A 57,671-nucleotide genomic window follows, 5' to 3' on the forward strand; every position below is an offset into this window, starting at 1 on the left:
TTGAATTAACGGTTCTCCTGTTAATCCTGCAGCTTCACCATCTAAATCTACTTGATAAGTATAAGTACCATTTTGTAGATCAGCGACAGGGGGTAATGCAGTATTCATGCCAGTACCATTGTTTGACCAAGGTGCACCATCTGAAGATTTCAGCAATAATCTAGTCAACATACCATCGCCACCAAATTCTTCAAAAGGAATTGATGAATTTACTCCAGCAAGGAAAGGACCAGTGCCGTTTGAATATGCACTGTCAATTATAGTTTTTGGAACATATAGAGAGTCTTTAATATTATTATCAATCGCTTGTTGTACATCACCAGTTTCAATAGCAGTCACTACGGGTGCTGTCTCAGCGTTAGCAGATGATGAACTGTGGATTACCGCGAAACCACTTGTACCTAATACAGCTAATGAAATTAGTGAAATAGCGATTCTTTTTTGTTTTGTCTTTGATAAAGCCCTTGTTTGCTTATTTAACAAATTATATTTTTTCCCACTCATTTTTATTCCTCCAATATTTTCTTGACTTGAACAAATGCTATAAATCATCAGAATAATTCTTTGATAAATTATTCAATATGGTCTTAGGAGATGTCATTAGATTTATCCCCCGGCTTTTATTCTGCAAATTCCCCCCTATATGCAGATGATATTAAACTGAAGGTACTCTCATAGATAGAAAAATGTTTGGAAGTATAAGAAAAGAGATTTTAATATCTGATATTTTTGTTATTTAATTTTTTGAAATCTTTTTTTTATTTGCTTTATATAGAGTGGGATTTAAATATAATGTAATTTTAAGCGAGGTGAATCAATCTTTAATTCAGATGGAAAAAAGTGATTGTTATAGATGAAATAGGTTGTGTTAGAAATTTTTTATGTAAAAAGACCAAGACAGAGATGTCTTGGTCAGAGTTTTAATAGTTATAATAACCATTAAAAAAACTCGAAATTAATGCTGCAAAAAATAAGAAATAAAGGATTACTCCAGCGATTGCTATAATGAATTGCACTAAGCCAGCACGATTCCATGTTTTTTGAACTGCCAAAAAGGTTTCGACATCTTGATAATTCCCTTTTTGCCAAGCCCATTCATTCCCTTTAAACCCACAAACAAAGATCCAAACAATATTAAAGAGTGGAATTAAACAAAGTAATGGTAAATATGTTTGATTTCCGATTCCCCAAAAGATGTTGTACATAAAGGCGCCCCAATTCCAGCCTTTAATTTCTCTTGGAACAATTTTTGTTGAAATTTCATCCATTTTTCATTCCTCCTTTTCTGAAAATAATAGTACCATAACTTGACTTATTCAGCTAAAGATATTGTGAAGGAAAGTTTAAATGGTTTTAAGATTTGGATTTCTTAACAAAGCAAATGCTATACTAATGAAAATAATTGAAGAAGGAAGATTTATTTGCAAAATAAACCACGCGTTGTTGCAAGTCAGTGGCTGTCATTGTTTTTTAGTGTAGCGACATTTTTTTTAATTAGTAGTAGCTCTTTGATATATCGAATTTTTCCTGCGGATTGGACTATTTTAAACACCATACGCAATCAGAGTTATGGACAAATCGTTTTAATAGGCCTTTTGATTTTTATAGTTGTAGCCGTGTATCAATTTTCTCCCTTATCAATTTATTTTAAAAGAAAACAAATTGGAGGTAGAACAATAAACGATCCTGCAGAAATTGAATTTTTGTCAGTTGTCAATGGGGCTGTTTATCAGCGATTACTAAAACGTTATCCAAATGCCAAAAAGGCTAGGTTGTGGATAATCGATGAACGGGAAATTAATGCTTTTGCGTTAGGTTATCGAGATATTTGTTTGTATCGTGGTTTGTTGCAGTTGGTAGAGGTGGACCAATTAGAAGCAATTTTGGCGCATGAATATGCTCATTTGTACCATCGTGACACATTAGGATTGTTGTTAATTCGTACCAGTTATGTAGCTTCGGCATTTTTATTGTTGTATATATTCCATTGGCTCATTGTGATAGTATTTTTAATTGGTCTTATTTTTAGTTTGTTATTAATAGGTAGAAGGAAAAATTTATTCAAAACAATAAGTAATTTTACTAGGAATTTGTTTTATCGTTACTATAAATTAATTCACTTTTTAATGGCGCAAGTAAGTAAGCAGCAAGAATATCGTGCAGATGAAACAGCCTTATATCTAGGTTTTGCGCAAGGATTGGAAAATTTCTTTTATTTGCTGACTGAGATGACTTATCAATCTAACAACAACTTTTTAAAAATGTTACAGTCCAATCATCCTAGTATTAAAGCAAGATTAAAAAATATTCGAAAAAAGATGGAAAGGTGAAGTTATGTTCATTTAGTGAACATAGCTTTTTTTACTGTTTTTTTTGCGAGGTGTTATAATAAAAGAAAAGGAGATGATCAAAATGAAAACTAGCTATCGAAATATTTTAGTAGCTCTGGACGGATCAGAACAAGCCGATAATGCTTTGTTAGAGGCAGTTGAGACAGCCAAACGAAATGATACCAAATTGTACTTAGTTTCTGTCATTGATGATAGTAATTTGTTGATGAATACAGCTATTCCCGTAGATAAAGTTATCGAGGAAGAGAAAAGTTCTGTTAATGCTGAATTGACAAAAAAAATTAAAGAAATCGATTATCCTAAAGCAGAAATTCTGATTGCTGTTGGAAATCCTAAAAAATATTTAACTGTAGATTTACCAAAAAGTCTAAATATTGATCTTATTTTCTTAGGAGCAACTGGTAAAGGTAGAATTGAACGTATCTTGGTGGGTTCCGTAGCAAATTATGTTGTCAATCATGCGCCGTGTAATGTTATGGTGGTCAGAGACTAAGTATTTAAATTTACAGTAATGATGACGTTACCAAAAAGGAATATTCTTGCTTTTTTTCTAGATTTGAGGTGTTATTAGGATACCTTAAATATTTAGGAGCAAGTTTATGAATATAATGATTGCATTAATCCCTGCGATTAGCTGGGGGCTTCAACCTTTGTTTGCGAAGTGGCTAGGTGGGCGACTGAGTAACCAAATTTTGGGAGTAGGTATGGGTGCAATGATTGTTGGTAGCGGGGTATATTTATCTATTTCACCAGAAAAAATTAGTTTTGGATCTTTTATGCTGAGTCTTTTATCTGGTCTTTTTTTCTTAGTTGGACAACTAGGGCAATTAAGAGCTTTAAAAATGATTGGTGTTACACAGATGATGCTTATTTCAGTCGCATCGCAATTGATTATTTCTGATTTAAGCCAATTGATTTTTAACGGGTTTAATGGAGTATCTGGATTAATACTGGTTCTTGTGAGTATTTTGATGATTGGTGCTATTTTTATATTAGCATTTAGGGATCTGAAATCGACAAGAAATAAATTCTTGCAAGCTTTGGTTATCATACTTTTTTCTAGTTTTAGTTTCAATTTGTATTTTTCTATCAGTAATGTAATTAATACTGGAAACTTTTCATTTTACTTTCCACAGATGGTGGGTGTGTTTATAAGTGCCATCGTTTATGTGTTACTAACCAATCCGAAAAGCTTTGTCCAAAAGAAAAGTTGGTATAATGTGATTATTGGCTTGTTAATTAGTGTATCAACTATTGGCTATCTTTTTTTAGATAAACTTTATGATCAAAAGATTAATTACCTTATTTCAGCCGTCGCGGTTGTAATCACCATGATGGGTGGTATGATTGTTTTTCACGAAGTTGAGCAAAGAAGATTAAAGTATTTTCTTCTAAGCGGTGGTTTGTTTGCACTAGGAAGTATTTTGCTTAGTTTATATTAAAAAATGCGCAAAACTGTATAAACAGTTTTGCGCATTTTTTGTAGGTTCTAAAAGAAAATAAAGTATACATTAATAGCATAGTAAATCAATAAACCTAAAGCGATTAGCATGGAGAAAAACGTAATCCAGACAGTCGCTTTCTTTCTTTTCTTGGGTTTCTTTTTTCTACGAGCCCGTCTACTCATATCTGGATCAAAATCAGATGATGTTTCGATTTTTTTGGGATGCAATAATAAGATAGCCAATAAATCAAAAAAGAATAATGCTTGCAACATCGTGGTGATTAAAAAGATAAGTTGATCGCCACCTACAATGCGGTAAATCAGCATCAAAAACATTGCGATATCAAGAATTAATGTAAGTAATAACGCCATAAATAGACTCCTTTAAACATTTCTACCTTTCACAGTATAGCACAAAAAAATTATCTGTCTTGCTGACAAGTAAATTTTATTGTCATTTATCAAAAAAATAAAACTTTTTCGATTTAAGAAGGTTCAAAAATGTTTTATCGCTTCATTTAGTCTATAATTAAATTTAAGGAGGGGATAGTTGTGAAAGAAGAATATAAAAATATTTTAGTTGCGGTAGACGGCTCTGAACAATCAACAGAGGCGTTTAAAGAAACAATGGCTGTTGCCAAAAGAAATCAAGCGAAGGTGACAATCTTAGCGGTGGTAGATGTAAAATACGCTTTTGGCGATCCTGCTTTTGTAAATGATTCTTTAACCATTCATACGAATAATGCCGAAATTGAAATTGATAAATTAATTGCAGAGTATGAGCCAGCACAAATCGATTTTGAAAAAGTAGTCCTTTCAGGGAGTCCTAAAAGAAAAATTGTTGATTATGCAGAAGAAAATGAAATAGATTTAATTATGATAGGTGGAACCGGTACGGGTGCAATCGAACAAATGGTAATTGGCTCAACAACTTCATATGTTGTAAACCATGCACCATGTAACGTGATGGTAGTAAAAAATTAGAAGCCAAACAATTTGTTTAGCTTCTATAAAATTATTTTCCTGCACCTTGTTTTAAGGCTGCAAGAACAAGATTCCCATTTGAAAAACCTAATTGAATCGGAAGTTCTTCTTGTCGAATCATTAAGGTAAGTAAGATGCCATTGATTTTTTTCTTACCGCTAATTTCAGTGGCTTGGTGCAAATTATAGCGATAACTTTTTTGTTTACTTAAAACATATAACGTATTTCCTGAAATACCATAAGCAGTCAAGCCTTCTTGTTTTTTTAGGCCGTAATATTTATGAAAACCGATGAAAGCAAAAGAAAAATCAACTTTAGGGAATTCATTTACGAATAAACTAAAAAGTGCAGTACCTTTTTCTTCATTCAGGTTATAGTTTACTTGGTATTTTTTGGTAAACTGGTAAAGTTGTTTGGCTGTATTCATTTAGCTCATCCTTTTTTATTTGTAATACTACAAGTATAGCAAAAAGATAGCGCCTTGCCAGTATGTTTTATTTAGAAAGAAATAATCATGAGAATTTGGTGGCAAAAAAAGACGATTTTTTTAAATAATAATCGTTCTTAAAAAAGCATAACATCAACTTGAAAGCAACTTTTTTATCAAAAAAAAGAATAAAAAAAAGATAAATCAATATAAATCCTGTGTTTTCGGTTGTAATGAATCTTGATGTCCGTTATAATTGCGAAAATACTTAACCAAAAGCTAGATAGTAGAAAATATCGATACTGGAGGATTTATTATGAATGAAGAAGAAATTGAATTAGGTAAAACATACCGTTGTCACCCTATTGGATTTATTGAAGATGTTGAAGGGGAAGTCGTTTCAAAAATGACAAACACTGCTGTTTTACGAATTGAAACTTGTAATCCAACAGATCAACTTCAATTGGAAGAAAAAGCTAAGATGGTGGTTGCTAGATATTCTAGCTTTATCTCATAAAAAGCAAAGGTGAGATTATTGAATTTTTTTACCATTTTACTATTAGTATTTACACTAGTATTGTATCTATACTTAATTGTAAACCGTCGGGCAATTATTATCCCGATAGCGTCATCAAAAAAAAGATACGTGATATATCCATTTTTGATGGGTGTATTTATCTGGGTGGCTGTAACCCAAGCAATAGATGTAGACCAGCGAATTAGAACTATTTTAGCTGGCTTAATCCTTTTAAGCTTTGTTTTAGATAAAAAGGGCCTAACAGAAGATCGATTGATTTTAAATAGTTTAGACTTGAAAGGAATTCCATTAGTAGAGATTGATAGAGTGGTTTTAATGGAAGATGAACTAACGCAACTTGTCAAGGTTAACTATTTTAGAAAAGATCGTCGCGGACCAGTCCTTTTGTTTGATGAAACTATTACCGAATTGGCTATCTTTTTTTCTACACATCTAAAAGAAGGTAGTAGATTAGAAATTGTAACTACGGAAGATTGACTTTTTGGTTAATCTTCTTTTTTTGTTATACTAATTATTAAAGGAGATGATTGTGTGAAGAAAATTTTTTGGAGTTGTTTTGCGTTGACTGCTTTTATTGGTATCGCAGTATTTGCTCAAGAAAATCAAGCAGCCACGTTATATCGTTTATACAATACCAATAGTTCTGAACATTTTTATACGATTCATAATGAGGAAAAGACAAACTTGATGCGTTCAGGTTGGCGTTATGAAGGAACTGGCTGGCAAACTACCGACACAGGACAATCCGTTTATCGGTTGTATAATGAAAATGCTGGCGACCATCACTACACTTTATCAGAGACAGAAAAAAATGATTTGATCAGCAAAGGTTGGAAGGATGAAGGAATTTCTTGGTATACACCAGAATCTGGAATCAATGTTTATCGTTTGTATAATAAAAATGCAAAAGCTGGGGCTCATCATTACACAACTAGTGTGACTGAGCGAGATAATTTAATCCATGCTGGCTGGCAAAATGAAGGAGTTTCTTGGAAAGCAACCGGTGAAGGAACGACAGTTAGTGATAGTGCATCATTAAATGCACCTTACATTAATCAAAACTCAGCAGGATATCCAATGGGTTGTGAAGCAGCAGCACTTTTGCAGGCGCTTCAAACAAAGGGACAAGCAAATAATTACAACTTGAGAAGCTTCATTGATGAGATGCCTCTAGCAGCAAATGGAAATCCTAACGATGGTTTTGGTGGTAGACCAGATCAAATTTTAAATGGTACATATCAATCAATCTATCCAAAACCACTAGCCGCTTGGGGAAGTCGTTACGGTAATGTTGAAAATATTTCTGACTATTCACCAGAAGAATTAAAAGAAGAATTACGTGGAGGAAATCCTGTGGTAGTTTTTGTCACTTTGGATTTTGCAGCTCCTCGTTATGGCAATTATTGGTGGGGAACTGGAATTAATAATGCTCATGTAATGACCTTAGATGGCTTTGATAATCATACCAATCGTTACCATGTATCAGATCCGAATGCTGGTCAATACTGGGTGGAAGGTCATGCTTTTGAAGCAAGTTACAATTTGACTCGCTATGCGGTAGTAGTAAGATAAAAAAAGTCATGAAGTAAATTTTCTTTTACTTCATGACTATATTTTTATTTAATGACTTTAAACCGATCTTCATCGTTCATAAATTCTTTTTCGCCAGCTTCTGCTTCTTTTGAACCAAAAACTAATTGGCCGCGTAATTCCCAGTTTGCCGGAATATTCCAAGTGCTTGCAACTTCTGCATCAATCAATGGGTTGTAATGTTGTAAGTTTGCACCAAGACCTTCTGCCGCTAGTGCAGTCCAGGTATTTGCTTGAGCGATACCATTAGATTGTTCTGCCCAGATAGGGAAGTTATTCGCATAAAGTTCGAATTGTTCTTGTAAGTTTTTAACAGTATCTTTTTCTTTAAAGAATAATACTGTGCCATAAGCGTTCTTAAAGCCCGCTAATTTTTCTTGTGTATTTGAAAATGCTTCTGCTGGTGTAACTGGTTTTAAAGCAGCTTCTACGATTTCCCATAATTTTTCATGAGCACCATCAAACAAAATAACTGCTCTTGTAGTTTGTGCGTTAAAGTCAGTGGGACTTAGTTTAACAGCTTCCTTGATCGTAGTTGAAATCTCTTCTTGTGATAAGTTAACGTTGCGTCCTAAAGCATAGATAGAACGACGATTTTTTAAGGCATCTAAAAATTGTGACATGTGAATTTCCTCATTTCTTTCTATTAATTACAAAACTCAATATATCATCTTACATTTAGTAAGTAAAAGAATATGCTTATCGATTTAATTCGAAAAATTTGTTAAATAGAGCTTGAAATAAGTCTATTTTTTAATGACTATGTTAAACTGTTATTATTGAATAATTGGAGGATGTTACATGAAGCTAAAAGAAGTGGTAAAAACTATTATATATTTTGTCATTTTGGCAGCTGTACTTTTTGGTTTGCGGCAATTTGTTTTTACCCCGGTGGTTGTAAAAGGAGATTCAATGGATCCAACCTTGATTGATGGAGAACGAGTTATTGCTTTAAAAAATACAGATGTGAAACGGTATGACATCGTTACTTTTCCAGCTCCAGACGAACCGGGAAAGAATTATATTAAGCGTGTGATTGGTTTGCCAGGGGATACTGTTGAGTATCGAGATGATCAATTATATATAAACGGAAAGAAATACAGTGAACCTTATTTAGATGAATATAAGAGTGAATTAACTGATGGAGAACCTTTGACTTATGATTTTACTTTAAAAGATTTATTTGGCTCAGATAAAGTGCCAGAAGGCAAATTATTTGTTTTGGGTGACAATCGACGTATTTCAAAAGATGGTCGTATTATTGGTTATATTGATGAAGACGATATTATGGCTGATGTGAAATTTGTTTTCTGGCCGATTAACAGAATCGGAACTATTGACTAGCAGATGTTTGCTAGTCTTTTTTTTTTATTGTTATAATGTAAAAAGAAGAGGTGAAAAAATGAGTTTACAATTTCTTAGAAGCGTTGGACAAAGTGATGCTGATCAAAAAATGGTCGAAGTTGCTGAAAGTTGGTTAAGTAATCATCAAACGGGCCGCGTTTTTTTTATTGTACCCAATTATAATAAATTCGAAAAAGAAATCCATTTGTTGCATTTGATGAAAGAAGCACAACAGACAGGGACTTTTAGCTCGATTAACCGACAAGTATTTAGTTTTAACCGTTTAGCTTGGTTTTTTTTGCAAAAAGATGGGAAAATCCCTGGTAATCAGTTGTCGGATGCTGGTAATGCAATGGTTTTAAGAAAAGTCCTAAAAGAAAAAGAAATGGACTTAGTCATCTTTAGAGGTGAAATTAATAAATCAGGTTTTATTGAAGAAGTCATGAAATTCTATCAAGAAATGCAAATAGGAAATCTGACTGTCGATGATTTATTATTGTTAGCCGAAAATAAAACGATTGATATTGGCTTAAAAATGCAAGATTTACAAACTATTTTATCTGCTTATGAAAAAGAGCTTGCTCAATATCAAGTCGAAAATAACGACCCATTGCAATTATTAAGTGAATATTTATCAGATAATAAACGCGTGGACGATTTGTTCATTGTCAGCGGTTTTACCAGCTTTACTGGAAAAGAAATGCAAGTATTAACAACATTAATGGCTCAAAGTCAACTTTTAGTAGCTTTAGAAGTAGATCAACCTTATGTTGACCAATTACCTAATCCACTAGAATTATTTTCAGTAACTGGCAAAACTTATTATCAGTTGGTTCAAGCTGCACGTAGTGAAAAAATCCCAATCCAGCTTGATTTAATTGCTGTCAATAAAAAAAATGTATTTAATCAGATTGGTGAATTTTGGCGCACACAAAAGCCTGAAAAATTGCAGGCATCAGCAGCAATTCAAATTTGGCAGACTACTACATTAGCTGAAGAAGTCAGACGAGTGGGTAATGAAATTCGACAGCTAGTAATTAAACAAGGATATCGTTATCAAGATATTCAAGTTTTAGTTCGCAATGATGATCGCTATCGCAGTGTTGTTGCAACAATTTTTAACCAATTGGCAATCCCTTATTATTTAGATGAAAAACAAAAAATGGCTGAACACCCTTTATTGGACTTTTTACAAGCCTTATTTTTAATTGATCAATACAATTACCAAATTACAGATGTCATTCGTTTGTTAAGGACAGAGTTATTTGTCCCTTTTGAATGGGCTACTAATACTTGGAAGCTAGAACAAAAAATCTTGCGAGAAAAAATTGATCAGACTGAAAATGTCGCTTTAGCATACAATTTCAAAGGCTTCTATTGGACGAGAGAAAAAGACTGGAAATTTGTGGACTATGATTTTGAATCTGGCGAATATCATGCAAATGAAACTATAGAAAATGACAGTAATTTAGTACGCCGAATGGTTCAAGAATACTTACCCCCATTTTTTGAAGAAATAAAGAAAGCGGAAAATGGTCGTACAGCAGCAAGTATTTTTTATCATTTTTTAGATCGAGTAGGTGTGAAGCAACAATTGTTACATTGGCGTGATCAAGAAGTTGAACGAGGATTCTTGGAAAAGGCTCGTAATCATGAACAGACGTGGCAAGCTTTATTAGATTTGTTAGATGAGTATGTATTGATTTATGGCGATGAAATTTTTGACTGGGATATTTTTCAAGAAATATTTGTCGCTGGATTAGTTAATTTAGATTACGGAAAAATTCCGACAACGATAGATCAAGTTCAAATTAATCGTTTGGATATTCGCGGTAAACAAACTAAGGTGACATTTGCTTTAGGTCTAAATGATCATGATTTTCCTGCACGCTTTGATGATACTGGTTTATTGACTGCCGATGAAAGAGAAGTTTTCAGTCAGGAATTACCAGAGGATAAGTTCTTACCAGAAGCCAATAGCCAAAAAATCATGAGTGAACCATACGTTGCCTATGGTGTTTTTTTATCAGCATCAGAAAAATTGTTTTTAAGTTACGCTACTATTGTAGAGGAAAGTAGTTATGGGATTTCTCCGTTTTTGAAAAGACTGAATGTAGGTTTAGCTATTCCTATTTATTCATTTGAAAATTTGAATTTAACAACAAATCCGGCTGAGTATGTCGGTACGTTTCGGACTATGATTAGTGATGTAATAAATTTGAATCGTCAGAGTAAAGACCAACAATATCCATTATCGGCAGCATGGGCCAAGCTTAGTCAAAGTTTGAAAAAAAATGCTGAAGTGGGCGATTTGGCTGGGAAAGTTTTTGCTAGTTTAACCGATTCAAATGTTCCCTTTGATTTGGGACCAGATATTGCCGGAAAGCTTTACGGAAAAGAGTTGTATGCCTCAGTTTCACGAATTGAGAATTTTTATAGTTGTCAGTTTAAATATTTTGCAAATTATGGGCTTAAACTAAAAGAGCGTTCATTATACGAATTGACACAAGCAGGAAAAGGCGACTTTTATCATGAAGCCTTAGATATTTTCTTTAAAAAATTAAATGAGAATGATTTAAATTTAGCAAAAATTAGTGATGAACAACGGCAAAAACTCGCTGATGACGTATTAGCTGAAGTTTTTGGTAAGGTAAAATTTGAAATTTTAAGCAGTTCTCCAAGGATGAACTATATTCGTTATCAATTGGCGAAAACGATTGAAAAGGTTAGCTGGGGCTTAATGCAACAAAGTAAACGGACAAATTACCAAACAGAAAAAACAGAGGTAATTTTTGGATCGCTTGCTGGTCAAAAAGGTATTAGGGGATTAGATCTGCCATTAGTAAATGGCGGAGCACTACATCTGCGAGGGAAAATTGACCGAATTGATACTGTGACAAATCAAGAAAATCAATGGTTTAGCGTAGTGGATTACAAATCTAGTCAACAAAGATTTAAGTTAACGGATGCCTATTATGGATTAGCATTGCAGCTAATCACCTATTTAGATGTAGCAATTACTGATTTTTCTGAAGGTAATAATAAAACAGTTAAACCAGGAGGTGCCTATTATTTCCACGTTCAAAATCCTACGATTAAACCGACAGATAATGTATCAGAGGAGACTTTAAAAGAATTTAAATATAATGGTCTGTTTGTTAAAGATGAAGCACTTTTTAAAGAGATGGATAAAGAATTGGCAGAAGGTGAGAAGTCTTCTCTATTTCCACTGGAAATGACAAAAAAAGGAGCTTACTCAATTGGTCGCAATCAGCAAACTTTCTATGATATAAACGAAATTGATTTGTTGAGAGACTATAATAAACAAAATTTAAAACAAGCGGGTGATCAAATTGTTTCTGGAGAATTGAAATTGAATCCGACTTTGGATAATGAGAAAAAAAGGGCTTGTGAATTTTGTCCATTCCAAAGTGTGTGTAAATTTGACGTCATGATGCCAGATAATCAGTATCACCGCTTTGAAAGAATGAAGCGGGAGGAAATTTTAGATCGGATGCTAAAAGACCTGGGAAATACGGAGGAAGAAGGCAATGAGTAGAAAAATACCTATTCCTGAACGAACAGCCGATGTGATGTTTACGGAGCAGCAATGGCAGGCAATTTATGATCAAGGAGACAATATTTTAGTTTCTGCTTCAGCTGGTTCAGGTAAAACAGCTGTTTTGGTCCGCCGTGTGATTGAAAAGATTCGTCAGCAAAATTTTTCAGTCGATGATTTGCTAGTTGTGACTTTTACTGAAGCTGCAGCTGCTGAGATGAAGGAACGCATCCAGCAAGCGATTCAACAGGCGGCTGAAGAGGCGAAAACTTCTGAAGAAAGAAATTATTTCAACCATCAATTAAGTAAGTTACCGATGGCTAATATCTCCACCTTACATGCCTTTTGTGCAAAAGTGATTCAACGATTTTTTTATTTAATTGATTTAGATCCAAATTATCGTATGTTAACGGATGAAACAGAAACAATCTTGCTGAAAGAAGAAGTATGGGATAGTATCCGTGAGCTAAATTATGAAAAAAAGGAAGTCGAATTTTATCGCTTGACTGAAAATTTTTCTAGTGATCGAGATGATCGTGGTTTAGAAAATTTAATTTTGTCCATGTACAATTTTGCTCGGGCCAACTCTGAACCGGAAAAATGGCTAGACTCGCTGTTAGAAAATTATCAGTTTGATGGAGAATTTGCTCACTCCAAAATTTTTACCGAGCAATTGCGACCTATGATTGTAACAGAATTAGATCGTGTGATTGAAAACTATCAATTGATGATTCAACGGTCGCAAGCGATAGGTGGTTTAACCTTAATTATTGAATTAGCAGAAGATGAACTAAATCATGTATTAACGGTTAAAGAAGCTTTATTAAAAGGGGACTTGGCAATTGCTTATCAAGTGATACAAGCAACTACCTTTAAGACATTTCCATCTACAAAGAAAGAAATAAAGGCTGTAAAAGAGGCCTATCCTGAAGAATTTGCGGAAATTCAAAATTTACGAAATTTGAATAAAGATCAGTTGCAAAAAAACATCCTACCGAATTATTTTTCTGAACCTTTTGAAATACAAGGTGAAATCTTAAAAGAATCGGAAAAATTAGTCAGTGGCTTAATCGAAGTAGAAAAAGCTTTTATCCAACAATTCTCAGAGAGAAAAATGAGTAAGAACTTGTTAGATTTCAACGACTTAGAACATTTTGCTTTGAAAATTTTAGAAACTGAAATTGACGGAGCCTATCCTGCTAAAAATTATTATTGGACTCAATTTAAAGAGGTTTTAGTTGATGAATATCAAGATATCAATCAACTTCAAGAAACAATTTTACAAGCAGTTAGCCAAGAGCATCCAGGAAATATGTTCATGGTTGGGGATGTAAAACAATCAATTTATGGTTTCCGTTTAGCTGATCCGACATTGTTTATTGAAAAATATGAAAGCTACCAAAACGATGTTGATTTTGATGGTAACCGAAAGATTATTTTGCCAGATAATTTCCGCTCTCGTAAAGAAGTATTGGATTTTACCAATTTGATTTTTAAACAAATTATGGATAAAGAGCTGGGCCAGATTGAATATGGTTCTCAAGAAGAACTGATTGCAGGATCCAAGGCTTTTCCTGAGTCGGATCATTTTTCAGCAGAGCTTTTAATTGCAGAACAAAAAGTCGAGGAAGATGACTTGATCGATGAGAGTGCGACTGCGGAAATCTATTTAGTTGCGAATAAAATTCGTGAAATGAAAGATCAAAAATTCCAAATTTTTGATAAAAAAATGGGTATTGATCGTGCTTTAGATTATCGGGATATTGTTTTATTGACGCCAACCCGAAAAAATCATCTAACTATTATTGACGTCTTTAAGAAAATGGGGATTCCGTTAAATGTAAATGATGCCCAAAACTATTTTCAAACAACCGAACTAAGAATTATTGTTGCATTAATGCAGATTATTGACAATCCTTTTCAAGATATTCCATTAGCTGCAGTTTTGCGGTCACCAATTACTGATTTGGATGATCAAGAGTTAGCAACGATTCGGCTAAAAATGGTCGAAGGAGATTTCTTTACGGCAATTAAAAACTATCAAGTCACTGAAGAAGATAAAATCAGTCAAAAGCTTGATATTTTTCTGAACCAATTGGATAATTGGCGGGAACTATCTCATCGTACGTCGATGGTAGATCTTTTATTGAATATTTATCAAGAAACAGCTTATTTAGATTATGTTTTAGGAATGCCGGCTGGTCAGCAACGACATGCAAATTTATTGGCATTAGTAGAACGCGCGAAGGATTATGAGAAGAGCAGTTATCGAGGCTTGTATCAGTTTATTCGATTCATTGAAAAAATGCAGGAGAAGTCAAAAGATTTGGCTGAACCGCCTGCAACAGAAACTGGGGATGCAGTGACAGTAATGACAATTCATGCCAGTAAAGGCTTGGAGTTTCCGGTAGTATTCTTATTAAATAGTAGTCGAAAAGCTAATTTAAGTGATTTACGAAATAAATATATATTTGACGAGCATGCCGGTATTGGCATAAAGTATTTAGATCCTTTTACAAGGGTAAACTATACAACAATTGCCTTTAAATTAATTGCCAAGAAAAAAAATAATAAATTATTGTCTGAAGAAATGCGAAAACTGTATGTAGCTTTGACGAGAGCTGAGCAAAAATTGTTCATTGTTGGTTCCTATGACAGTCAAGAAGCGGCATTAAAAAAATGGCAATTGGCAGCAACGAATGAAGACATTGTTTTAGACACCGCAATTCGTAATGGTCAAGGGGTCTTTTTAGATTGGATTGGGCAAAGTTTATTCCGTCATGCAACGATGGAAAATTATCAACAACAATATCCGATAAACCAAAAAAATTCACTTTACCATCATCCTGCAAAGTTTAAAATTACTTTTGCTAATGCTCAAGAAATTGCTCAGACAGCAAATAGTTATCAGCCTGTTTTTACAAAAGTTAAAGCAGATGATCAAGAAATTGATGTTAGCCAGATTTTACAACAAGCCGGCTATCAATATATTTTTCCTGAAGCAACGAAAACTACTAATTATCAGTCAGTTTCCGAAATAAAACGATTATACGATGACCCTGATAATCGAGAAGTATTAGATATTTCTGACAATCAAAATTTGAATCAAAATCGTTATCGCTTTACCGAGAACCAACTACCGGAGCCGCGATTTTTAGTCCAAACAGATGAAATTAGTTCGGCTGAAATCGGTACGGCAACACATTTGGTGATGCAATTGATCGATGTATCCACACAACCAACTGAAAAAAGTGTTCGGGTATTAATCGAATCATTGATTGCGCAAAAAAGTTTAAGCCAAGAATTAGCTGACAGCCTTTCAATAGAAAATATTTTAACTTTTTTTGAAACTGATTTAGGGAAAAAACTGTTGGCTACACCAGATTTACTTCATCGAGAAGAACCCTTTGCAATGTTGTTATCAGCAGATGAAATTTTTAAAGATTATCAAAATAACGACGAAATCTTAATTCACGGGATCATTGATGGCTATTTGGAATATCCAAATGAGATTATTTTATACGATTTTAAGACAGATTATTATAGTGAAAGTCGTGAACAAGAATTAATCAATCGCTATAAAGGGCAATTAACTTTGTACAAAGAAGCATTAGAAAAAGCCAAGCAAAAAAAGGTTAGTGAAATCAATTTAGTTTTTTTAAGAGGAAATAAAATCATTAACTTATTATGAAAAATAGAATTCTAAGCAACTTATACTTATTATTTGTAAGTGATGTGCTATAATTCGTACATCGAGGTGAGAAAGATGGCGGAATTACAAATGACTGAGTTCACACTTTGTCCGACATTTGAAAAGTGTTTTCAAATTTTAGGTAAAAAGTGGAACGGTCTAATCATTGATGTGTTATTAGAAGAAGGACCACAACGTTTTGTTGATTTAGCTGCCAAAATTCCAGAAGTAAGCGACCGAGTTTTAACGGAACGTTTAAAAGAATTAGAGGCGCAAGGAATTGTTGGCCGTGTGATTTCCTGTGAAGGTCAGAAGCGGATGGATTATTGTTTGACTCAAAAAGGATTGTCGTTAGAAAAAGTAATGTCAGAAGTTCATTCATGGGGTGAAACTTGGATGGCTTAAAGAACTTGCGTAAAAGGTTAATTTCTTGTAATATAAGATTTAATCGAATACGAAAAAGCGTTGATGGAAAAGAGTAGTTTTTTTAAAACTTTTCAGGGAGTATCTGCCGTAGACTGGAAGCAGATTAAGTCAAAGAAAAATGAAGTTCACTTCTGGAGCTTGTCTTTAAGACCGGCAAATTGCCGTTAGAATAAGTAAGAGCGCCAATAGGCGAATTAGGATGGTAACGCGAGACCTCGTTCCTTTAAAAGGAAAACGAGGTCTTTTTTTTGTGGAAAGGAAGAAGAAAATGGATTTACAAACGCAGTTAGAAGATTTAAAAACAGCCACACTTGAAAAAATTTCTGCTACTAAAGAGTTAGCTGAAGTTGAAAAAATTCGTGTGGAAACTTTAGGGAAAAAAGGACCAATCACTGAAGTATTACGAGGAATGAAAGATTTATCAGCGGAAGAACGTCCGAAAGTTGGCGCTTTTGCCAATCAGATTCGTGATTTATTAACAGAAGCAATCGAAGAAAAGAAAACTGTTTTAAATCAAGTCGCTTTAGAGGCGGCTTTAGCTAAAGAGACTATTGACGTAACTTTACCTGGAAAACAAATTTCTCAAGGGAGTCGCCACGTATTAACACAAATCATGGAAGAAATTGAGGATACTTTTGTAGGAATGGGTTATCAAATTATTGAAGGTAATGAAGTTGAAACCGATCATTATAATTTTGAACGGATGAATCTACCTAAAGATCATCCTGCCCGTGACATGCAAGATACCTTCTATTTATCGGATGATTTATTGTTACGGACCCATACTTCACCAGTTCAAGCACGAACAATGGAAGATCATGACTTTTCAAAAGGTGCCTTAAGAATGATTTCGCCGGGGAAAGTTTTCCGCAGAGATACTGATGATGCCACTCACAGCCACCAATTTCATCAAATTGAAGGATTAGTGATTGATAAAGGTATTACTATGGCAGATTTAAAAGGTACATTAGAAACTATGTTGAAAACATTATTTGGTGAAGATCGTAATGTGCGTTTACGTCCAAGTTATTTTCCTTTTACAGAACCTTCAGTTGAGGTAGATGTGAGCTGTTTTAAATGCGGTGGTAAAGGTTGTAATGTTTGTAAATATACTGGTTGGATTGAAATTTTGGGGGCGGGCATGGTTCATCCAAATGTTTTGGAAATGTCAGGTATTGACCCAACAATTTATTCTGGTTTTGCTTTTGGTTTAGGACCAGATCGTATTGCTATGTTGCGCTATGGCGTCAATGATATTCGAAATTTCTATCTCAACGATGTTCGCTTCTTAGAACAATTTAAGGGGGAGTAAGCAATAATGTTAGTTTCTTATAAATGGTTAAATGAATACGTAAATATTAAAGATATTAACCCAAAAGATTTAGCTGATCACTTGTCTTTAACGGGAATTGAAGTAGAGGGATTACATCAACCTGAAACTGGTTTGAAAAAAATTGTGGTAGGGGATGTTAAAGAATGTATTCCTCATCCTGATTCTGATCACTTATCGATTTGCCAAGTGGATATTGGTGAAGCAGAATTGTCTCAAATTGTCTGCGGTGCACCGAATATTAAAGCCGGAGTCAAAGTGATTGTTGCTTTACCAGGTTCAAGAATTACTGGCAATGTTAAAATTAAAAAAGGTAAAATGCGTGGTCAAGTTTCAAATGGGATGATTTGTTCTTTACAAGAAGTTGGTTACAGCGAATCAGTAATTCCTAAAGAATTTGCTGACGGGATTTATTTTTTACCTGCTGAAGCAGTTGTTGGCGAACCAGTTTTTCCTTATTTAGAAATGGATGACACAATTATTGATCTTTCCATCACACCAAATCGGGCAGATGCCTTAAGTATTCGTGGTGTTGCTCATGAAGTTGCAGCAATTTACAACAAAAAAGCTGTTTTTCCAGAGGTAAAATTAATTGAAGGCGAACAAGCAACCAGTGAAAAAATTAAAGTAACGGTGACTGATCAAGCAGATGCACCTCATTATGAAATTCGTGTAATCGAAAATGTAAAAATTGGCCCAAGTCCACAATGGTTGCAAAACCGTTTAATGAACGAAGGTATTCGTCCGATTTCAAATGTGGTAGATATTACCAACTATATTTTACTATTATTTGGTCAACCTTTACATGCATTTGATTATGATAAATTAGGCAGTCAAGAAATTTTGGTGCGCCGAGCAGAGCAAGATGAGCTGTTAACAACTTTAGATGGTGTGGAAAGAAAACTTTCACCAAATAATATTGTCATTACTAATGGACAACAACCTGTAGCATTAGCTGGTGTGATGGGAGGATTAGATTCTGAAATCACTAATACAACAACGACAGTAGCTTTAGAATCCGCGATGTTTGATAGCACTTCAATTCGCCGGACCTCACAAACATATAATTTACGCAGTGAATCTTCAATGCGTTTTGAAAAAGGGATCAATCAAGCAGAAATTTCTTTAGCAGGCGAAGTCGCTGCTCAAATGATGGTAGATTTGGCTGGCGGAACTATTTTAAAAGGTTCTGTTAAAGGCAGTCAGGTACATCCTGAAAATATTGAAGTGACAACAACTTTGAAACATATTAATCAATTTTTAGGGACAGAATTAACACAAGCTCAAGTCAATCAAGTTTTCACTGCGTTAGATTTTTCTTATGAAGAATTAGGTGAAACAATTGCTGTGAGTGTGCCTCCACGCCGTTGGGATATTAAAATTGAAGCGGATTTAATGGAAGAAGTTGCTCGTATTTACGGTTACAATAATATTCCGTCAACATTACCTAGTGGTCAGACAGTAGCTGGCTTTTTAACTCATGAACAAAAGTTGACTAGAAAAGTTCGTGGTATTTTAGAAGGTAGTGGCTTATCAGAAGCGATTAGTTATGCTTTAACGACTGCTGAAAAAGCACAACAATTTATGCTCAGAAAGAGTAAAGTGACTGAATTAGCATTTCCAATGAGTGAAGAACGGTCTACTTTACGGATGAATTTAATTAGTGGATTATTGGAAGATTTAGCTTACAATACTGCTCGAAAAAGTAAAGATCTGGCTTTTTATGAATTTGGACGGGTCTTTTATCAAGACAATGACCCCAAAAAAGATTTACCAAAAGAAGAAAAGCATCTAGCCTTTGCTATTACAGGTGATAAAATAGAAAAATCTTGGCAAGAAACAGCAGAAACAGTTGATTTTTATCAAATCAAAGGATTATTAGAAAATCTAGTAAAAGCATTAAACTTAAAAAATCGCATTAGCTATCAAGCAACCAGTGATTTAAAAGAAATGCATCCTGGTCAAACTGCATTGATTTATTTAGATGATCAAAAAATTGGTTTGATTGGTCAAGTTCATCCTAGTTTAGCTAAAGCCCATGATTTAAAAGCAACTTTTGTGATGGAACTGAATTTTGAAGCTTTAGTTGAGGTAGAAAAACCAGCTCTAGTTTATCAGACTGTTTCAAAATATCCTGCAGTAAGCCGTGACATTGCTATGCTAGTGGATGAAACTGTTTCAAATGGAGACATTGTTGCTGCTATTCGAGAATCTGCTAATCGTTTCTTGACGGATATTAAAATATTTGATGTTTATCAAGGAGAAAATATTGAGGCAGGTAAAAAATCGGTGGCCTACAGTTTAACTTATGTAAATGCTGAAGCAACGCTGACAGATGAAGAAATTAATAGTTTTATGGTGAGAATTGAAAAAACGTTAACAGATAAATTTGCGGTAGTCATTCGCTAAATAAAAAAACGTTGTCTTAGCAGACAACGTTTTTTAATAAGCACGATGCAATAAATCAACAGTAATACTTTTCAAAGTTTCTTTGGAAGCCGATTCTGGCAGTAAATCAATTTCTCGAATAGCTTTTTCAGTTAACTTTTCGGCAAAAATCAAGGCATCTTCTAAGCCACCAGTTTCAGCGACTAACTCAGCTAATTCAGTTCGTTCTTTAATAGATAGATTTTCAGGATGGATTAAATAAGGATTTATTTTTTCCGGTGAATTATTTTTGGCTGCTAACAAAGGGTAGGTATAAATCCCTTGAACAACATCAGTCAAAATTGGTTTTTCATCACTTCCTAAATCCAATGAAAAGTTTAAAATATCATCATAGACTTGGAAGGCTAAGCCAATCGCTTTGCCAATTCTTTTAGCTCGTGCTTGAGTGACAAGATCAGCACCACCAAAATAAGTACCTTCCCAACAGCTTAAACTGATGAGTTCGGCAGTTTTTCCATTGATGCTTTTTAAATACTGCCAAATACTTTGATCTTTTTGATAAGTTAATGACATTTGATGGAGTTCACCCTGTAAAATTTTTTTCATTGATTTGGCATTTTTCATTAGAAATGGGGTGCCTGTCATTGTTTCCGCCAATAGTTCAAAGTAAATTGTATAGATAAAATCTCCCGTGTAAACTGCGATATCTTTGCCAAATTGTGATTGGATCGTTGGCAGCGCACGACGAGTAGGAGAATCATCAATGATATCATCGTGAACTAAAGTAGCTGAGTGTAATAACTCTAACGAAGCAGCAATTTTTACGAATTTTTCATCAGAAACTTCTCCATGAGCAATTTCTGCAAATAAAAAGAAGAGCGCTGGTCGAATTAATTTTCCGCCTTTTGTACTAAAAGCTTGAATAGCACCTTCTATTTCTTTATTTTGAATTACTAATCTTTCAGCCATTAAATCTTGAACTAAGGTAAGTTTTTGCTGGAGATTAGGATAATCTTTCCAATAATCTAACATGTTTACTCCTTTTTCTTTTAGACTCGTTTTTCATTTTAGCTTATCTCAAAGAGAAAAACTACTAGAACCATCTGGATTAGATTAAGTTTTAATTGAAATATGGTAAGTTTTCAGAAAATATTAACTTTTGACCAGCTTTTTGGAGCATAGTTTTTGAAGAAATTGACAAAAACAGGCATAATGTAGAAGAAAGTTTGATAGGAAGAAGGAAGAAATGAGTTTAGCCGTTTTTTTGGAATTAGTCGAAATTAAAGCAAAAACAGCAAGTGTAATGCCTTTTTTTATTGGGATTTGTTTTAGCTGGTATAATTATCGATCACTTCATTTAGGTTTGGTACTTTTATTTTTTATTTCGATGTTTGTTTTTAACATGGCCGTTGACATCTTAGACAACTATAATGATTATCATCACGCCAGTGAAATTCATGACTATCGAGAGAAGACAAATATCATTGGTCGAGAAAAATTAAATGTGCGTCTGGTATTTTGGATGATGATTGCAATGATTATATTTTCTGCGTTATTAGGAATAGTGATTGCAATGATTGTTGGCTGGCCCTTTTTATTAATGGGTGTCTTTTGTTATTTTGTTGGTGTTTTTTATTCCTCAGGTCCACGACCTTTATCAAGCTTGCCACTCGGTGAGTTTTTTTCTGGGTTTACTATGGGCTTTATGATTAGTTTGCTTTGTGTTTATTTAAACACATATCAAATATTCCAATGGAATATTGTGACATTGGCGAGTATTTTTCTGATTTCTCTACCGAATACGTTGTGGATTGCAAATCTAATGTTAGCCAATAATATTTGTGATTTGGAAGAGGATGAAAATAATAATCGTTTTACACTCGTTCATTATTTAGGAAAACCAAGGGCAATTCAACTTTTTACTTGGATGAATGTGATTGCTTTCTTAAGTATCGTTTTAGCAGTCGTTTTTCAAATTGCACCATGGACATTTTTGCTAACTTTTTTAATTTTGCCATTTGTGTATAAACAGGTCGCATTATTTCGGAAAAAACAAATTAAAACAGAAACCTTTATTTGTGCCATTCGCATCCTAGCAGTTGGTGCTTTGGCTCAGGTTGTAACTTTCGCAATTATTTTTATTTAATCTTATAGGAGGTCTTTAAATTGAAAGAAATCGTTATTTTAGGAGCAGGATACGCTGGCTTAAGCGCACTGCATGTATTACAAAAATCTTCAGCAGATATTCATATTACTTTGGTGGATCGCAATGACTACCACTATGAATCAACCGCTTTGCACGAGGTAGCTGCAGGGACACAATCAGGAGAAAAAATTAGTTATCCAATCATGGATGTGGTGAACCCTAAAAAAACAACTTTCCTTCAAAAGACAGTCGAAAAAATCAATGCTGATGAACAATCCGTTTTGTTAACAGATGGTCAAAGCTTGAATTATGATTATCTGATTGTCGGTTTAGGTTTTCAATCTGAAACATTTGGTATTCCTGGTGCGGATGTGAATGCATTAGAAATGGTGGATGTAAAAACAGCTGCTAAAGTTTATGAACATATTGAAGCACAATTAAAAGAATATAAAACAAGTAAAGATGAAGCAAATTTACGCATTGTTGTTTGTGGCGCCGGTTTTACTGGAATTGAATTAGTTGGTTCACTAGTTGAAAATACGAAACATTTCGCTGAGATTGCTGGTGTTAAACCAGAACAAATCGAAATTTATAATGTTGAAGCAGCTGATAAAATTTTACCAATGTTTAGTGACAAATTAGGTCAATATGCAATTAACCATTTTAAAAAATGGGGCGTAAAACTAATGACCGGTAAAATGATTAAAGAAGTAAGACCAAATGAAGTCGTCTATCAAAATGGTAAAGATGGTGATTTAGAATCTCTTCATGCCAAAACAATCATTTGGACAACAGGTGTAAGTGGTAATAAAATTGTCGGAGAATCTGGTTTTGAAGAACGACGTGGACGAGTTATGGTAAAACCAAACTTAACCGATCCAACCTATGACAACGTCTATATTCTTGGAGATGTAGCGGCTGTAATGGATCCAGCTAGTAATCGTCCATATCCAACAACAGCGCAAATCGCTTTGAAGATGGGGCATTATGCCGGAAAAGACATATTAAATCAAATGAGCGGAAAAGCAAGCACGCCATTTTCATTTAAATCATTGGGTTCAGTTGCATCAATCGGCAATACCCATGCTCTTGGTTTAGTTGGTAAAGCTGAAATGACGGCTTACCCAGCATCAGTTATGAAAAAAGTAATTGCCGATCGTTCACTATTAAAAACAGGTGGTTTGAAAGAAGTTTTTGCTAAAGGTCGTTTTGATTTCTATCATTAAAATAAATTTGAAAGCTATTGCCTGTTTAGGCAATAGTTTTTTTGTAGATAAAATTATGGTATCATGGAATATATTTATTTTTAAAAGGAGTTTAATGTGAAAAAAGGGATATTATTGGTGAATTTGGGAACGCCACAAGCACCAACAGCAGAAGCGGTAGGTCGCTATTTAAAACAATTTTTAAGTGATCGACGAGTTATTTCACTGCCACGTGCTGTTTGGTTACCAATTTTACATGGAATTATTTTAAAAACAAGGCCCAAAAAATCAGCAAAACTTTATCAAAGCATATGGACTGATGAAGGCTCACCACTATTTTTTTATACGAAAAAGCAGACACAGCTTTTACAAGAGCTAGTTCCTGATCAGCAAGTTCATTTTGCAATGACTTATGGCGAACCGAAAATAGCAAGAGTTTTAGATGAAATGCTAGCCAAAGGAGTCACTGACTTAACTGTTTTACCTTTGTATCCACAATATTCAAATACAACTGTTGCACCAATTTATGATCAAATCAACCGCTATTTCAAAGATCAGGGTAAACAACCCAATTTACGAGCAATCGCCCATTTTTATGACAATCAAGATTATTTGAATTTATTAGCTGAAAACATAAAAAAGCAATGGGAAAAAAATGATTACGACATGATTCTATTTTCTTACCATGGCATACCAGTTTCTGAAATAAAAAAGGGTGATCCCTACGAGAAACAATGCCAAGAGACTACCCGTTTACTTTTGAAATGTCTGGGAGAGCTGCCATATGCCCATACTTATCAATCTAAATTCGGTCCAGGTGAATGGTTAAGACCGGCTACTAGTGAAACGTTAAATGCTTTACCGAGTCAGAAAGTCAAAAAGATCCTTGTAGTTACACCAGGATTTGTATCCGATTGTTTAGAGACATTAGAAGAAATTGAAGTTGAGAATCGGGGATATTTTATGGAGGCTGGTGGAGAAATATTTGATTATCTTCATCCTTTTAATGAGGATGCTGCTTTTACTAAAGTCTTGCAAAAAGTTGCCTGTGAGGCTAATTAAAAAAACTGTTTCTGCTTAGCAGAAACAGTTTTTTGCTTAACTGAAATAAGCAATTCCCATTGCTTTTTTGACTTCCAATAAAGTATTGGCAGCAACTTTTTGGGCTTCTTGACTGCCTTTTTGTAGAATGTTCATCACTTCAGCAGGATCTTTGGCAAATTCTTCACGACGCGTGCGAATTGGTCCTAATTCTGCTTCTAAAACCTCGATCAAGTAACGTTTGATTTTCACATCGCCAAGACCACCACGACGGTAATGTTCTTTTAATTCTTCGATTTTTTCTTTATCTGTTCCAAAAACATCTAAATAAGTGAAAACCATGTTGCCTTCTACTTGGCCAGGGTCTTCAACATGAATATGGTTAGGGTCAGTATACATACTCATTACTTTTTTTGCGACTGTTTCAGCAGAGTCGGCTAAATAAATGCCATTACCTAAACTTTTACTCATTTTTCCATTGCCATCAATTCCTGGTAAACGTCCCATATTTTTAGCAGGAAAGACACCTTTTGGTTCAACTAAAACTTCACTGTAAGTATGATTAAAGCTGTGAACAATTTCTTGTGTTTGTTCTAGCATTGGTTTTTGATCTTCACCAACGGGCACCAAATTGGCTTTAAAAGCAGTAATATCAGAAGCTTGAGAAATCGGATAAACAAAGAATCCAGTTGGAATACTTTCACCAAATTTCTTTTGTTCAATTTCTGCTTTAACCGTTGGATTTCTGCGTAAACGTCCAACACTCACCAAATTCATGTAGTACATCGTCAATTCTGCCAATTCAGGAATTTGTGACTGGATCAAAAATGTAATTTTTTCAGGATCTAATCCAATGGCTAAGTAATCTAACGCAACTTGTAAGATATTTGAAGAAACTTTTTCAGGGTTTTTCGCATTGTCAGTCAAAGCTTGCATGTCTGCAACCATGATATACAATTTATTATTTGGATCATCTTGCATCATTAAACGATTCTTCAAAGAACCTACATAATGTCCTAAATGTAATTGTCCAGTTGGTCGATCACCAGTTAAAATAATATTTTTCATTTAATCACCTTTCTAATTTGAGCTATCTATCAAATAGTAACCTTTTTTAGTTGATTAGACAACTTTTATTCAACAATTCAAGTTTGATAAAACCATCATCCATGTAATTAAATCTAACATGGAAATAGTAGAAGTTTGACGGAATATTGAAAAATTTTGGATTTATTTCTTTACAAACTAAAATTTTGTGGAATATAATGAGAACTAGCCTATTTTAAATTAGAGAAAATTAATATAAAAGAGATTGGGAGTTGTGATGACATGTCAATGGTGGAATTTAAGCATGTAGATAAATATTTTGGGAAATTTCATGCCCTGAAAGATATCAACTTAACTTTTGAAAAAGGAGAAGTGGTGGTTGTAATCGGTCCTTCTGGTTCAGGTAAAAGTACGATGCTACGCTGTATCAATGCATTGGAAAGAATTTCTTCTGGTGAATTATTTATTGAAGACAGAGATTTATACAGTAAGGAAGTCAAATTAAAAGATATCCGGACAAAAGTAGGAATGGTTTTTCAACATTTTAACTTATATCCTAACAAAACAGCGTTGGAGAATATTACTTTGGCGCCAATTAAAGTCCTAAAGCAATCAAAAGAAGAAGCGACTAAAGCAGCCGAAAAAATGCTGGATCGCGTAGATATGTTAGATAAAAAGGATTCTTATCCATCAATGTTATCTGGTGGACAGCAACAACGGGTAGCAATTGCACGCGGTTTAGCGATGAACCCAGATCTACTTTTATTTGATGAACCAACTTCAGCACTGGATCCAGAAATGATTGGCGATGTGTTGAATGTTATGAAAAAAATCGCTCGTGATGGCATGTCTATGATTGTGGTAACTCATGAGATGGGCTTTGCCAAAGAAGTAGCCGATCGGATTGTTTTTATGGCAGATGGAGAAGTTTTAGAAGATACCAAAGATGTGGAAGGTTTCTTTGAAATGCCAAAAGATGAACGAGCACAACAATTTGTTAGAAAAGTAATCAATCATTAAGAGGAGGGTGACTTATGTCAAAATTTAAGAAATTTGCCTCTTTGATTGCTATTGGATTAGCGGTTGTTTTATTCTTATCCGGTTGTCGTGGACAAAGTGTTGCCGATGAAAACATCGCCACTCGGATTGATGAAACGCCAACAATTAATTGGGGCGTCAAATATGATACACGTTTGTTTGGGTTAATGAATATTAAAGACCGGACCGTTCAAGGATTTGATATCGATATTGCAAAACAAATTACTAAGGAAATTTTAGGTGATGAAGGTAAGGCTGAATTCGTCGAAGTGACTTCTAAAACTCGGATTCCTTTATTAAAAAATGGGAACATTGATGCAATCATTGCGACGATGACCATTTCTAAAGAAAGATTGGAACAAGTTAACTTTTCTGATATTTATTTCTCAGCTGGTCAATCATTATTAGTTGAAAAAGGAAGTCATATCACGGGAGTCGACAGTTTAACAGCAGATGATACTGTGTTAGTGGTAAAAGGCTCAACTTCAGCAGTAAATATTCGCGAAGCCGCACCAGAAGCAAATATTATTGAGTTAGAAAACTATTCAGAAGCTTTTACTGCTTTACAAGCTGGACAAGGTCAAGCAATGAGTACTGATAATGCAATTTTGTTAGGAATGGCTTCAGAAAATGATAAGTATGAATTAGTCGGTGGAACTTTTACCAATGAACCTTATGGTATTGCCATTAATAAAGGTCAAGATGATTTCTTAAATGAAGTCAACAAAGCATTAGAAACCATGCATGATAATGGCACCTACGACAAAATTTATGACAAATGGTTCCCTAATGATTCAGATGGGAAAGCAGCAAAGGGGGCAAAATTTAATGCTTGATTTATTTAATACTTATTCAGCTGATTTTGTCAGTGGTTTTAAATATACGATCATTGCAAGTGTTGTTGCTTTGATTTTTAGTCTGGTAATTGGTACGTTGATGGCTATTTTTCAATTATCCGGAAATAAGATTGTTAGTTCACTAGCTAAAGCTTATGTTGCTTTCTTTCGGAATATTCCATTGCTAATCATCGTGATGTTTTTCTATACAGTGGCGCCGCTTTATTTCTTTCCCTTTGATGGTTTGCAATCTGGAACAATCGGTTTAACAATTTATACTTCAGCTTTTATTGCTGAAACTGTTCGTTCTGGGATTCAAACAGTTCCTTATGGACAAACAGAAGCTGGTCTATCTTCTGGTTTTTCTTATTGGGAATCAATGCGCTATATTGTTTTACCTCAAGCCTTTAAAATTGTTGTACCACCGTTAGGAAATCAATTTATCAATTTGATTAAAAATTCATCAATTTTAGCAATGGTAGCCGGTTTAGATTTGATGTACCAAGGAGACTTAATTGCCTCAACGACTTTTAATACATTTGGTACGTATATTATTGTTGGTTGTTTTTATTTAGTTCTAACTTTGCCATTGTCTTATTTGATGAATTACTTAGACAAGCATTGGGCCAACGTCTAGAAAAGGAGGAATTGATGAATGAATTTTAGTGGAGCTTTTTCATGGATTAATATCCGATTCCTGCTGGACGGTTTATGGGTAACAGTACAAGTTTCGGTGTTTTCAATTATTTTTAGTATGATTTTAGGTGGTATTTTAGGGACGATTCGTTACAGTGGTATTCCTTATCTTTCAAAGATTGTCGGACTTATCGTAGACATCATTCGTAATTTACCTTTATTATTAATTATTTTCTTTACTTATTTCGCTTTACCGCAAATTGGGATTGCTTTTAATATTTTTTGGGCAGCCGTTGCGGCTCTGACTATTTTTGAATCGGCAATGTTATCAGAAATATTTCGAGCAGGGTTAAACGCTGTACCAGATGGACAAACAGAAGCCGGGATGTCGTCAGGCTTAACTTATTTTCAAACATTAACTATTATAATTTTTCCGCAAGCATTAAAATCAATGTTACCAGCGATTTTAAGTCAATTAATTTCGTTAATTAAAGATACTTCATTGGCTGTCATTATTTCATTACCAGAATTATTGCACAATGCCCGTATTATTTATGGTGAAAATACCAATTATGTGGTGCCAATGTTTCTTGCTATGACGGCTATGTATTTTGTGATTTGCTACTTATTGAGCCTAGCATCTGGTTATTTAGAAAAAAGAAATTACAACTATTAAGTCTATCATTTTTGATAGGCTTTTTTTGTTTTATCGTAGGACTTGAAAAATTCGGTTAAAAAGTGGAAAATAACAATAGTTGAAAATTTTTGAAATTGAGGTTAAATATTTTGTCAAATAAACAGCCAATTGGTTTTATTGATTCGGGTGTCGGCGGATTAACTGTTGTTAAAGAAGCCTTACGTCAATTACCAAATGAAAATATTCTTTATATCGGAGATACTGCACGTTGTCCCTATGGCCCACGGCCAGCAGAGCAAGTCATCGAATTCACTTGGCAAATGACCCGTTTTTTAATTGATCAAGGCATTAAATTATTAGTCATTGCATGCAATACTGCAACAGCAGTCGCTTTAGAAGAAATAAAAGCTCAAGTAGATATTCCAGTAATTGGCGTGATTCAGCCAGGTGCACGAGCAGCCTTAAAAGCAAGTCAAACTGGAAAAGTTGGTGTGATTGGTACTTTAGGTACGGTGAAAAGTATGTCTTATGAAAAAAAATTAAAAGAAAAATCACCAACTGTTTCAGTTACCAGCCTGGCTTGTCCAAAATTTGTACCGATTGTTGAAAGTAATCAATTTTTAAGCCCAGTTGCAAAAAAAGTAGTGGCAGAAACACTTGTGCCGCTTCATAATAAGCATTTAGATACGTTGATTTTAGGGTGTACCCATTATCCATTGCTACGACCAATTATTCAAAATGTGATGGGAAAAAAGGTAACAATGATTGATTCAGGCGCTGAAACTGTCAACGATTTGAGTACGTTACTCGATTATTTTGATTTAAATAACTATGATTTGAACGATAATAAAATTTGTAAGTTTTATACAACAGGATCACCTAAAATGTTTCAAGAGATTGCAGATGAATGGTTGGATATACGTGATTTGATTGTTGAACATATTAGTTTAGATGATTAATGAGGAGGAAAATTAATGCGTCATGATGGTCGAAAGCAAGATCAATTAAGAAATATAAAAATTGAAACCAATGTATTTAAACACCCAGAAGGTTCGGTAGTAATTTCATTTGGTGATACAAAAGTCATTTGTTCGGCAACAGTAGAGGATAGTGTGCCACCTTTTTTAAGAGGGTCAGAGACTGGCTGGGTTACTGCAGAATACAGTATGCTACCACGGGCAACCAATACTAGAAACCGTAGGGAAAGTGCAAAAGGCAAATTGTCTGGTAGAACCATGGAGATTCAACGTTTGATTGGCCGTGCTTTGAGAGCTGTAATAGATTTGGAAAAACTAGGAGAGCGGAGCATTATCATTGACTGTGATGTTATTCAGGCAGATGGTGGGACTAGAACGGCTAGTATTACTGGTGGATTTGTTGCATTAAGATTAGCAATCAATAAATTATTGACTACCGGTGAATTAAAAGAAGACCCTATTATGGAACATTTAGCAGCAATTAGTGTTGGCATTTTACCAGATGGGTCAGTAGTTAGCGATTTAGATTATGTTGAAGATTCTTCCGCAGCAGTTGATATGAATATAGTGATGACTGAAAAAGGTCAATTTGTTGAAATTCAAGGAACCGGCGAAGAAGCAACATTTAATGGTGAAGAATTAAACGCAATGTTATTTCATGGAAAAAATGCGATTGAAGAATTAATTATTTTACAAAAAGAAGCTTTGTACTCTGAGTTTATCCTAAACGAAGACAAAACGATTGTCATTGCAACTGGGAATCCGGGAAAAGTAAAAGAATTTGAAGCTCTATTTGCTAAAGAAGGTTATCAAATAAAAACGTTGAAAGATTATCCAGATTTACCGGATGTCGCAGAAACTGGTCATACTTTTGAAGAAAATGCTCGTTTAAAAGCTGAAACAATCGCTCAAATTTTACAACAACCTGTTTTAGCTGATGATTCTGGTCTAATTGTAGATGCTTTAAATGGTATGCCAGGAGTTTATTCTGCACGTTTTGCGGGAGAAGAAAAGAATGATGCAGCTAACAATGCAAAATTATTACATGAATTAACCGAAATTCCTGATGATCAAAGAACTGCACGCTTTCATTGTACGTTGGTATTTGCTGCACCAAAAAAAGAAAGTTTAGTGGTTTCAGCGGATTGGAAAGGTTTAATCGGTCGCATCCCAAGAGGAGATAACGGGTTTGGGTATGACCCATTGTTTATAGTTCCAGAATTAAACAAGACTGCGGCTGAATTGAGTCAAGAAGAAAAAAATAAATTAAGCCATCGCGCCCAAGCAGTCACAAAGCTTGAAAAAGTCTGGTTGGATTGGTTGGAGGAAAATAAATGAAATATTTAGTAGTTAGTGATAATCACGGTGATCGAGATATTTTAGTTCAATTAGTTGATCGATACAAAGGAAAAGTGGACCACATGTTTCATTGTGGTGATTCAGAGCTTCCTTCAAGTGATGAACTATGGAAAAATTTCACCGTCGTAACTGGAAATTGTGACTTTGACCCTGGTTTTAAAACAGAACAAATTGTAAAAATCGGCTCTGATACGATTTTTATGACTCATGGACATCAATCAAATGTCCGTTTTGGGTTAACGACCTTAGCATTACAAGCAGCTGAAAAACAAGCTGATATTGCTTTGTTTGGACATATTCATCAAGCAGTTGCTGAAATGGATAAAGGGATTCTATTTGTAAATCCTGGTAGTATTTCCCAACCAAGAGGACCGATTCAAATTCCAAGTTATGCGATTATTACAAGTGAATCGACTTATTACGAAGTTGATTATTTTAATCGAGCACACAAGCCAGTAGAGGAATTATCTGTTCATTTGTCCAAATAATTTCTAATTTTTAGTTAATCAAACTTAAAAATTCACTTTTCTTCTAAAAAATTAGGTAAAATAGTGATGTAGAAATGGAGGCAGCCTCATGATTAGTCCTGAAATTGAACAATTAATGATGAACAAAAAGAAAACAATGGTGATTCCGGCTGATAATGTCGCAAATGTCATGAAGGAAAACCCTTTAGAACATGCTCTTCTGGTACTATCACAAGTTGGTTATTCGTCCATTCCAGTCCTAGATAAAGATGATCGTTTTGTTGGTTTATTAACACTGACTGATGTCGTAAGTAAAATGATGGAATTAGATGAAATTGACAGCGATAATTTAAGTCAATTTACAGTAGCTGATGTGATGCAAACAGATATTGGCACGATCACTGAAAAGTCTGATTTGGAAGATATCTTACATCTTTTAGTAGATGCAAATTATTTACCAGTATTAGATGAAAAAGGATTGTTCAAGGGAATTATTACTAGAAGAGAAATTTTAAAAGCCGTGAATCACACGTTCCATGAATTTAACAAAGAAACTAAAATTGAACCTAAAATTTTACTGCAAGTAAGTGCGGATCAATAGAAAAAAGCTTTTTACCATGAAAATTCGGTAAAAAGCTTTTTTATCTTATTTAAAAAGACTAGCCACAGCCCCAGCAATTTTGTTTTCTTCAGGAATATATGGGATTGTAATGTGATCCGTTCCTTGATTATTTTTATTATATTCTATAGAAGTTTCAATAGCATGTTCATTGCGAGCCCAGCTACGCCGAGCTACTCCGCCCATCGTATCCCAAGCGATGGCTGATTTGATGATTTCGTCAACTTCTTCAGAGCCATCTAATACAAGTCCAAAGCCACCATTGATCGATTTTCCGATTCCAACACCACCACCATTATGCAAAGCAACTAATGTCATTCCACGCGCAGCATTTCCAGCATAACATTGCGTGGCCATGTCGGCGCAAACATTACTGCCATCTTTAATATTAGAAGTTTCTCTAAATGGTGAATCTGTACCAGACACATCATGATGATCTCGACCTAACATAACTGGTCCGATTTTTCCTTCTCGTACCATCTCGTTAAATTTCAAGGCAATATTTATACGACCCATGCAATCTTGATATAAAATCCGTGCTTCTGTACCAACAACTAATTGATTTTCTTCAGCATCGCGAATCCAATTATAATTATCTCGATCTTGATAACGCCGATTTGGATCAATCACCTCCATTGCTGCGTGGTCAGTCGCCACTAAATCTTTGTGATCATGGCTTAGACAGACCCAACGGAATGGACCATAACCATAATCAAACAGCATCGGTCCCATGATATCTTCAACATATGAAGGCCAGATAAAACCATCTTTATCATCGATACCATTCTTTGAAATTTCTTTTACACCTGAATCGTAAATGGCTTTCATAAATGAATTCCCATAGTCAAAGAAGTAAGTACCTTTTGCAACTAATGATTTAATGACTTCATAATGACGAGCTAAAGTTTGGTCAACTAATTGATGGAATTTTACTTTGTCTGTTGCCAATAATTCTGTTCTCTCATCAAAGGTAATACCAGCAGGACAATAGCCGCCTTCATAAACATTGTGACAAGAAGTCTGGTCAGATAATAGATCGATATGAATATTATTTTGATCAATATACTCTAACAAATCAACAATATTTCCATGATAGGCAATTGAGGTTCGTTCTTTTTTAGTAATATATTCTTTAGCAATTCGAATAGCCTCTGCTGGTGTTTCAGCAAGATTGCTAATCCATCCTTGATTCAAACGAGTTTCAATTCTAGATTTATCTACTTCAGCGATGATTGCAACAGCGTTGGCAATTTCTCCAGCTTTTCCTTGTGCGCCGCTCATCCCACCAAGTCCAGATGAGATAAATAATTTTCCTCTCAAGTCTCCATCATCAGGAATACCTAATTTTAGACGTCCCGCATTTAATAAAGTATTGAAAGTACCATGAACAATACCTTGCGGTCCGATATACATCCATCCTCCAGCAGTCATTTGCCCATAATTAGTGACACCCATTTCTTCAGCGATTTCCCAATCATCAATATTGTCATATTCGCCAACTAATAAACCATTGGTGATAATAACTCGGGGTGCATCTTTTTTTGATTTAAATAAACCTAATGGATGACCAGATTCTAATACTAAAGTTTGTTCATCTGTCATGACTTCTAAATATTTTTTAATTAAATGGTATTGCATCCAGTTAGAACAAACCTGTCCAGTTTCTCCATAAGTGACTAATTCATAGGGGTAGAGAGCCACATCAAAATCTAGATTATTATCTATCATAACTTGCATCGCTTTAGCAGCGGTACATTTTCCTTTATACTCTTGAATTGGTTTTCCATGAACTCTTTCTTTTGGGTACCAACGATAGCCGTAAATACGACCACGTTTTTTTAATTCTTCTAAAAATTCGGGAATCACTTCATCGTGATATTTAGGATGTAAGTAACGTAGGGCATTTTTTAACGCCAAGGCCGTTTGTTCTTTTGATAAGCGGAAGCCCCGATCAGGAGCTCGGCGAATACCTTCATGAAAGATGGTTTTTTCTGGTAATATATCATCTAGTTTGATGGTCATCGCGGCTTCAATATCTTTATAATCGACCATTTATTTTTCCTCCTTAAGTGTCAAAATGATTGATTTTTAGAAAAACTGTTAATTGATGGCTGTACTTTAAGTATAAAAAAAACAGTCAATAAAGAGTCAATCAAAAAGAAATTTTTAATTTTTGAAATCAAGAGAAGCGCTTACAAAATTTTGACATTAATTTGACTGTGATTGATGATAATGGAAAAGAAAAAAAAGAGGAGAGAAAAATATGCAGGCAGATAAATTATTAGTGAATTTTAGCCAAATATTTTGTCCTAATGACCTGGGGCATCCTTTACGTGGTGCTGAAATGGATGAGGCACAAATAATTGAACACGGTTATATCGCGATTAAAGAAGATAAAATTCTGGAAGTGGCAGCTGGTGAACCTTCTGCTTCATTGATTGGTGAAGCAACTGAAATAGTAGATTATAGTGGAAAATTAGCAACACCTGGTTTAATTGATTGCCATACTCATTTGGTCTATGGTGGTAGTCGAGAAAATGAATTTTCACAAAAATTAAATGGTGTACCATATTTAGATATTTTAGCAGCTGGTGGTGGTATTTTAAGCACGGTGCGCTCCACTAGAAGTGCAACTTTTGAAGAATTGTATCAAAAATCAGAACATCTATTAAATGAGATGATAGTTCATGGAGTAACGACGGTTGAGGCCAAAAGTGGTTATGGCTTAAATTGGGAAACAGAAGAACGTCAATTAAAAGTTGCCCGTCAATTAAATGAAGATCATGATATTGAGCTAGTCTCAACTTTTATGGGCGCTCATGCCATTCCGGAAGAATATAAAGATCGTTCAGATGATTTTATTGAATTGGTAATTGATGAAATGTTGCCAAAAGTTAAAGCTGAAAACTTAGCTGAATTCTGTGATATTTTTTGTGAACGTAATGTTTTTACTGCTGAACAATCCTATCGTTTATTATCAGCAGCTAAAGAACTGGGCTTTAAATTACGGATTCATGCAGATGAAATTGCTTCAATCGGGGGTTCTAAGGTCGCAGCTGACTTGCATGCAGTCAGCGCAGAACATTTAATGGTTATTAAAGATGAAGATATTGATCTTCTCAGCGAGTCAAATGTAATTGGGAACTTGCTACCAGGAACAACCTTTAGTTTAATGGAAGATATTTTTGCCCCTGCTAAAAAAATGATTGAAAAAGGAATGGCAATTACTTTAACGACTGACAGTAATCCTGGAAGCTGTCCGACGGCCAATTTACAGTTTATTATGCAATTGGGCTGTTTCCAAATGAAATTAACGCCGATCCAAGTGTTTAATGCTGTAACCATTAATGCTGCTTATTCAGTAGCTCGCAATGAAAAGGTTGGTAGTTTGGATGTTGGCAAACAGGCGGATATTGCTATTTTTGATGCAGCAAATATTGATTTTCCGATGTATTTTTTTGCAACTAACTTGGTTAGCCAAGTTTATAAAGCGGGCAAATTAGTTGTTAATGAACGTCAAAGGTTAGAATAAAAATTTTATTATAAATAATCTATAGGATTTGGGGAGCAGATACTCTTCAAATCCTTTTTTCTATGATAAAAAATTTTGTTGTTATGATTGTAACTATTAGAGATTATAATTGGCTATTATTTTTTAAATAATTATCGTAAAATGAATGAAAGAAGGTGAATGTATGCGAAAGGTACTACGTTGCCAATTGTTTGGTAACCCTCAAATTTTTTTAGATGATCAACCAGTGTTTTTTGCTTTTTCTAAAATCAATGCGTTAATTTATTACTTGACAGTAAATATTTCGGCCAGTCGAGATGAAATAGCCGGGATGTTGTGGCCTAATAAAACAGAACAAAATGCTCGTAAAAATCTACGCAATACTATTTACCAAGCCAATAAAGAATTAGGAGCAGAGTTCATTGTTTCTCCCAATAAATCAATTTTACAATTAGATGGAGCGTTAGTTGCTCCCAGTGACGCACGTTTGTTCACGGAAGATCCTATCCACTATCTAGATGAATATCGAGATGAATTTCTAAAAGGATTTTTTTTGAAGGATTCTGAAAGTTTTGATCTGTGGGTCATTAAAATGCGCAATTTTTTTGAACAGAAATTTATTCAAAGCTGTTATAAAAAAGTAGCTGAAGATATTGAAAATAATCATTTGGAAGATGTCGAAAAGAATATTCATCGATTGATTGATATTGATGAATATGATGAACGCAACTATCAGATGTTGATGCGTTTTTATCAAAATAGTCATCGTAATGGTAAAGTTATTGAAACCTATTACAGTTTAGCGGGCACACTAAATGAAGAATTAGGTATTCAGCCAAGTGATGAAACACGAAAAATTTACGAAGATACTTTAACAATCGTTAAACGTAACAAAGAACAAAAAGATGCGACCAAGTATCGTTTCTTTGGACGGACTGCTGAACTTGAAGTATTAGAAGCAAACTTGGATTGTTTTGATCGTAACCAACCGTTTCAATCAGTCTTGATCCAAGGAGATGATGGAGTTGGCAAAACCGCTCTTAGTCAGTTAGTTTTGAATAATGCCTCTGAAATATTATTAGTTAAAGCTAGCTGTTTTCAGGCAGAGCAAACTTTTACTTTAAGAATGTGGCGAGAAATAATGACTCAGTTGGAACCAATTGTTTTAACGGAATCAATCATGACAGAAACTTTATGGCGACAAATGTGTCAGCGTTTTTTTCCTAGTTTTTTAGATATTGCCAGCACTCAATTTGAAGAAAAAATAAGAGATACTGATATCAATCATCTCTCGCAATTTTTGCTGACCATAATGGATAAACTAGCTGCCAAGTATCACATAATTGTATATATTGAGAATCTACAGTGGATTGATCAGCCTAGTTTGAAGTTATTGACAAGTCTTTTACTGCATAATCAAAACTGCTTATTTCTAATGACCTTAAGAACTGATCATCATCGTGAAGTGACTGATTTTATTAATGCAGTCAGTCACTACGATAAATTATTACAAATTACTTTAAAGCCTTTTCCAAAAGAAGCGATTAAAGCTTTTGTTGAAAAGCAAATACCGGAACAACAATTTGATTATGAGATTTGTGACAAACTATATGAAGAATCAGAAGGAAATCCAATGTTTTTAATGGAGTATGTCAAACAATTGCGGCAGGGCGGATCGATTAATTACATGACGGCAAAAATTAAAAAGGAATTGGAATTTTCACTTGTTCAGCTATCTTCAATGGAACGATCAGTATTAGAAGTGGTAGCTTATTTCAAAAATCCCCCTTATATAAGCATGATTGCTTTAATTTTAGAGGTTTCAGAACAGGAAATTGCGAAAGCAGTCGCAAATATTAGCGAGCGGAATCTTTTAATTGAGCAGGCAATAAATAGTAAAATTCATGTATTTTTCAAGAAAAAAAAATTAAGAGAACATATTTATTCTTGTCAATCAGCCAGTAAAATCCGGTTAATTCATGAAAAAATTGCCCGTTTGCTAGAAGAACAATATAAAGCATCTAATGACAAAGGACTACTCTCGTTGGTGGCTTATCATTATAAAAATGCTGACCAAGAGTTAAAATCTTTAGATTATGAACTTTCTAATTTAGAACTTTCGTTAAAATTTCAACATGAACTTTTTCCAATTTATAACGAACAAAGTAAAGTGGCTTTAGAATTACATCCGCTGGAATTTCAAAAAGAGTTTGAAAAGTTTGAAGAGATTGGTCACCAGTTAAAATCTAATGAAGAACTTTATGGAGATATGAATGACTATCAACAGCTTTTAATGAAGTATTTATATCTGGAAGGTCGTTATTTAATTAATCGTGGTGATTATCATAGCGGGATTGAAGATATCCAAAGGGTGATTGTTCAAGCGAAGGAATACCACCATGACGATATTTTAGCAAAAGCCTATCGACAAATGATTTATTTTTTTATTCAAACAGACAATGCAATCGAGATGGCTCTTTATATTGATATGGCGATGACCATTGCAATTAAATCTAATGATCATGAGTCAATCGGTATTTTACTTAGATTAAAAGGTTTGTATCATTTAATGATTGGCGAATTATCAGAAGCAGAGCGCTTATGTCAGGAATCGATTACGATTTTTACAATTTCAAATGAAGTTAGAGAAAAATATGCCAGCAACATTGCTGCTTCCTATGATTATTTAGCAGAAATTGAACGGCTTCGAAAAAATTACAATCAAGCTGTTTTTTATATGAAAAAAGCTATAGCTCTATGCGAAGAAACCAGTTTAATAACCAGTCTAGTGATTTTTTATGTAGATATGGGTATTTCGTATTTTGCTGCGGGGAATTACCAACAAGCAAGACATTATCTTCAACGTTCAAATGAAATGTACACCAATATTATTTCACCTTGGAAACGGACACAATTAAGTGTGTATTTAGCTTTAATTGATTTACTGGAAGGAAATTATCAAGCAGTGTATGAGTCCTTACTACGTTTTAGTGAAGTTCAAGGTCAAATGACTAATCCACGTGATTCTGGTATCGTTTATTTTTTTAAGGCAATTGTTAAGCATCTTCTAACTATTAAAGCACTGGATACACCGAAGATAGAAAAACTATTAAATTACAGCTCAAATCATTATTATAAGAAAGCTGTAGAAAACCTTAGTGCTTATCGTGATCAATTTGAATTAAATTATTTGAAGGATACTTTTGAAGAAGTAAAAACAACTGAATAGTTTTATAAAGATCGTCTGAAAAAAATTTAAAGAGATCTCGAAAGTCTAATATTTGAGATTCTTTTTTTTAACGGTCTTTTTTTTCGAGTTTTTTTGTACAGCAAAGATTTCGATTTTAAATGAGAAAAATTTTATTTTTTTATTTTTTTCTCATAAAAGTATCAATAAAACGTCAAAAAATCATTTAAGCAAAAAATCATTTAAATCATTAAAAAGAAATATCGATGACTGTTTTTTACATTTTCAATTTTTACTTTTAAAAAGCAATTAAATGATAAAGCGAACCTCTATAAAATATATACATAATATCCTACTGTTATGAAAAGATACTGATAATTTAACGAATTCTTTGAAGTTAAATTTCAGCTTCTTTTTCGACATTCAGATTAAGAATGTCGAAAAAGTGTCAAATTTTTGTCTATAGAAAAATACGATTAAAAAATTAAAATTATACTTAACAAAAATCTTTAAATAAAATTCTGAGGAAGGGCTTAATCTCAGCATTTATATGAGATTGACCGACCTTTTAAATAATGATAAGGTTGTTCCATGAATGGAAGCGTTAACAACGATTTAATTTGTTTATTGCGCAAAATAAGATTTTTAAGATGTAGAACTGTTAAGAAAAAGCTGTGAACTATTTAGTTTATAAGGGAGTGATGCCCCTTATAAAATCGAAAAATGTTATGCAATTATTAAAAAGAGAGGATGTTTTTAAAATGGCAAAATTAATTGAATGTATTCCTAATTTTAGTGAGGGAAGTGACGAAAAAGTCATTAACGGATTAGTGAAAGTTGCCAAAAGTGTTGGAGGAGTGACCTTGTTAGATTATTCTTCGGATGCTAGTCACAATCGTAGCGTCTTCACTTTAGTCGGGGATGAAGCTGGTATCCAGGAAGTTGCTTTCCAACTTGTAAAATATGCTAGCGAAAATATTGATATGACGAAACAGCATGGAGAACATCCCCGAATGGGTGCGACTGATGTGGTACCTTTTGTACCGATTAAAGATGTAACAACCGAAGAATGTGTGGAAATCTCTAAAAAAGTTGCGAAGCGTATCAATGATGAATTGAACATTCCAATTTTCTTATATGAAGAATCGGCTAGTACACCTGCTCGTAAAAATTTAGCAAAAGTACGTAAAGGTCAGTTTGAAGGGATGCCAGAAAAATTACTAGAGGAAGACTGGGCACCCGATTTTGGAGAAAGAAAAATCCACCCAACGGCTGGTGTAACTGCTGTAGGTGCACGGATGCCGTTGGTTGCTTTTAATGTCAACTTAGATACCGATAATATTGATATTGCGAATAAAATTGCAAAAATTGTCCGTGGATCTGGTGGCGGCTTTAAGTATTGTAAAGGAATCGGCGTAATGCTGGAAGAACGTAATATTGCTCAAGTATCGATGAACATGGTGAATTACGAGGGTACACCTTTATATCGTGCCTTTGAAACGATTCGATTTGAAGCCAAAAGATATGGCGTGAACATTATCGGCAGTGAAGTAATTGGCTTAACACCAGCCAAAGCATTAATTGATTGCGCTGAGTATTATTTGCAAATTGAAGAATTTGATTACAACAAACAAGTTTTAGAAAATCATTTATTAAATTAGGAGGATAACTATGCAACTAATAGATTTGAAAGTTAATGAATTTATGACTGTATTGGGTTCAGATGAACCAGCTCCAGGAGGCGGTTCGGCGTCAGCTTTAGCTGGAGCAATGGGAATCTCCTTGACAAAAATGGTGACTGAATTAACAATCGGCAAAAAGAAATATGCTGAATTTGAAGAAATAGTAAAACAAAGACAGGCTGAAGCTGCTAGACTTCAAGACGCTTTTATAATAGCGATTGATGAAGATACAGAAGCCTTTAATAAAGTATCAGCAGTATTTACAATGCCAAAGGATACCGAAGAAGAGAAGGCAGCTCGTAAAGAAGCGATGCAGAATGCTTTAGAGGGAGCAACCAAAACACCTTTTAAAATGATGGAAATTGCTACAGAGGCTTTGAAAGTTACTGAAGCTTTAATTGGAAAATCAAACACTAATGCTGCTAGTGATCTTGGGGTTGCGGCACTTAATTTAAAATCTGCTTTACAAGGCGCTTGGCTAAATGTCCTAATCAATCTTTCAGGGGTTAAGAACGAAGATTTTGTAAAACATTATCGTAAAAATGGCTTGGAATTATTAACAGAAGGAAGTAAGTTAGCCGATCATATTTACACAGAAATCGAAAAAATTGTGTAAGAAGGGTTGAGTAAAATGACGATTTTATCAGATATCGAAATTGCAAATCAAGTAGAGATGCTACCGATTAAAGAAGTAGCAAATAAATTAGGTATTCCTGAGGACAGTCTTTCATTATATGGAAATTACAAAGCTAAAATAAATGTTAGTAAACTAAATGATTTAGAAGATACCAATAGAGGCAAATTAATTTTAGTTACGGCGATTACGCCAACGCCTGCTGGTGAAGGAAAAACGACAACTTCAGTTGGTTTAGTAGATGCACTTTCAAAAATAGGCAAAAAAGCGGCTATTGCTTTACGAGAACCTTCTTTAGGACCCGTTTTCGGTGTTAAAGGAGGCGCCGCTGGCGGTGGCTATGCCCAGGTTGTCCCAATGGAAGATATCAACTTACATTTTACCGGCGATTTCCATGCGATCGGTGCAGCAAATAATTTGTTAGCTGCCATGTTAGACAATCATATTCATCAAGGAAATGCTTTGAGGATTGATAGTCGTCGAATTACCTGGAAACGTGTGGTGGACATGAACGATCGTCAATTACGACATGTTGTCGATGGTCTGCAGGGACGTGTTAATGGAGTACCAAGAGAAGACGGCTTTGACATCACAGTGGCTTCAGAAATTATGGCAGTTTTATGTTTGGCTAATAATATTACTGATTTGAAAGAAAAACTAAGTCAAATTATTATTGGCTACTCTTTTGAAGGTAAGCCTGTGACTGCCAAAGATTTAAAAGCTGAAGGGGCAATGACCGCTTTATTAAAAGAAGCTATTCAACCAAATATTGTCCAAACTTTAGAGCATTCACCTGCTTTTATTCATGGTGGGCCATTTGCCAATATTGCTCACGGCTGTAATAGTGTTTTAGCAACAAAATTAGCTTTAAAATATGCTGATTACGCAGTTACTGAAGCTGGTTTTGGGGCTGATTTAGGTGCTGAAAAATTTGTTGATATTAAATGTCGTTTAGCTAATTTGAGTCCTGATACGGTAGTTTTGGTAGCGACCATTCGTGCTTTGAAAATGCATGGTGGAATGAAAAAAGCAGATTTAGCGAATGAAAGTGTTGATGCGGTTATTAAAGGATTACCAAATTTAGAAAAACATCTTAGTAATATTCAAGAAGTTTATGGAATGCCCGTTGTTGTTGCTATCAATAAATTTCCAACTGATACTGAAGCAGAATTAGAAGCTGTGAAAAAAGCTTGTCAGCAAAGAAATGTTGATGTCGCTCTTTCAGATGTATGGGCAAATGGTGGTGCAGGCGGTGTTGATCTTGCGAATAAAGTCATTGAATTAACTGAAAGACAAAGTAATTTCAGTTATGTTTATGAAGGAACTGATTCAATTGAAGAAAAATTAACTAAAATTGTTCAAAAAGTTTACGGTGGTAAAGGTGTCGAACTAGCGCCAGTAGCTCGAAAAGAATTAGCAGAATTAGAGAAATTAGGTTTTGGGGAATATCCAATTTGCATGGCTAAGACACAATACTCATTCTCTGATGATGCGACTTTATTAGGTGCACCCACTGACTTTACTGTCAAAATTCGAAACTTGAGAATTTCGGCGGGAGCTGGTTTTATTGTGGCTTTAACTGGGGCTGTTATGACAATGCCAGGATTACCGAAATCACCTGCAGCAGAAAGAATTGATGTTGATAGTGAAGGTAATATCTCTGGGTTATTCTAATATGAATATTACCTATTTAAAGGAAAATAAGTATCATATTTCACTTTGGAGCAGCGGTCAAACGACTGAAATCGTCTTATCTCCAGAAAATGGACAATACCTATTAGATGAATTTGACTATCGAATATCAAGTGCCACGATTGAAACCGAGACTAGTACATTTACATCATTACCTGGTTATAAAAGATTATTGATGTTATTAGCTGGGAAAATAAAACTTGAACAAGAGAATAATGAGGTGAGGCTTGATCCTTTTCAAGTTTTTGCCTTTAACGGATCCGTATCAACGAAAAGTTTTGGTCAGTGTATAGATTTCAATTTAATCTATCGTGATTCGATGAGAGGATTAATGAAACCCTTAGTAACAAATGAAACCTAGCTTTTACCAAAAGCAGAAAGTCTTTTGTATTGCATTGAAGATTGTAAAATTGTGATTAATAATATTGAGTATTTTGTGTCAAAATCAGATAGCTTACGACTAACAGAAGTTAAACGACCAGTTGAGTTGTCAATTTTAGGAGAAGAGAAAAGAGTAAGTCTAGTCAATGCAAGTTGTAGCTTATAACAAAGGTTTGAAAGCGTTTTAAGTAAGAGGAGTACAAAATATGGAAAACAATGAAGAACAGATTCCAGGCATTAAAAACCCTGAAAAACTTGTCGCTGAAGGTGAAAAAGCTAAATTTAGTCTTAGTGGAGCAACTCTTTATGGGATAAATGCTGTAATTGGTTCTGGAATTTTTTTATTGCCTCGTACTATTTATCAGGATTTAGGACCTGCCTCTTTAGTTGCAATGTTAGTCGATGTTATTTTAGTCGTGATGCTGGCTGTATGCTTTGCTGAAGTATCGGGATATTTCAACAAAAATGGTGGTGCATTTCAATATGCTAAAACCGCTTTTGGTGATTTTGTAGGATTTAATGTAGGGATTTTAGGTTGGTTTGTAACAATTATTTCCTGGGCTGCGATGGCTTCTGGTTTTGCCGAATTGTTAATACAAGCTTTTCCTAATTTAACTGGCTATAACACTTGGATTAGCGTTTTATTGGTAATTTTATTATCGGTCATTAACAGTATGGGTATTAAAACGTCGAAAATTTTTACAATTGTCATTACGATTGCAAAATTGATTCCAGTCATTGCATTTGCTTTAATGAGTATATTCTTTATTAAAAACGGAATCAACATGGGAAATTTCACGCCATTTTTACAACTAAATCCTGACATGACAATTTCTCAAGCAATGGCATCAACTTCACTGACTGTTTTTTATGCTTTTATTGGTTTTGAAGCCTTACCAATTGTTGCGGGTGAAATGCGGAATGCGAAAAAAAATGTCCCTAAAGCAATTTTAAGCTCAATAAGTATTGTGTCGACTTTATATTTTTTAATCATTGCTGGTACAATCGCAATGTTAGGCACTGGAATTTTACAAAGTAATGCACCAGTACAAGATGCTTTTGTACAAATGATTGGACCCGCTGGCAAATGGATTATTTCCATTGGTGCTTTGGTTTCAATTGCTGGATTGAACATGGGAGATTCTTTAATGATTCCTCGCTATGGTGCTTCGATTTCCGATGAAGGATTGTTACCCAAGGTTATCGCTAAAAAGAATGCAAAAGGTGCGCCAATTGTAGCTATTATTGTTTCAGGGATCATTACGATTGCTTTCTTAATGAGTGGTTCATTTGAACAATTAGCTGAGCTGAGTGTGGTATTTCGATTCTTTCAATACATTCCGACAGCGTTAGCCGTTATTTGGTTACGTCGTAAAGGTATGGATACGAAACCAGTCTTTAATCTGCCATTTGGATCGGTAATTCCAATTATTTCAATTATTGTTAGCATTTGGATGGTTGCGGCTGCTAATCCAGTAAACTTGATTGCTGGACTTGTAGGGGTAATCGTGGCTAGTATTTTGTATTTTATAATTAATCGTAAACCAAATGTAGTGCAATAAAATTTAAAACAAAGATAAAATTCAACAATTATTTAATAAAACGATTTTTGTATAAGTCATGGCATCTAAAATTGGAGGATTTGGACATGAGAGAGGAAAAAATAATTGTACTAGATGGTGATCATTTAACTTTAGAAGAAGTTATCGCTGTTGCAAGAAATAATATCAAAGTAATAATTGCTGAAAGTGCTGAAGAAGCTGTTAATCGTTCTCGAAAAATAGTGGATGACATCGTTGCCGAAAAACAAGTAGTTTATGGAATAAATACTGGCTTTGGTTCATTGTGTAATGTCAGTATTTCTCAAGAGGATACCGCTCAGTTACAAGAAAATTTGATCCGAACACATGCTTCTGGATTTGGCGATCCATTTCCGGTAGATGTTGTGCGGGCCATCATGTTAATCAGAGTGAACTCTTTAGTCAAAGGTTATTCTGGAATCCGTTTAGGCACCGTAAAAGCATTAATGGAAATGTTAAATAATGGGGTACATCCACATATTCCTGAAAAAGGATCGTTAGGAGCTTCCGGAGATTTAGCTCCATTAGCTCATATGGTCATGCCATTATTAGGTTTGGGTAAAGCTTATTACCAAGGGGAATTATTACCTGGTAGAGAAGCAATGGAAAAAGCTGGTTTAGAAATTATTCAGTTAAGTGCTAAAGAAGGTTTGGCTTTTATTAATGGAACCACTGTTTTAACCGCAGTAGGAGCTTTGGCTACCTATGATGCTATTGAATTATTGAAATTAGCAGATATTGCTGGGGCGTTGTCTTTAGAAGTTCATCGCGGTATTTCCAGTCCTTTCGAAGAAGAATTACACACTATTAGACCACAAAGCGGTCAATTAGCAACAGCTAGAAATATTCGTCGATTAATTGAAGGCAGTGTCTATACAACAGAAGCAACTCCAGATAATGTTCAAGATGCGTACACATTGCGCTGTATGCCGCAAATTCATGGTGCAAGTAAAGATTCAATCGCTTATGTGAAAAGAAAAGTTGAAATCGAAATCAACTCAGTCACAGATAACCCAATCATCACAAGAGACGGAAAAGTTATTTCTGGTGGGAATTTCCATGGTGAACCAATGGCTCAGCCGTTTGATTTCTTAGGGATTGCGATTGCTGAAATTGGTAATGTTTCTGAACGCCGGTTAGAGAGATTAGTTAATAGACAGCTAAGCAAATTGCCGTCTTTCTTAGTGAAACATCCTGGTTTGAATTCTGGCTTCATGATTACTCAATACGCATGTGCATCATTGGTCTCTGAAAATAAAATTCTAGCTCACCCTGCTAGTGTTGATTCGATTCCATCGTGTGAAAATCAAGAAGATTTTGTCAGCATGGGGACCACAGCAGCTAGAACGGCGGCAGAAATTTTACAAAATTCTCGTCGCGTGGTTGCTACCGAAATTATGGCTGCTTGCCAAGCGATTGATATTCGTCAAGCACAAAAAAATCTCGGTAAAGGGACTCAAGTGGCTTATGATACTTTCCGTGAATCCGTGGATTTCATTGAAAATGATAAAGATATTGAAATTTATGATGAACTAAACATAGCAACAAACGTATTAGTAGATGGCAGTTTATTAGCTGCTGTTGAATCAAAGATTGATTTAGACATTCAGTTTGAAGATTAATAGATCATGGAACAAGTAAAAAGTGACTTCTTATTGTTGCTTTTGCTTGTTCATCTTGTTTTAGCAAGTTCATAAATATGGAAGGGGCACTTTATGCTAAAAGGGAAACAAAAGGAATTTTGGCAAGATACAGTTACTAAACTAACAATTGCCCTAATTTACGCTTTTTTGTATTCAATTGCTTTAAACTTCTTTTGGCAACCTGGTCAAATTTATGCAGGTGGAATTACTGGGATTTCACAAATTTTGACGACTCTTTTTGATCGCGGTAGCGGTGCAAACATACCAATTTCAATCATTTATTATTTATTAAATGTACCAATGTTCATTTTAGCATGGTTTAAAATCAATAAAAAATTTGTCGTTTTTACAGTTATTTCTGTAACATTTGCTTCTTTTGCAATGTACATTGTGCCAAATATAAGTTTGACGAATGATCCGATTATTTGTGCAATTTTTGGTGGTGTTATTAATGGGTTTTCTTTGGGATTGGCCTTGAAATATGGTATTTCAACAGGTGGAATGGATGCTCTCATTATTACTTTAAGACAACATACAGGTCGAAGTATTGGCGCTATTTCAATGATGATTAATGGTGTGATTATATTGACAGCTGGATACTTATTCAGTTGGCCGTATGCTTTTTACAGTCTCTTAGCAATTTTTGTCAGTGGAAAAGTAACTGATTTAGTTTATGTGAAACATCAAAAAGTTCAAGTGATGGTGATCACGCAAAAGCCAGCAGAAGTCATCGCCGCCTTACAAGAAGATTTAACTAGAGGGATTACGGTTATTCCTCAAGGCTATGGTGCTTACGACCATCAAGAACAGACGATTTTAATTACTGTTATAACTTTCTATGAAATGGAAATTCTTAATCGTATCATGAAAGAAGTAGATCAGAAAGCCTTCGTGAGTGTCTCTCAGGATATTAAAATACTGAGTCATTTTGAAGAATTAAACATTGTTTAAAAAGATTTTCTTCAAGGAGTTGAATCAATGTTTAGTCCAACTAAAATTTTACAGCAAAGTATTCTCGTTGGAATTCAAAAATTCAAAAACCATTATTAACTAAACTTATTTTAGGTTTTATCGGAGGTGCCATGATTTCCTTAGGTTATCTGGCTTATATTCGAGTTTCAGCTTCTATTGCAACGGATTTACCTAGCATTGCTAGTTTAGTAGGTGCGTGTGTCTTTCCGATTGGCTTGATTGTCATTTTATTGGCGGGTGGAGAATTAGTCACTGGAAATATGATGGCCGTTAGTAGTGCCTACTTTGCAAAAAAAATCGTTTTTGGTGATTATATAAAAAATATTTTAACAATTACATTTGCTAATCTAGTGGGTGCAATTTTTGTTGCATATTTTTTTGGTCATTTTGTTGGATTAACCCATAGCGGTGTTTTTCAAGAACAAGTAATCAATATTGCTCATCACAAAGTAGAAGCAACTTTTTTTCAAGCTTTTGTTTCTGGGATAGGCTGTAATTGGTTTGTAGGGTTAGCTTTATGGTTATGCTATGGTGCCAAAGATAGTGCGGGGAAGATTATAGGTATTTGGTTTCCTGTAATGATTTTTGTAGCGATTGGTTTTCAACATAGTGTGGCTAATGCTTTTATAATTCCAGCAGCCATTTTTGAGGGTGGCAGTACCTAGGTAGCTTTTATCAGTAATTTTATCCCAGTTTTTTTAGGAAATATTGTTGGAGGAGGAATTTTTGTTTCCGGTTTTTATTATTTAAGTTATAATCAGCATTGATAAAAAATAAACAGAGTAGAAGACAAAGCGTTAAGTGTCTTGAAGATGGAATGTTGCTTCAGGAACGAAGAATGGCGATTCGCGGTTTTGTCTTCGCATTCGCTGCATGCTTTTTTGTGTAGCAGCTCTAAAGGAGATGCTCATCGTGAAAAAATTAAACGCTCACGCAATTGCTACAATGGGATTATTAATCGCCTTAATGGTTGTTTTATCCCAAATTTTTGGATTTGAAACGCAGCTACTAAAAGTTACCTTTGATTTTGTACCAGAGGTAGTATTAGCTAGCCTTTTTGGTCCTTTATGGACAGGGGTTGGAGCTGCCATTGCTGATATAATCGGCAATACAATGTTAGGAAAAGCGCCATTTTTCATCGGCTTCACTTTGAATGCTTTTATTGGTGGCTTGATTTATGGTTATTTTTTCTATAAGAAAAAAGTAACTATAAAAAATGCATTTTTCTGTGTGTTACTGAATACAATAATCATTAGCTTATTTTTAACACCACTATGGTTGTCAATTATGTATGGTATTCCTTTTACGGACAAAGCCTTATGGACAATTCGCTTGACTAAGGCTGCGGTTATGCTTCCTTTACAAACGGGGTTAATTTTCTTTTTTAGCAATGCATTACCATTAAAAATGATCAGCAAGCGCTATGCTTCATAAAAAATAATTTATATCGGTAAGAAATCCGCGGATCTCTTACCGATATTTTTTTTATTTCACGAAAAAAACAGCGGAAACTTCCCACTGTTTTTGAAGCTCGTTTAATTTACGACAATCGGATTATTGGGAATTGTAAATCCGTGTTGGTTGAGTGTGTTTACGTAAGCAGTTAAAAATTCTTCCTTCAGATGGTATTGTTTACCATTTTCTACATACATAACCGTTCGGATTGCATAATTGCTATTTCCTAAATCCACCATGCCAAACAATGTAGGACCATCAAAAATTTCTGATTTAAATTTTTCACTTAACTCTGTGTTAACCTGCATGATTAATTGGCTGATAGCATCGTAACCTTCATTAGGATTAATTCGAATATCTAGCAGTACTTGCATATGAGCTCTTGATAAATTACTAATAGTGGTAATATTACGGTTGGGGATAAAATGAACCGTACCATCTGTCGACTTCATTTGAATAGTCCGAATACCCACTGAGGTAACAGTTCCTTCAAGTTGTAAATTAACCAACCGAATATAGTCACCAACATCAATCTGTTGTTCTAAGATAATAAAAAATCCGGTAATAATATCATTCATAAATCCTTGGGCGCCCAGTCCGATTGCAACACCGGCAATCCCAGCACCCGCTAATAATGAGCCAACTGGAATACCAATTGTATCTAATACTGCGTACAAGAAAAAGAACAATAAAAAATAGGAAAACACATTGCTAGAGAGTGTGTGAATAGTCTTTAATCTAGTTATACTGCCGGTCATCTTTTGTTGCTGTCGTTCAAAAGACTGATTGATTAGAAAATTTCCAACTCGTCGAATGATGATAAATAATACTAAAACAATTAGTAAAGTAATACTTTTTTGAATAAAAGTCGCTAATATATCATCCCAATTGATTGAATCCCAGTATCTTTGCCAAGCGGATAATTTTTTGGTTGCTTGATCAACAACATCTAAATTCGTGCTGGAATCCACTGTTGCATTAAGAAAAAACATATGAAAACTCCTTTTTAAAATTAAGGTAATTATTTGTGCAATGATAGTCTTTAAAAGATGTTCCCATCAGTTTAACAAGTTTTCTAAATACTGTCGATGAAAAATCTTGAAAGAATTTATCTGAAAATTTCAAATATTTCTAAAAATACCATGACATTTTGATGTGAAAATGGTAGACTTTCTATAAATTAAAAGGAGATGGTAAAATGGTGGATATCAAATGGGAAGAATTAGGCTTTAGTTACATTAAAACTCCTTATCGCTATATTTCATATTGGAAAGATGGCGCCTGGGACGAAGGAAAATTAACTGAAGATAATATGATTCATATTAATGAAGGTTCAACAGCTTTACATTATGGTCAAGAAGCTTTTGAAGGGTTGAAGGCATACCGTACAAAAGAAGGCGGAATTAATTTATTTAGACCAGAACAGAATGCGAAACGATTAAATAGAAGTGCTGAAAGAATGATGATGCCGGAAGTTCCTCAAGATAAATTTATTGATGCATTGAAGGAAGTTGTTTTAGCTAATGAAGAATACGTGCCACCATATGGAACTGGAGCGACTTTATATTTACGTCCATTTCTAATTGGTGTTGGACCAAATATTGGTGTGAACCCTGCGCCGGAATATATTTTCAGTATTTTCTGTATGCCAGTAGGACCTTATTTTAAAGGTGGAATGGCGCCGACTAATTTTATCGTTTCTGAATATGATCGAGCGGCTCCCCATGGTACTGGTGCAGCAAAAGTGGGTGGGAATTACGCTTCAAGTTTACTGCCAGGCCAAGAAGCACATGATCGTAATTTTTCTGATTGTATCTATTTAGATCCTGCTACTCATACTAAAATCGAAGAAGTTGGTTCTGCAAACTTTTTTGCAATTAGCAAAGACAATCAATTTGTTACCCCAACTTCACCGTCTATTTTACCAAGTATTACCAAATATTCTTTACTGCAATTAGCAGAAGAACGTTTTGGTATGGAAGCAGTTGAAGGGGACGTCTACATCGACAAACTAGATGATTATGTTGAAGCGGGCGCATGTGGGACAGCAGCGGTAATTTCACCAATTGCAGGAATCCAAAATGGAGACAATTTCCATGTTTTTTACAGCGAAACAGAGGTCGGACCGGTAACTAAAAAACTTTATGATGAACTTGTAGGAATCCAATATGGAGACGTAGAAGCTCCGGCAGGCTGGATTGAAAAAGTAAAATAATTTTTTATACTCAGGAATTTCCTGAGTATTTTTTTATTTTAAAATTTTGATATACTTTAAAAAAGGAGGGAAATATGTGAAGAAGAGAAAAATACTGCTTGCCTTAATATTTACTCTTACACTAATTTTAGGAGCTTGTTCTACTAAAAATGATGAGCAAGTTGATGAATCTGTCGATTTAGAAACTCAAGAAATGATGGATGATGTAACGCAAGGTGATGGTACAGGGACTGGTGATTTTAAACTATTGACTGAATCAGTTAATCCAGATGAAAATCAGTTAACCTTTGAAGCAACAGGGATTGATGAAAATCAAGTGACTTTTGTGTATGTAGCGAATCAACTAATTCTATCTGAAAAATTAAAAAATGGAGAGCCTTATAATTTAGATATTACAAATATCGCAGAGGCCCATTCAACAGATTATTCTCCTAAAATTCAATTTGTTCAATTTGAAGACAATGAAGAAGGAAATACGCCAACATTATTTAGACAACTTAGATATGAAGTAAAATAAGAAAAGGACTATGACAATTTTTGTCATAGTCCTTTAGTAATTGCTAAAATATAATAGTTCAAATTAACTTAAATGAACACCTTTATCTACATAAATAATATCACCAATAATACCAGTTGCAAGTGGACTTAAAAGAAAAGCACAAGTGTTACCGACTTCTTCGATTGTTACACTAACTTTGTCCGGTGTTCGTTCTTCAGATAGGTTCAATAAACTTTGATAATCCTTTACCCCAGTTACTGCCAATGTTTTAATCGCACCAGCTGAGATGGCATTTACCCGAATATTCTTAGGCGCCATTTCAGTCGCTAAATAGCGAACTTCAGCCTCTAATGCAGCTTTTGCAATACCCATCATGTTGTAATTTGGAATAGAGCGCTCAGAGCCCATATAGGTCATAGTGACAATACTTCCGCCCTCAGTCATCAAAGGTGCCGCATATTTTGATACCGCCAATAAAGAGTAGGCTGAAACATCTTGCGCTAAAGCAAAGCCTTCACGACTAATATCAGTTACATCTCCAGATAATTCTTCTTTATTAGCAAAAGCAATTGAATGCAGTAATCCGTCAATTGTTCCTACAGTTTCTTTGATTTGATTAAATGCTTTTTCGATATTTTCATCAGCAGAGACATCTAGTTCTACCATAATCGCTTCTTCGCCAACTAATTTGACAAGATTTTTTTTCATACGATCATTTTGATAAGTATAAATGACTTGGCCGCCTAAATCAGAAATGGCTTTGGCACATCCCCAAGCAATACTTTTTTTGTTAGCAACGCCAGTCACAACGATTTTTTTTCCAGATAAAATTGACATTCTTTGGCACACTCCTAAATAATATAAAATAAGTATGAGCTTATTATGTTTTAAAATGCTTTGATTGTCAAACTATTTTTTTATTTATTTTTTGGAGGCTTGATAAACTTGAAATAGTATGATAGTTTGATAATCAAATAAATAAATTGAGGTGCAAAAATGAACAAATTGATGAACGTTGAAGAGATTATGGCGGCGATTCCAAATCGTTTTCCCATTTATTATTTAGATGCAGTAACTGAATTTGAAGATGAAAAACATATCACTGCTAAGAAGAATTTAACAATGAATGAAGATTTTTTTCAAGGTTATTTTCCGGACCAACCAATTATGCCCGGCACATTGATTGTAGAAGCTTTGGCTCAAGCAGGTTCTTTACTAATATTAGAATCTAAAGCATTTAAAGGGAAAACAGCCTATATCGGTGGGATTAATAAAGCAGTTTTTCATGAATTCGTTCGACCAGGTGACACTTTATTCTTAAATTTTGATATTCAAAAGATTAAAGGACCTGTTGGCACTGCTAAAGCTTGGGCAACAGTTGAAGAAAAAGTAGTCACTGAATGTGAATTTACGTTTATCGTTGGAGATAAAGAACAAAAATAAGACCGTTGCAAAACTTCGTAAATACTATTACGAAGTTTTTTTATATCTTAAGAACTTATAAAGCAAAAGTTAAATTTGCTATCGAAAAATAGAAAAAGCCAAGATCAAAAAATGATCTTGGCTTAATAATTAATTTGTTGAAGTAGTAGTTGTTTCGGAATTTTCCATTGCTTCAGTTGAATTGCTAGAATCTGTTGCTTTACTATCACTAGGTTCTTGTAAAATACTAATTGTATCGATGGTTACCGGATTAGTTGGTTTTGAGTTTTCGCCACCAGTATTAGTTGTAACTTCTGCTGCGGCAATTTTATCAACGACATCCATGCCTTCAGTCACTTGACCAAAAACAGTATATTCACCGTCTAAGTTTGGTGCACCACCATTTTGATAAGCTTCAATAATCCTTTCAGGATAATATTGAATAGCTAAACCATCAGAAACATTTTTATTGTTCTGAACGATAAAGAATTGACTACCATTACTACTGCGAGATTGGGAACGGGCCATCGCAAGAGCACCACGGATATTATAAAGCTGATCAGAATTTTCAGTTTTAAATCCTTCACCCCAGATACTTTCACCGCCAGTGCCATCTCCACTAGGATCGCCACCCTGAATCATAAAATCTTCAACGACACGATGGAAAGTGGTGCCATTATAATAGCCATCCTTTGCATGAGTAACAAAATTTTCAACAGCTTTTGGTGCTTGTTTAGGAAATAGTTTCATTTGAATGGTTCCTTCAGAAGTATCCATTTGAACTAAATATTCATCGGCTGCTACACCTTCATCTAATTGAGGTAAATCGACTTTGCTGAGATCTACACTCGATTTAGTTGTTTTTGCTGAACTTTCTGAAGTTTTTGTTTCATTATTGCTATTGCAAGCTGTTAGAATCAGAGCAGAACAGGCTAAAGCTGCACCAATCATAAATTTTTTGAGTTGCATAAAAAGCTCCTTTCACATTTTCTCTATTTTATGATAACAAAAAAAACACAAAGTAGATATGAAAAAAATGTGAAAAAAAAGAAGAGATCGAAATCTCCTCTTAAATCTAATCTTAAAGGTTAGCAAATTTTTCTAACAAACGAATCATTTGGCAAGTGAAGCCATATTCATTGTCATACCAAGCAACTGTTTTAACTAATTGAACGTCGCCGGCAGTTGTAACTTCTGTTTGAGTTGGGTCAAAGATTGAACCAAAAGTTGTACCAATAACATCAGTTGAAACGATTTCGCGATCGTCATAACCAAATGATGGATTATCAACGGTATGTTTTTTGATTGCTTCGTTAACTTCATCAGCAGTTACTTTAGATTTTAATACAGTTACTAATTCAGTTAATGAACCATCAACAACTGGTACACGTTGTGCATGTCCTTGTAATTTACCATTCAATTCTGGGATAACTAAGCCAATTGCTTTAGCAGCACCAGTTGAATGAGGAATAGTATTGTCAGCAGCTGAACGTGCAGCACGTAAGTTGCCACCACGGACAGGTCCGTCTAATAACATTTGAGTAGAAGTGTAAGCATGAACAGTCGTCATAGTTCCAACTTCAACACCAAATTCATTATTTAAGAAATAAGCCATAGGAGCTAAACAGTTAGTTGTACAAGAACCAGCTGAAATAATTTTATCGTCAGAAGTTAATGTATCATCATTAACATTATAAACGATTGTTTTCATTGCGCCAGCAGGAGCTGAAATAACAACACGTTTTGCACCAGCATCAATATGTGCTTGTGCTTTTTCTTCAGAAGTGTAGAAACCAGTACATTCTAAAACGATATCAACGCCATTTTCTTTTACCCAAGGGATTTTGCTAGCATCAGGTTCAGCGTAAATGCGTGTTTTTTCTCCGTCAACTACGATTGAATCTTCAGTTGCGCTAACATTTCCAGGATAAGTGCCATGAGTTGAATCAAATTGTAATAATTGAGCCAACATTGTAGGGCTTGTTAAGTCATTGATTGCTACTACTTCGATATCATCTGATACTTCTTTGATACGACGGAAAGCTAAACGACCAATACGTCCAAATCCATTAATACCTACTTTTACTGTCATAACCAAAAGTTCCTCCTTTATATAGAAAAAGCAATCACGTGCTCTTTCTTATGAGGTTATTTTGCGACGAATCCTTTTTTTTGTCAAAACAAAACACCTATCAGAATTATTTTTCTGTAACTAATTGAAAATTTTATAATTATTTCCTTAATAATGAGAATTGTATAGAAGATGTTCACTTAAACATGGACTTTTCTTGATAATCTAGCTAAAATGTAAAAGATGTGGATAGTTTGGCTTTAGTAGATAGGAGAATATAATTATGTCAATGTTTTTAGATCAAGTAACAATCGATGTCAAAGCTGGAAAAGGCGGAGACGGAATGGTTGCTTTTCGTAGAGAAAAATACGTTCCAGATGGTGGACCTGCTGGTGGCGATGGCGGACATGGCGGAGCGGTTATTTTAAAAGTTGATGAAGGCTTACGTACTTTAATGGATTTTCGGTACAATCGTCATTTCAAAGCAACACCGGGAGAAAAGGGAATGAGTAAAGGGATGCATGGTCGCGGTGCGGAAGACACCTATGTTAGTGTCCCACCAGGTACAACTGTAAGAGATGCTGAAACAGGCGTTTTAATTGGTGATTTAATAGAAGACGGACAAGAATTGGTAGTAGCAAAAGGTGGACGTGGCGGACGTGGAAATACCCGTTTTGCTTCTCCAAGAAATCCAGCACCAGAATTAGCTGAAAACGGTGAACCAGGACAAGAGCGTAAAATTGAATTGGAATTAAAAGTATTAGCTGATGTTGGTTTAGTAGGATTTCCATCAGTTGGTAAATCAACTATTTTATCTGTTATTTCTGCTGCCCGACCAAAAATTGGTGCTTATCATTTCACTACTTTAGTGCCTAATTTAGGCATGGTAACCACTAGTGATCACCGCAGTTTCGTTGCTGCAGATTTACCGGGTTTAATTGAAGGAGCTTCACAAGGTGTAGGTCTAGGTACGCAATTTTTACGTCATATTGAACGTACGCGGGTTATTTTACATGTTATCGACATGAGTGGTTCAGAAGGCCGTGACCCATACGAAGATTATTTGGCAATTAATCATGAATTGTCTAGCTATAATTTACGTTTGCTAGAACGTCCACAAATTATTGTAGCCAATAAGATGGATATGCCAGATTCAGAAGAAAATTTAAAAACCTTCAAAGAAAAATTACAAGCAGAAAAAGAAGATGAATTTGCTGATGATATCCCGGTTTTTGCAATTTCTGCCTTCACTAAACAAGGATTGGAAAACTTGTTAAATGCTACTGCTGATTTATTAGAAGTGACACCCGAATTTCCATTATATGAGGATGAAATTGAAGAAGATGTGGTTAATTATGGTTATGAATCAGATGAACCAGCCTTCACAATTACTCGTGAACCAGATGCAACTTGGGTATTAGGCGGCGATAAGCTGGAAAAATTATTCAAGATGACCAACTTTGATCATGATGAAACAGTGATGCGTTTTGCCCGTCAACTACGTTCAATGGGCGTTGATGAAGCTTTGAGAAAACGCGGTGCCAAAGATGGCGATATTGTCAGAATTAACAATTACGAATTCGAATTTGTAGACTAAAAAATACGAAGAGAGCATCTGGTTAATTAAATCAGTTGCTTTCTTTTTTTATAGTTATCATTTGAAATTTCCCCCTTTAAAACTTCACAAGCTTGAAAACCTAAATCATAAGCAGGTCGTGGCATAGCCGTTAACTGTGGGGTAGTCATCATTGATAAATTGATATTATCAAAAGCAATAATGCTAAGATCTTCAGAATTTTTATTTCAAAAAGGCCTTTTAAGTATTCATTTTCTACAATAATTGATACACTTAGATAAAAGCATAAAGGATGTGTTTTATATGGAAAAACGAGTAATTATTATGAATTTTGAAATTTCGTCACAAGCGTATGAAGCTTTTTCAAAAGTGAAAAAAATGCATATGAGTAGAGAAGTTAAAGGTGATCAAATGGCTGTTATTCGTCATAGTGAAGATGGACAACACCAATTTGAGATCGAAGACTTTTTAGATTTTACTGGTAATAATAAGAGTGCCACTGGTGGTTTAATTGGGATGCTAGTTGGTATTTTAGGTGGGCCAATCGGCATTTTGTTAGGTTGGTTTACTGGAAGTGTAATCGGTGGCACACAAGATGTTAAAGAAGTTCGTAATGCACAAGGCGTATTTTCATTCTTAATCGATAAAGTTTCTGAAGGTTCAACAGCGCTATTGCTAATTGCTGATGAAGATGACAATCGTCCTTTAAATCAATTAATTATGAATGAATTAGGCGGAGAAATTACGCGTTTAGACTATGATGATGTTGAAGAAGACATTAAAAAAGCCCAAGATATGGCGAAAGAAAAAGAAAATCATTCAAACCAAGAAAAATAAGTTTGCACTGGCTGACAAAGTCTTCTAAAATGGTGTTATTTGATAGAAAGACAGGAATAAGATGGAACTTGAATTTTTAGGAACAGGTGCTGGTGTTCCAGCAAAGCATCGAAATGTTAGTGCACTAGCATTAAAATTATTAGAAGAGCGGAATGCAGTCTGGCTTTTTGATTGTGGTGAAGGGACGCAGATGCAAATTTTACGGACCAATTTAAAACCGCGAAAAATTGAAAA

Annotated in this window: 53 protein-coding genes, 1 pseudogene, 1 riboswitch and 1 other annotated feature (2 of these 56 cut by a window edge); of the genes and pseudogenes, 41 read left to right on the top strand and 13 right to left on the bottom strand. The window is 34.6% G+C overall.

What is annotated here, in order from left to right; translation table 11 throughout:
• A protein-coding gene (locus ID741_RS10735) for an SSURE domain-containing protein (RefSeq protein WP_438719970.1) crosses the window boundary here: on the bottom strand, positions 1–504 show its 5' portion. It extends 1,389 nt beyond the left edge of the window; the window shows 504 of its 1,893 coding nt (coding positions 1–504); it begins with the start codon at positions 502–504; the stop codon falls past the left edge of the window.
• Between the two features lie 416 nt (positions 505–920).
• The gene (locus ID741_RS10740) at positions 921–1,268 is read right to left on the bottom strand and encodes a ribonuclease G (RefSeq protein WP_218325168.1); all 348 of its coding nucleotides are present in this window, start codon (positions 1,266–1,268) and stop codon (positions 921–923) included.
• Positions 1,269–1,421: 153 nt separating this feature from the next.
• Here ID741_RS10740 and ID741_RS10745 point away from each other — a divergent pair, with 153 nt between their 5' ends.
• The 3 genes from ID741_RS10745 to ID741_RS10755 all read left to right on the top strand — a co-directional run bounded on the left by ID741_RS10745 (position 1,422) and on the right by ID741_RS10755 (position 3,793).
• The gene (locus ID741_RS10745; RefSeq protein WP_438719971.1) at positions 1,422–2,330 is read left to right on the top strand and encodes a M48 family metalloprotease; all 909 of its coding nucleotides are present in this window, start codon (positions 1,422–1,424) and stop codon (positions 2,328–2,330) included.
• A gap of 82 nt (positions 2,331–2,412) precedes the next feature.
• On the top strand, positions 2,413–2,844 hold the full coding sequence (locus ID741_RS10750; protein WP_218325170.1) for a universal stress protein: 432 nt from the start codon (positions 2,413–2,415) through the stop codon (positions 2,842–2,844).
• 106 nt (positions 2,845–2,950) lie between these two features.
• Positions 2,951–3,793: a GRP family sugar transporter gene (locus tag ID741_RS10755; RefSeq protein WP_438719972.1), complete on the top strand. Its 843-nt coding sequence runs from the start codon at positions 2,951–2,953 to the stop codon at positions 3,791–3,793.
• A 47-nt stretch (positions 3,794–3,840) separates the two neighbouring features.
• Here ID741_RS10755 and ID741_RS10760 read toward each other — a convergent pair whose 3' ends face one another.
• Positions 3,841–4,167 carry a hypothetical protein gene (locus ID741_RS10760; RefSeq protein ID WP_218325172.1) on the bottom strand — a complete coding sequence of 109 codons (327 nt, stop codon included), beginning with the start codon at positions 4,165–4,167 and terminating at the stop codon, positions 3,841–3,843.
• 180 nt (positions 4,168–4,347) lie between these two features.
• Here ID741_RS10760 and ID741_RS10765 point away from each other — a divergent pair, with 180 nt between their 5' ends.
• Entirely contained in the window at positions 4,348–4,779 is a 432-nt protein-coding gene (locus ID741_RS10765) for a universal stress protein (RefSeq protein ID WP_218325173.1), read from the top strand.
• 31 nt (positions 4,780–4,810) lie between these two features.
• Here ID741_RS10765 and ID741_RS10770 read toward each other — a convergent pair whose 3' ends face one another.
• Positions 4,811–5,206 (bottom strand): hypothetical protein, encoded by a 396-nt coding sequence (locus ID741_RS10770; RefSeq protein WP_218325174.1) that lies wholly within the window; start codon positions 5,204–5,206, stop codon positions 4,811–4,813.
• A gap of 316 nt (positions 5,207–5,522) precedes the next feature.
• Between ID741_RS10770 and ID741_RS10775 the strand changes: the two genes are divergently transcribed.
• The 3 genes from ID741_RS10775 to ID741_RS10785 are packed head-to-tail and all read left to right on the top strand — an operon-like array spanning position 5,523 to position 7,316.
• Entirely contained in the window at positions 5,523–5,723 is a 201-nt protein-coding gene (locus tag ID741_RS10775) for a hypothetical protein (protein ID WP_218325175.1), read from the top strand.
• 18 nt (positions 5,724–5,741) lie between these two features.
• A complete protein-coding gene (locus ID741_RS10780) occupies positions 5,742–6,221 on the top strand; it encodes a hypothetical protein (protein ID WP_438719973.1) in 480 nt (159 codons plus the stop codon).
• 54 nt (positions 6,222–6,275) lie between these two features.
• The gene (locus ID741_RS10785; protein WP_438719974.1) at positions 6,276–7,316 is read left to right on the top strand and encodes a C39 family peptidase; all 1,041 of its coding nucleotides are present in this window, start codon (positions 6,276–6,278) and stop codon (positions 7,314–7,316) included.
• A 44-nt stretch (positions 7,317–7,360) separates the two neighbouring features.
• Here the strand turns inward: ID741_RS10785 and ID741_RS10790 are convergent, their stop codons facing one another.
• The gene (locus ID741_RS10790; protein WP_438719975.1) at positions 7,361–7,957 is read right to left on the bottom strand and encodes a nitroreductase family protein; all 597 of its coding nucleotides are present in this window, start codon (positions 7,955–7,957) and stop codon (positions 7,361–7,363) included.
• Between the two features lie 178 nt (positions 7,958–8,135).
• Here ID741_RS10790 and lepB point away from each other — a divergent pair, with 178 nt between their 5' ends.
• The 6 genes from lepB (at position 8,136) to pheT (ending at position 20,093) form a co-directional block, all read left to right on the top strand.
• Positions 8,136–8,678: a signal peptidase I gene (lepB, locus tag ID741_RS10795; RefSeq protein WP_218325178.1), complete on the top strand. Its 543-nt coding sequence runs from the start codon at positions 8,136–8,138 to the stop codon at positions 8,676–8,678.
• A gap of 58 nt (positions 8,679–8,736) precedes the next feature.
• Entirely contained in the window at positions 8,737–12,237 is a 3,501-nt protein-coding gene (locus ID741_RS10800) for a PD-(D/E)XK nuclease family protein (protein ID WP_438719976.1), read from the top strand.
• On the top strand, positions 12,230–15,928 hold the full coding sequence (gene addA, locus ID741_RS10805; RefSeq protein ID WP_438719977.1) for a helicase-exonuclease AddAB subunit AddA: 3,699 nt from the start codon (positions 12,230–12,232) through the stop codon (positions 15,926–15,928). The genes ID741_RS10800 and addA overlap by 8 nt, the downstream gene beginning before the upstream one ends.
• Before the next feature lie 75 nt (positions 15,929–16,003).
• The gene (locus ID741_RS10810; RefSeq protein ID WP_218325181.1) at positions 16,004–16,333 is read left to right on the top strand and encodes a winged helix-turn-helix transcriptional regulator; all 330 of its coding nucleotides are present in this window, start codon (positions 16,004–16,006) and stop codon (positions 16,331–16,333) included.
• Between the two features lie 51 nt (positions 16,334–16,384).
• Positions 16,385–16,580, top strand: a binding site (T-box leader).
• Between the two features lie 42 nt (positions 16,581–16,622).
• Positions 16,623–17,666 (top strand): phenylalanine--tRNA ligase subunit alpha, encoded by a 1,044-nt coding sequence (gene pheS / locus ID741_RS10815; RefSeq protein ID WP_218325182.1) that lies wholly within the window; start codon positions 16,623–16,625, stop codon positions 17,664–17,666.
• Positions 17,667–17,672: 6 nt separating this feature from the next.
• A complete protein-coding gene (gene pheT / locus ID741_RS10820) occupies positions 17,673–20,093 on the top strand; it encodes a phenylalanine--tRNA ligase subunit beta (protein ID WP_438719978.1) in 2,421 nt (806 codons plus the stop codon).
• 33 nt (positions 20,094–20,126) lie between these two features.
• Here the strand turns inward: pheT and ID741_RS10825 are convergent, their stop codons facing one another.
• Positions 20,127–21,104 carry a polyprenyl synthetase family protein gene (locus ID741_RS10825; protein ID WP_218325184.1) on the bottom strand — a complete coding sequence of 326 codons (978 nt, stop codon included), beginning with the start codon at positions 21,102–21,104 and terminating at the stop codon, positions 20,127–20,129.
• 214 nt (positions 21,105–21,318) lie between these two features.
• Between ID741_RS10825 and ID741_RS10830 the strand changes: the two genes are divergently transcribed.
• The 3 genes from ID741_RS10830 (at position 21,319) to hemH (ending at position 24,485) form a co-directional block, all read left to right on the top strand.
• The gene (locus ID741_RS10830) at positions 21,319–22,218 is read left to right on the top strand and encodes a prenyltransferase (protein WP_218325185.1); all 900 of its coding nucleotides are present in this window, start codon (positions 21,319–21,321) and stop codon (positions 22,216–22,218) included.
• 20 nt (positions 22,219–22,238) lie between these two features.
• Entirely contained in the window at positions 22,239–23,444 is a 1,206-nt protein-coding gene (locus ID741_RS10835) for an NAD(P)/FAD-dependent oxidoreductase (RefSeq protein ID WP_438719979.1), read from the top strand.
• Between the two features lie 96 nt (positions 23,445–23,540).
• Positions 23,541–24,485, top strand: a complete 945-nt coding sequence (gene hemH, locus ID741_RS10840; RefSeq protein WP_438719980.1) for a ferrochelatase — start codon at positions 23,541–23,543, stop codon at positions 24,483–24,485.
• Between the two features lie 36 nt (positions 24,486–24,521).
• Here the strand turns inward: hemH and trpS are convergent, their stop codons facing one another.
• On the bottom strand, positions 24,522–25,532 hold the full coding sequence (trpS, locus tag ID741_RS10845) for a tryptophan--tRNA ligase (RefSeq protein ID WP_218325188.1): 1,011 nt from the start codon (positions 25,530–25,532) through the stop codon (positions 24,522–24,524).
• Between the two features lie 261 nt (positions 25,533–25,793).
• Here trpS and ID741_RS10850 point away from each other — a divergent pair, with 261 nt between their 5' ends.
• From ID741_RS10850 to cbpB, 8 genes are all read left to right on the top strand, one after another.
• Positions 25,794–26,531: an amino acid ABC transporter ATP-binding protein gene (locus ID741_RS10850; RefSeq protein ID WP_218325189.1), complete on the top strand. Its 738-nt coding sequence runs from the start codon at positions 25,794–25,796 to the stop codon at positions 26,529–26,531.
• A 14-nt stretch (positions 26,532–26,545) separates the two neighbouring features.
• Positions 26,546–27,385, top strand: a complete 840-nt coding sequence (locus ID741_RS10855; protein ID WP_218325190.1) for a transporter substrate-binding domain-containing protein — start codon at positions 26,546–26,548, stop codon at positions 27,383–27,385.
• Entirely contained in the window at positions 27,378–28,022 is a 645-nt protein-coding gene (locus tag ID741_RS10860) for an amino acid ABC transporter permease (protein ID WP_218325191.1), read from the top strand. The genes ID741_RS10855 and ID741_RS10860 overlap by 8 nt, the downstream gene beginning before the upstream one ends.
• Before the next feature lie 18 nt (positions 28,023–28,040).
• On the top strand, positions 28,041–28,697 hold the full coding sequence (locus tag ID741_RS10865; protein WP_218325192.1) for an amino acid ABC transporter permease: 657 nt from the start codon (positions 28,041–28,043) through the stop codon (positions 28,695–28,697).
• 110 nt (positions 28,698–28,807) lie between these two features.
• Positions 28,808–29,617, top strand: a complete 810-nt coding sequence (gene racE / locus ID741_RS10870) for a glutamate racemase (protein ID WP_438719981.1) — start codon at positions 28,808–28,810, stop codon at positions 29,615–29,617.
• A 15-nt stretch (positions 29,618–29,632) separates the two neighbouring features.
• Positions 29,633–30,973, top strand: a complete 1,341-nt coding sequence (rph, locus tag ID741_RS10875; protein ID WP_438719982.1) for a ribonuclease PH — start codon at positions 29,633–29,635, stop codon at positions 30,971–30,973.
• The gene (locus ID741_RS10880) at positions 30,970–31,482 is read left to right on the top strand and encodes a metallophosphoesterase (RefSeq protein WP_218325195.1); all 513 of its coding nucleotides are present in this window, start codon (positions 30,970–30,972) and stop codon (positions 31,480–31,482) included. Before rph ends, ID741_RS10880 begins: the two co-directional genes overlap by 4 nt.
• Before the next feature lie 88 nt (positions 31,483–31,570).
• Positions 31,571–32,062 (top strand): cyclic-di-AMP-binding protein CbpB, encoded by a 492-nt coding sequence (gene cbpB, locus ID741_RS10885; RefSeq protein WP_218325196.1) that lies wholly within the window; start codon positions 31,571–31,573, stop codon positions 32,060–32,062.
• A 45-nt stretch (positions 32,063–32,107) separates the two neighbouring features.
• Here the strand turns inward: cbpB and ID741_RS10890 are convergent, their stop codons facing one another.
• Positions 32,108–34,132, bottom strand: coding sequence for a urocanate hydratase (locus ID741_RS10890; RefSeq protein ID WP_438719983.1), 2,025 nt, complete (start codon positions 34,130–34,132; stop codon positions 32,108–32,110).
• A gap of 211 nt (positions 34,133–34,343) precedes the next feature.
• Between ID741_RS10890 and hutI the strand changes: the two genes are divergently transcribed.
• From hutI to ID741_RS10945, 11 genes and pseudogenes are all read left to right on the top strand, one after another.
• A complete protein-coding gene (hutI, locus tag ID741_RS10895) occupies positions 34,344–35,612 on the top strand; it encodes an imidazolonepropionase (protein ID WP_438719984.1) in 1,269 nt (422 codons plus the stop codon).
• A gap of 163 nt (positions 35,613–35,775) precedes the next feature.
• Positions 35,776–38,820: an AAA family ATPase gene (locus ID741_RS10900; RefSeq protein WP_438719985.1), complete on the top strand. Its 3,045-nt coding sequence runs from the start codon at positions 35,776–35,778 to the stop codon at positions 38,818–38,820.
• Positions 38,821–39,539: 719 nt separating this feature from the next.
• Positions 39,540–40,439, top strand: a complete 900-nt coding sequence (gene ftcD, locus ID741_RS10905; protein WP_218325200.1) for a glutamate formimidoyltransferase — start codon at positions 39,540–39,542, stop codon at positions 40,437–40,439.
• 10 nt (positions 40,440–40,449) lie between these two features.
• A complete protein-coding gene (locus tag ID741_RS10910; RefSeq protein ID WP_218325201.1) occupies positions 40,450–41,076 on the top strand; it encodes a cyclodeaminase/cyclohydrolase family protein in 627 nt (208 codons plus the stop codon).
• Between the two features lie 15 nt (positions 41,077–41,091).
• Positions 41,092–42,768: a formate--tetrahydrofolate ligase gene (locus ID741_RS10915; protein ID WP_438719986.1), complete on the top strand. Its 1,677-nt coding sequence runs from the start codon at positions 41,092–41,094 to the stop codon at positions 42,766–42,768.
• Between the two features lies 1 nt (position 42,769).
• Positions 42,770–43,147, top strand: coding sequence for a HutD family protein (locus ID741_RS10920; RefSeq protein ID WP_438719987.1), 378 nt, complete (start codon positions 42,770–42,772; stop codon positions 43,145–43,147).
• Between the two features lie 226 nt (positions 43,148–43,373).
• Positions 43,374–44,729 carry an APC family permease gene (locus tag ID741_RS10925; protein WP_218325204.1) on the top strand — a complete coding sequence of 452 codons (1,356 nt, stop codon included), beginning with the start codon at positions 43,374–43,376 and terminating at the stop codon, positions 44,727–44,729.
• 86 nt (positions 44,730–44,815) lie between these two features.
• Positions 44,816–46,369 (top strand): histidine ammonia-lyase, encoded by a 1,554-nt coding sequence (hutH, locus tag ID741_RS10930; protein ID WP_438719988.1) that lies wholly within the window; start codon positions 44,816–44,818, stop codon positions 46,367–46,369.
• A 93-nt stretch (positions 46,370–46,462) separates the two neighbouring features.
• Positions 46,463–47,341, top strand: a complete 879-nt coding sequence (locus tag ID741_RS10935; RefSeq protein ID WP_218325206.1) for a YitT family protein — start codon at positions 46,463–46,465, stop codon at positions 47,339–47,341.
• Positions 47,342–47,368: 27 nt separating this feature from the next.
• Positions 47,369–48,129: pseudogene (locus ID741_RS10940) on the top strand (formate/nitrite transporter family protein).
• 9 nt (positions 48,130–48,138) lie between these two features.
• Positions 48,139–48,236: riboswitch (THF riboswitch) on the top strand.
• Positions 48,237–48,265: 29 nt separating this feature from the next.
• Positions 48,266–48,796, top strand: coding sequence for a folate family ECF transporter S component (locus tag ID741_RS10945; protein WP_218325207.1), 531 nt, complete (start codon positions 48,266–48,268; stop codon positions 48,794–48,796).
• A gap of 101 nt (positions 48,797–48,897) precedes the next feature.
• Here the strand turns inward: ID741_RS10945 and ID741_RS10950 are convergent, their stop codons facing one another.
• A complete protein-coding gene (locus tag ID741_RS10950) occupies positions 48,898–49,809 on the bottom strand; it encodes a mechanosensitive ion channel family protein (RefSeq protein ID WP_438719989.1) in 912 nt (303 codons plus the stop codon).
• Positions 49,810–50,015: 206 nt separating this feature from the next.
• Between ID741_RS10950 and ID741_RS10955 the strand changes: the two genes are divergently transcribed.
• Both ID741_RS10955 and ID741_RS10960 read left to right on the top strand, forming a co-directional pair.
• Positions 50,016–51,032, top strand: a complete 1,017-nt coding sequence (locus ID741_RS10955; RefSeq protein ID WP_218325209.1) for a branched-chain amino acid aminotransferase — start codon at positions 50,016–50,018, stop codon at positions 51,030–51,032.
• A gap of 76 nt (positions 51,033–51,108) precedes the next feature.
• Complete coding sequence (locus tag ID741_RS10960; protein WP_438719990.1) at positions 51,109–51,549, top strand: hypothetical protein; 441 nt, start codon at positions 51,109–51,111, stop codon at positions 51,547–51,549.
• Positions 51,550–51,612: 63 nt separating this feature from the next.
• On the opposite strand, the gene fabI is transcribed toward ID741_RS10960, so the two are convergent.
• Complete coding sequence (gene fabI, locus ID741_RS10965) at positions 51,613–52,368, bottom strand: enoyl-ACP reductase FabI (RefSeq protein WP_438719991.1); 756 nt, start codon at positions 52,366–52,368, stop codon at positions 51,613–51,615.
• A 159-nt stretch (positions 52,369–52,527) separates the two neighbouring features.
• Here fabI and fabZ point away from each other — a divergent pair, with 159 nt between their 5' ends.
• Positions 52,528–52,974, top strand: coding sequence for a 3-hydroxyacyl-ACP dehydratase FabZ (fabZ, locus tag ID741_RS10970; protein ID WP_438719992.1), 447 nt, complete (start codon positions 52,528–52,530; stop codon positions 52,972–52,974).
• Between the two features lie 129 nt (positions 52,975–53,103).
• Here the strand turns inward: fabZ and ID741_RS10975 are convergent, their stop codons facing one another.
• Together ID741_RS10975 and gap are read right to left on the bottom strand one after the other, a co-directional pair.
• Positions 53,104–53,922 (bottom strand): peptidylprolyl isomerase, encoded by an 819-nt coding sequence (locus ID741_RS10975; RefSeq protein WP_438719993.1) that lies wholly within the window; start codon positions 53,920–53,922, stop codon positions 53,104–53,106.
• Positions 53,923–54,034: 112 nt separating this feature from the next.
• The gene (gene gap, locus ID741_RS10980) at positions 54,035–55,045 is read right to left on the bottom strand and encodes a type I glyceraldehyde-3-phosphate dehydrogenase (protein WP_218325214.1); all 1,011 of its coding nucleotides are present in this window, start codon (positions 55,043–55,045) and stop codon (positions 54,035–54,037) included.
• Between the two features lie 262 nt (positions 55,046–55,307).
• Here gap and obgE point away from each other — a divergent pair, with 262 nt between their 5' ends.
• Positions 55,308–56,621, top strand: coding sequence for a GTPase ObgE (gene obgE, locus ID741_RS10985; RefSeq protein ID WP_438719994.1), 1,314 nt, complete (start codon positions 55,308–55,310; stop codon positions 56,619–56,621).
• A gap of 26 nt (positions 56,622–56,647) precedes the next feature.
• Here obgE and ID741_RS10990 read toward each other — a convergent pair whose 3' ends face one another.
• Positions 56,648–56,803, bottom strand: coding sequence for a hypothetical protein (locus ID741_RS10990; protein WP_438720465.1), 156 nt, complete (start codon positions 56,801–56,803; stop codon positions 56,648–56,650).
• 100 nt (positions 56,804–56,903) lie between these two features.
• Here ID741_RS10990 and ID741_RS10995 point away from each other — a divergent pair, with 100 nt between their 5' ends.
• On the top strand, positions 56,904–57,437 hold the full coding sequence (locus tag ID741_RS10995) for a DUF1269 domain-containing protein (protein ID WP_438719995.1): 534 nt from the start codon (positions 56,904–56,906) through the stop codon (positions 57,435–57,437).
• Positions 57,438–57,498: 61 nt separating this feature from the next.
• Positions 57,499–57,671, top strand: the start of a protein-coding gene (gene rnz, locus ID741_RS11000) for a ribonuclease Z (RefSeq protein WP_218325216.1). Its footprint extends 754 nt past the window's final position; the window shows 173 of its 927 coding nt (coding positions 1–173); its start codon is at positions 57,499–57,501; its stop codon lies off the right edge, out of view.

It is taken from the genome of Enterococcus sp. AZ103 (assembly GCF_051714685.1).
GTDB lineage: Bacteria > Bacillota > Bacilli > Lactobacillales > Enterococcaceae > Enterococcus_A > Enterococcus_A alishanensis.

What these genes read in the sequence shown, in the direction of transcription:
- ID741_RS10740 (WP_218325168.1), bottom strand. Translation starts at nt 1,268, where the DNA reads ATGGATGAAATTTCAACAAAAATTGTTCCAAGAGAAATTAAAGGCTGG.
- ID741_RS10750 (WP_218325170.1), top strand. Translation starts at nt 2,413, where the DNA reads ATGAAAACTAGCTATCGAAATATTTTAGTAGCTCTGGACGGATCAGAA.
- ID741_RS10755 (WP_438719972.1), top strand. Translation starts at nt 2,951, where the DNA reads ATGAATATAATGATTGCATTAATCCCTGCGATTAGCTGGGGGCTTCAA.
- ID741_RS10760 (WP_218325172.1), bottom strand. Translation starts at nt 4,167, where the DNA reads ATGGCGTTATTACTTACATTAATTCTTGATATCGCAATGTTTTTGATG.
- ID741_RS10770 (WP_218325174.1), bottom strand. Translation starts at nt 5,206, where the DNA reads ATGAATACAGCCAAACAACTTTACCAGTTTACCAAAAAATACCAAGTA.
- ID741_RS10775 (WP_218325175.1), top strand. Translation starts at nt 5,523, where the DNA reads ATGAATGAAGAAGAAATTGAATTAGGTAAAACATACCGTTGTCACCCT.
- ID741_RS10790 (WP_438719975.1), bottom strand. Translation starts at nt 7,957, where the DNA reads ATGTCACAATTTTTAGATGCCTTAAAAAATCGTCGTTCTATCTATGCT.
- lepB (WP_218325178.1), top strand. Translation starts at nt 8,136, where the DNA reads ATGAAGCTAAAAGAAGTGGTAAAAACTATTATATATTTTGTCATTTTG.
- ID741_RS10800 (WP_438719976.1), top strand. Translation starts at nt 8,737, where the DNA reads ATGAGTTTACAATTTCTTAGAAGCGTTGGACAAAGTGATGCTGATCAA.
- addA (WP_438719977.1), top strand. Translation starts at nt 12,230, where the DNA reads ATGAGTAGAAAAATACCTATTCCTGAACGAACAGCCGATGTGATGTTT.
- ID741_RS10810 (WP_218325181.1), top strand. Translation starts at nt 16,004, where the DNA reads ATGGCGGAATTACAAATGACTGAGTTCACACTTTGTCCGACATTTGAA.
- pheS (WP_218325182.1), top strand. Translation starts at nt 16,623, where the DNA reads ATGGATTTACAAACGCAGTTAGAAGATTTAAAAACAGCCACACTTGAA.
- pheT (WP_438719978.1), top strand. Translation starts at nt 17,673, where the DNA reads ATGTTAGTTTCTTATAAATGGTTAAATGAATACGTAAATATTAAAGAT.
- ID741_RS10825 (WP_218325184.1), bottom strand. Translation starts at nt 21,104, where the DNA reads ATGTTAGATTATTGGAAAGATTATCCTAATCTCCAGCAAAAACTTACC.
- ID741_RS10830 (WP_218325185.1), top strand. Translation starts at nt 21,319, where the DNA reads ATGAGTTTAGCCGTTTTTTTGGAATTAGTCGAAATTAAAGCAAAAACA.
- trpS (WP_218325188.1), bottom strand. Translation starts at nt 25,532, where the DNA reads ATGAAAAATATTATTTTAACTGGTGATCGACCAACTGGACAATTACAT.
- ID741_RS10850 (WP_218325189.1), top strand. Translation starts at nt 25,794, where the DNA reads ATGTCAATGGTGGAATTTAAGCATGTAGATAAATATTTTGGGAAATTT.
- ID741_RS10855 (WP_218325190.1), top strand. Translation starts at nt 26,546, where the DNA reads ATGTCAAAATTTAAGAAATTTGCCTCTTTGATTGCTATTGGATTAGCG.
- ID741_RS10860 (WP_218325191.1), top strand. Translation starts at nt 27,378, where the DNA reads ATGCTTGATTTATTTAATACTTATTCAGCTGATTTTGTCAGTGGTTTT.
- ID741_RS10865 (WP_218325192.1), top strand. Translation starts at nt 28,041, where the DNA reads ATGAATTTTAGTGGAGCTTTTTCATGGATTAATATCCGATTCCTGCTG.
- rph (WP_438719982.1), top strand. Translation starts at nt 29,633, where the DNA reads ATGCGTCATGATGGTCGAAAGCAAGATCAATTAAGAAATATAAAAATT.
- ID741_RS10880 (WP_218325195.1), top strand. Translation starts at nt 30,970, where the DNA reads ATGAAATATTTAGTAGTTAGTGATAATCACGGTGATCGAGATATTTTA.
- cbpB (WP_218325196.1), top strand. Translation starts at nt 31,571, where the DNA reads ATGATTAGTCCTGAAATTGAACAATTAATGATGAACAAAAAGAAAACA.
- ID741_RS10890 (WP_438719983.1), bottom strand. Translation starts at nt 34,132, where the DNA reads ATGGTCGATTATAAAGATATTGAAGCCGCGATGACCATCAAACTAGAT.
- hutI (WP_438719984.1), top strand. Translation starts at nt 34,344, where the DNA reads ATGCAGGCAGATAAATTATTAGTGAATTTTAGCCAAATATTTTGTCCT.
- ID741_RS10900 (WP_438719985.1), top strand. Translation starts at nt 35,776, where the DNA reads ATGCGAAAGGTACTACGTTGCCAATTGTTTGGTAACCCTCAAATTTTT.
- ftcD (WP_218325200.1), top strand. Translation starts at nt 39,540, where the DNA reads ATGGCAAAATTAATTGAATGTATTCCTAATTTTAGTGAGGGAAGTGAC.
- ID741_RS10910 (WP_218325201.1), top strand. Translation starts at nt 40,450, where the DNA reads ATGCAACTAATAGATTTGAAAGTTAATGAATTTATGACTGTATTGGGT.
- ID741_RS10915 (WP_438719986.1), top strand. Translation starts at nt 41,092, where the DNA reads ATGACGATTTTATCAGATATCGAAATTGCAAATCAAGTAGAGATGCTA.
- ID741_RS10920 (WP_438719987.1), top strand. Translation starts at nt 42,770, where the DNA reads ATGAATATTACCTATTTAAAGGAAAATAAGTATCATATTTCACTTTGG.
- ID741_RS10925 (WP_218325204.1), top strand. Translation starts at nt 43,374, where the DNA reads ATGGAAAACAATGAAGAACAGATTCCAGGCATTAAAAACCCTGAAAAA.
- hutH (WP_438719988.1), top strand. Translation starts at nt 44,816, where the DNA reads ATGAGAGAGGAAAAAATAATTGTACTAGATGGTGATCATTTAACTTTA.
- ID741_RS10935 (WP_218325206.1), top strand. Translation starts at nt 46,463, where the DNA reads ATGCTAAAAGGGAAACAAAAGGAATTTTGGCAAGATACAGTTACTAAA.
- ID741_RS10945 (WP_218325207.1), top strand. Translation starts at nt 48,266, where the DNA reads ATGCTCATCGTGAAAAAATTAAACGCTCACGCAATTGCTACAATGGGA.
- ID741_RS10950 (WP_438719989.1), bottom strand. Translation starts at nt 49,809, where the DNA reads ATGTTTTTTCTTAATGCAACAGTGGATTCCAGCACGAATTTAGATGTT.
- ID741_RS10955 (WP_218325209.1), top strand. Translation starts at nt 50,016, where the DNA reads ATGGTGGATATCAAATGGGAAGAATTAGGCTTTAGTTACATTAAAACT.
- fabI (WP_438719991.1), bottom strand. Translation starts at nt 52,368, where the DNA reads ATGTCAATTTTATCTGGAAAAAAAATCGTTGTGACTGGCGTTGCTAAC.
- fabZ (WP_438719992.1), top strand. Translation starts at nt 52,528, where the DNA reads ATGAACAAATTGATGAACGTTGAAGAGATTATGGCGGCGATTCCAAAT.
- ID741_RS10975 (WP_438719993.1), bottom strand. Translation starts at nt 53,922, where the DNA reads ATGCAACTCAAAAAATTTATGATTGGTGCAGCTTTAGCCTGTTCTGCT.
- gap (WP_218325214.1), bottom strand. Translation starts at nt 55,045, where the DNA reads ATGACAGTAAAAGTAGGTATTAATGGATTTGGACGTATTGGTCGTTTA.
- obgE (WP_438719994.1), top strand. Translation starts at nt 55,308, where the DNA reads ATGTCAATGTTTTTAGATCAAGTAACAATCGATGTCAAAGCTGGAAAA.
- ID741_RS10995 (WP_438719995.1), top strand. Translation starts at nt 56,904, where the DNA reads ATGGAAAAACGAGTAATTATTATGAATTTTGAAATTTCGTCACAAGCG.